45 protein-coding genes and 3 pseudogenes are annotated in these 50,380 nt (G+C 66.9%); 33 read left to right on the top strand and 15 right to left on the bottom strand.

Annotated features, from left to right (window positions below; all coding sequences use genetic code 11):
* Nucleotides 1–871: carbohydrate ABC transporter permease (locus C1I99_RS05615; protein ID WP_233512348.1), on the top strand; the 871-nt coding region annotated here is incomplete at its 5' end.
* On the opposite strand, the gene C1I99_RS05610 is transcribed toward C1I99_RS05615, so the two are convergent.
* A complete protein-coding gene (locus tag C1I99_RS05610) occupies nt 829–1,809 on the bottom strand; it encodes a PaaX family transcriptional regulator (RefSeq protein ID WP_325049193.1) in 981 nt (326 codons plus the stop codon). The genes C1I99_RS05615 and C1I99_RS05610 overlap by 43 nt on opposite strands.
* 409 nt (nt 1,810–2,218) lie before the next feature.
* On the opposite strand from C1I99_RS05610, the gene C1I99_RS05605 reads away from it, so the two are divergent.
* The 9 genes from C1I99_RS05605 to C1I99_RS05565 all read left to right on the top strand — a co-directional run bounded on the left by C1I99_RS05605 (nt 2,219) and on the right by C1I99_RS05565 (nt 17,910).
* The gene (locus C1I99_RS05605; protein ID WP_233512347.1) at nt 2,219–4,843 is read left to right on the top strand and encodes a rhamnogalacturonan lyase family protein; all 2,625 of its coding nucleotides are present in this window, start codon (nt 2,219–2,221) and stop codon (nt 4,841–4,843) included.
* Nucleotides 4,844–4,906: 63 nt separating this feature from the next.
* Nucleotides 4,907–6,190, top strand: coding sequence for an RICIN domain-containing protein (locus C1I99_RS05600; RefSeq protein WP_111133101.1), 1,284 nt, complete (start codon nt 4,907–4,909; stop codon nt 6,188–6,190).
* Between the two features lie 78 nt (nt 6,191–6,268).
* On the top strand, nt 6,269–8,176 hold the full coding sequence (locus C1I99_RS05595) for a DUF2264 domain-containing protein (protein ID WP_111133099.1): 1,908 nt from the start codon (nt 6,269–6,271) through the stop codon (nt 8,174–8,176).
* A 183-nt stretch (nt 8,177–8,359) separates the two neighbouring features.
* Entirely contained in the window at nt 8,360–9,328 is a 969-nt protein-coding gene (locus C1I99_RS05590; protein WP_199561988.1) for an ABC transporter permease, read from the top strand.
* Entirely contained in the window at nt 9,325–10,215 is an 891-nt protein-coding gene (locus C1I99_RS05585) for a carbohydrate ABC transporter permease (RefSeq protein ID WP_111133095.1), read from the top strand. Before C1I99_RS05590 ends, C1I99_RS05585 begins: the two co-directional genes overlap by 4 nt.
* Before the next feature lie 93 nt (nt 10,216–10,308).
* Complete coding sequence (locus tag C1I99_RS05580; RefSeq protein WP_158554003.1) at nt 10,309–11,907, top strand: extracellular solute-binding protein; 1,599 nt, start codon at nt 10,309–10,311, stop codon at nt 11,905–11,907.
* Nucleotides 11,907–14,618 (top strand): exo-rhamnogalacturonan lyase family protein, encoded by a 2,712-nt coding sequence (locus C1I99_RS05575; protein WP_111133114.1) that lies wholly within the window; start codon nt 11,907–11,909, stop codon nt 14,616–14,618. Before C1I99_RS05580 ends, C1I99_RS05575 begins: the two co-directional genes overlap by 1 nt.
* 1 nt (nt 14,619) lies before the next feature.
* A complete protein-coding gene (locus C1I99_RS05570) occupies nt 14,620–16,812 on the top strand; it encodes a rhamnogalacturonan lyase family protein (RefSeq protein ID WP_158554001.1) in 2,193 nt (730 codons plus the stop codon).
* Nucleotides 16,813–16,836: 24 nt separating this feature from the next.
* Nucleotides 16,837–17,910 carry a LacI family DNA-binding transcriptional regulator gene (locus C1I99_RS05565; protein ID WP_233512346.1) on the top strand — a complete coding sequence of 358 codons (1,074 nt, stop codon included), beginning with the start codon at nt 16,837–16,839 and terminating at the stop codon, nt 17,908–17,910.
* Here the strand turns inward: C1I99_RS05565 and C1I99_RS05560 are convergent.
* Nucleotides 17,894–18,505, bottom strand: a complete 612-nt coding sequence (locus tag C1I99_RS05560; RefSeq protein ID WP_111133090.1) for a suppressor of fused domain protein — start codon at nt 18,503–18,505, stop codon at nt 17,894–17,896. The two genes, C1I99_RS05565 and C1I99_RS05560, sit on opposite strands and share 17 nt — an antisense overlap.
* Nucleotides 18,506–18,576: 71 nt before the next feature.
* Here C1I99_RS05560 and C1I99_RS05555 point away from each other — a divergent pair.
* Nucleotides 18,577–18,660 (top strand): annotated as a pseudogene (locus C1I99_RS05555) (IS5/IS1182 family transposase); the annotation flags it as partial.
* On the opposite strand, the gene C1I99_RS05550 reads toward C1I99_RS05555, so the two are convergent.
* From C1I99_RS05550 to C1I99_RS05540, 3 genes are all read right to left on the bottom strand, one after another.
* Nucleotides 18,652–19,215 (bottom strand): DUF4291 domain-containing protein, encoded by a 564-nt coding sequence (locus tag C1I99_RS05550; protein WP_111133088.1) that lies wholly within the window; start codon nt 19,213–19,215, stop codon nt 18,652–18,654. The pseudogene C1I99_RS05555 and the gene C1I99_RS05550 sit on opposite strands and share 9 nt — an antisense overlap.
* 383 nt (nt 19,216–19,598) lie before the next feature.
* Nucleotides 19,599–21,107 carry an RICIN domain-containing protein gene (locus C1I99_RS05545; protein ID WP_111133086.1) on the bottom strand — a complete coding sequence of 503 codons (1,509 nt, stop codon included), beginning with the start codon at nt 21,105–21,107 and terminating at the stop codon, nt 19,599–19,601.
* Nucleotides 21,108–21,268: 161 nt separating this feature from the next.
* On the bottom strand, nt 21,269–21,484 hold the full coding sequence (locus C1I99_RS05540) for a hypothetical protein (protein ID WP_111133084.1): 216 nt from the start codon (nt 21,482–21,484) through the stop codon (nt 21,269–21,271).
* 148 nt (nt 21,485–21,632) lie between these two features.
* On the opposite strand from C1I99_RS05540, the gene C1I99_RS05535 reads away from it, so the two are divergent.
* The 4 genes from C1I99_RS05535 (at nt 21,633) to C1I99_RS33190 (ending at nt 24,101) form a co-directional block, all read left to right on the top strand.
* Nucleotides 21,633–22,031 carry a hypothetical protein gene (locus C1I99_RS05535; RefSeq protein WP_111133082.1) on the top strand — a complete coding sequence of 133 codons (399 nt, stop codon included), beginning with the start codon at nt 21,633–21,635 and terminating at the stop codon, nt 22,029–22,031.
* Nucleotides 22,028–22,657, top strand: a complete 630-nt coding sequence (locus C1I99_RS05530) for an SGNH/GDSL hydrolase family protein (protein ID WP_111133081.1) — start codon at nt 22,028–22,030, stop codon at nt 22,655–22,657. The genes C1I99_RS05535 and C1I99_RS05530 overlap by 4 nt, the downstream gene beginning before the upstream one ends.
* Nucleotides 22,658–22,764: 107 nt before the next feature.
* Nucleotides 22,765–23,730: a PaaX family transcriptional regulator gene (locus C1I99_RS05525; RefSeq protein ID WP_111133079.1), complete on the top strand. Its 966-nt coding sequence runs from the start codon at nt 22,765–22,767 to the stop codon at nt 23,728–23,730.
* Between the two features lie 29 nt (nt 23,731–23,759).
* The gene (locus C1I99_RS33190; protein ID WP_199561982.1) at nt 23,760–24,101 is read left to right on the top strand and encodes a hypothetical protein; all 342 of its coding nucleotides are present in this window, start codon (nt 23,760–23,762) and stop codon (nt 24,099–24,101) included.
* A 24-nt stretch (nt 24,102–24,125) separates the two neighbouring features.
* On the opposite strand, the gene C1I99_RS32625 is transcribed toward C1I99_RS33190, so the two are convergent.
* Nucleotides 24,126–24,299 (bottom strand): hypothetical protein, encoded by a 174-nt coding sequence (locus C1I99_RS32625; RefSeq protein WP_158553999.1) that lies wholly within the window; start codon nt 24,297–24,299, stop codon nt 24,126–24,128.
* 498 nt (nt 24,300–24,797) lie between these two features.
* Here C1I99_RS32625 and C1I99_RS05515 point away from each other — a divergent pair, with 498 nt between their 5' ends.
* Both C1I99_RS05515 and C1I99_RS05510 read left to right on the top strand, forming a co-directional pair.
* Nucleotides 24,798–26,267, top strand: a complete 1,470-nt coding sequence (locus C1I99_RS05515; protein WP_199561981.1) for a carbohydrate-binding protein — start codon at nt 24,798–24,800, stop codon at nt 26,265–26,267.
* 66 nt (nt 26,268–26,333) lie between these two features.
* On the top strand, nt 26,334–27,737 hold the full coding sequence (locus C1I99_RS05510) for a GDSL-type esterase/lipase family protein (protein WP_111133077.1): 1,404 nt from the start codon (nt 26,334–26,336) through the stop codon (nt 27,735–27,737).
* A 74-nt stretch (nt 27,738–27,811) separates the two neighbouring features.
* On the opposite strand, the gene C1I99_RS34535 is transcribed toward C1I99_RS05510, so the two are convergent.
* Both C1I99_RS34535 and C1I99_RS33785 read right to left on the bottom strand, forming a co-directional pair.
* Nucleotides 27,812–27,934, bottom strand: coding sequence for a hypothetical protein (locus tag C1I99_RS34535; RefSeq protein ID WP_267897476.1), 123 nt, complete (start codon nt 27,932–27,934; stop codon nt 27,812–27,814).
* 61 nt (nt 27,935–27,995) lie between these two features.
* Nucleotides 27,996–28,208 carry a hypothetical protein gene (locus tag C1I99_RS33785; RefSeq protein ID WP_233512349.1) on the bottom strand — a complete coding sequence of 71 codons (213 nt, stop codon included), beginning with the start codon at nt 28,206–28,208 and terminating at the stop codon, nt 27,996–27,998.
* Between C1I99_RS33785 and C1I99_RS33780 the strand changes: the two genes are divergently transcribed.
* The 9 genes and pseudogenes from C1I99_RS33780 (at nt 28,108) to C1I99_RS05465 (ending at nt 36,540) form a co-directional block, all read left to right on the top strand.
* Nucleotides 28,108–28,431, top strand: coding sequence for a carbohydrate-binding protein (locus C1I99_RS33780; RefSeq protein WP_233512345.1), 324 nt, complete (start codon nt 28,108–28,110; stop codon nt 28,429–28,431). The two genes, C1I99_RS33785 and C1I99_RS33780, sit on opposite strands and share 101 nt — an antisense overlap.
* A gap of 285 nt (nt 28,432–28,716) precedes the next feature.
* The gene (locus C1I99_RS05495) at nt 28,717–30,018 is read left to right on the top strand and encodes an ABC transporter substrate-binding protein (RefSeq protein WP_111133076.1); all 1,302 of its coding nucleotides are present in this window, start codon (nt 28,717–28,719) and stop codon (nt 30,016–30,018) included.
* A 13-nt stretch (nt 30,019–30,031) separates the two neighbouring features.
* The gene (locus C1I99_RS05490) at nt 30,032–30,994 is read left to right on the top strand and encodes a carbohydrate ABC transporter permease (RefSeq protein ID WP_111133074.1); all 963 of its coding nucleotides are present in this window, start codon (nt 30,032–30,034) and stop codon (nt 30,992–30,994) included.
* Nucleotides 30,994–31,824 (top strand): carbohydrate ABC transporter permease, encoded by an 831-nt coding sequence (locus C1I99_RS05485; protein WP_111133072.1) that lies wholly within the window; start codon nt 30,994–30,996, stop codon nt 31,822–31,824. Before C1I99_RS05490 ends, C1I99_RS05485 begins: the two co-directional genes overlap by 1 nt.
* Nucleotides 31,825–31,837: 13 nt before the next feature.
* A complete protein-coding gene (locus C1I99_RS34750) occupies nt 31,838–32,083 on the top strand; it encodes a hypothetical protein (RefSeq protein ID WP_199561980.1) in 246 nt (81 codons plus the stop codon).
* A 12-nt stretch (nt 32,084–32,095) separates the two neighbouring features.
* Nucleotides 32,096–32,182, top strand: a pseudogene (locus C1I99_RS34745) (TIM-barrel domain-containing protein); the annotation flags it as partial.
* Between the two features lie 26 nt (nt 32,183–32,208).
* Nucleotides 32,209–32,310: pseudogene (locus C1I99_RS33770) on the top strand (family 1 glycosylhydrolase); the annotation flags it as partial.
* Nucleotides 32,311–32,434: 124 nt separating this feature from the next.
* Nucleotides 32,435–33,445 carry a LacI family DNA-binding transcriptional regulator gene (locus tag C1I99_RS05470; RefSeq protein WP_111133070.1) on the top strand — a complete coding sequence of 337 codons (1,011 nt, stop codon included), beginning with the start codon at nt 32,435–32,437 and terminating at the stop codon, nt 33,443–33,445.
* A 95-nt stretch (nt 33,446–33,540) separates the two neighbouring features.
* On the top strand, nt 33,541–36,540 hold the full coding sequence (locus tag C1I99_RS05465; protein ID WP_325049192.1) for a glycoside hydrolase family 3 C-terminal domain-containing protein: 3,000 nt from the start codon (nt 33,541–33,543) through the stop codon (nt 36,538–36,540).
* 726 nt (nt 36,541–37,266) lie between these two features.
* Here C1I99_RS05465 and C1I99_RS32615 read toward each other — a convergent pair.
* Entirely contained in the window at nt 37,267–37,440 is a 174-nt protein-coding gene (locus C1I99_RS32615; protein WP_158553997.1) for a hypothetical protein, read from the bottom strand.
* 136 nt (nt 37,441–37,576) lie between these two features.
* Between C1I99_RS32615 and C1I99_RS05460 the strand changes: the two genes are divergently transcribed.
* From C1I99_RS05460 to C1I99_RS05450, 3 genes are all read left to right on the top strand, one after another.
* Nucleotides 37,577–39,154, top strand: coding sequence for a cellulase family glycosylhydrolase (locus tag C1I99_RS05460; protein ID WP_111133066.1), 1,578 nt, complete (start codon nt 37,577–37,579; stop codon nt 39,152–39,154).
* A gap of 109 nt (nt 39,155–39,263) precedes the next feature.
* A complete protein-coding gene (locus C1I99_RS05455) occupies nt 39,264–40,058 on the top strand; it encodes a hypothetical protein (RefSeq protein WP_111133064.1) in 795 nt (264 codons plus the stop codon).
* A 689-nt stretch (nt 40,059–40,747) separates the two neighbouring features.
* Nucleotides 40,748–42,112 carry an MFS transporter gene (locus C1I99_RS05450; RefSeq protein ID WP_111133062.1) on the top strand — a complete coding sequence of 455 codons (1,365 nt, stop codon included), beginning with the start codon at nt 40,748–40,750 and terminating at the stop codon, nt 42,110–42,112.
* A 28-nt stretch (nt 42,113–42,140) separates the two neighbouring features.
* Here C1I99_RS05450 and C1I99_RS05445 read toward each other — a convergent pair whose 3' ends face one another.
* Nucleotides 42,141–42,764, bottom strand: coding sequence for a recombinase zinc ribbon domain-containing protein (locus tag C1I99_RS05445; protein WP_111133060.1), 624 nt, complete (start codon nt 42,762–42,764; stop codon nt 42,141–42,143).
* A gap of 141 nt (nt 42,765–42,905) precedes the next feature.
* The gene (locus C1I99_RS33170; RefSeq protein WP_199561990.1) at nt 42,906–43,142 is read right to left on the bottom strand and encodes a hypothetical protein; all 237 of its coding nucleotides are present in this window, start codon (nt 43,140–43,142) and stop codon (nt 42,906–42,908) included.
* Between the two features lie 101 nt (nt 43,143–43,243).
* Between C1I99_RS33170 and C1I99_RS33165 the strand changes: the two genes are divergently transcribed.
* Nucleotides 43,244–43,387: a hypothetical protein gene (locus C1I99_RS33165; RefSeq protein ID WP_199561989.1), complete on the top strand. Its 144-nt coding sequence runs from the start codon at nt 43,244–43,246 to the stop codon at nt 43,385–43,387.
* Between the two features lie 56 nt (nt 43,388–43,443).
* Here the strand turns inward: C1I99_RS33165 and C1I99_RS05435 are convergent, their stop codons facing one another.
* Nucleotides 43,444–44,115 carry a S1 family peptidase gene (locus tag C1I99_RS05435; RefSeq protein WP_111133108.1) on the bottom strand — a complete coding sequence of 224 codons (672 nt, stop codon included), beginning with the start codon at nt 44,113–44,115 and terminating at the stop codon, nt 43,444–43,446.
* A gap of 206 nt (nt 44,116–44,321) precedes the next feature.
* Here C1I99_RS05435 and C1I99_RS34530 point away from each other — a divergent pair, with 206 nt between their 5' ends.
* On the top strand, nt 44,322–44,453 hold the full coding sequence (locus tag C1I99_RS34530; RefSeq protein WP_267897475.1) for a hypothetical protein: 132 nt from the start codon (nt 44,322–44,324) through the stop codon (nt 44,451–44,453).
* A 151-nt stretch (nt 44,454–44,604) separates the two neighbouring features.
* Here the strand turns inward: C1I99_RS34530 and C1I99_RS33160 are convergent, their stop codons facing one another.
* The 3 genes from C1I99_RS33160 to C1I99_RS05420 all read right to left on the bottom strand — a co-directional run bounded on the left by C1I99_RS33160 (nt 44,605) and on the right by C1I99_RS05420 (nt 46,759).
* Nucleotides 44,605–44,763 (bottom strand): hypothetical protein, encoded by a 159-nt coding sequence (locus C1I99_RS33160; protein ID WP_199561978.1) that lies wholly within the window; start codon nt 44,761–44,763, stop codon nt 44,605–44,607.
* 108 nt (nt 44,764–44,871) lie between these two features.
* On the bottom strand, nt 44,872–45,531 hold the full coding sequence (locus C1I99_RS05425) for a response regulator (protein ID WP_199561977.1): 660 nt from the start codon (nt 45,529–45,531) through the stop codon (nt 44,872–44,874).
* On the bottom strand, nt 45,521–46,759 hold the full coding sequence (locus tag C1I99_RS05420) for a sensor histidine kinase (RefSeq protein ID WP_111133059.1): 1,239 nt from the start codon (nt 46,757–46,759) through the stop codon (nt 45,521–45,523). The genes C1I99_RS05425 and C1I99_RS05420 overlap by 11 nt, the downstream gene beginning before the upstream one ends.
* Nucleotides 46,760–46,869: 110 nt before the next feature.
* Here C1I99_RS05420 and C1I99_RS05415 point away from each other — a divergent pair, with 110 nt between their 5' ends.
* Together C1I99_RS05415 and C1I99_RS05410 are read left to right on the top strand one after the other, a co-directional pair.
* Complete coding sequence (locus tag C1I99_RS05415) at nt 46,870–47,622, top strand: ABC transporter ATP-binding protein (protein WP_233512344.1); 753 nt, start codon at nt 46,870–46,872, stop codon at nt 47,620–47,622.
* Nucleotides 47,619–50,165 (top strand): ABC transporter permease, encoded by a 2,547-nt coding sequence (locus C1I99_RS05410; RefSeq protein WP_111133057.1) that lies wholly within the window; start codon nt 47,619–47,621, stop codon nt 50,163–50,165. The genes C1I99_RS05415 and C1I99_RS05410 overlap by 4 nt, the downstream gene beginning before the upstream one ends.
* Nucleotides 50,166–50,380: the final 215 nt, after the last annotated feature.

The following is a 50,380-nucleotide window of genomic DNA, read 5'->3' as shown; positions in this document are numbered from 1 at the left end:
CCCCAGCGCGGCGCGGCCTGCCCCGCCCCGGCGCCCGCGGCGCCCGCGGCGGCGGACCAACGCGGCGGTCACCTACCTGCTGCTGATGACACTCGCGGTACTGTTCGCCGGGCCGTTCGCCTGGCTTGTGCTGGCCGCGCTGAAAACCAAGACGGAATGGGTGACGATCCCCACGAAGATCCTGCCGGAGACGCCACAGTGGGAGAACTTCACCCGGGCCCTCACCGAGATCAACTTCACGGCGTACCTGGGGAACTCGCTGTTCCTGTCGTTCCTGTACGCGATTCTGGTGACGCTCTCCAGCGCGGCGGTCGGGTTTGGCTTCGCCCGCCTGCGCGGGCGCGGCAAACGCCCGCTGTTCGTGCTGGTGCTGTCCACCATGATGCTGCCGCAGATTCTCACCCTGATTCCGACCTACGTGCTGTTCGCTCGGGCCGGGCTGGTCAACACGTACTGGCCATGGGTGCTGTGGGGCCTCGCGGCGTCGCCGTTCCTGGTGTTCCTGTTCCGCCAGTTCTTCGCCGCCATCCCTGCTGAGCTGGAGGAGGCGGCGATCATCGACGGTTGCGGGTACGGTCGCATCTTCCTGCGGATCTTCCTGCCGCTGTCCCGGCCGGTGCTGTGGACTTCCTTCCTGCTCTCGTTCACCTGGATTTGGGGCGACTACATCGCGCCAGCCCTGCTCCTCGATCCCGACCACACCACACTGTCTGTCGCTATCGCCGGGTTCTACCGCGACCCCCATGGCAACCCCCACGCCACGGTGCAGGCGGCCGCCGCTGCCCTCTATGTGGTACCCGTCCTAGTGATCTTCCTGTTCGCGCAGCGCTACTTCATCCGTGGCGTTGTCAGCTCGGGCTTGAAAGGATGATGACCCACGACACTCATTTCGGCGACCGTGTGAGCCCGGATCTGCGCGTGCGGCCCCTCGGCGACGCTGGCCGCGACGGCTCGAACATGGTCCTGGGCCGATGCGGCCAGCCCGTCATATACCGCGACGAACACCTCCCGCGCGCGTGCGCGCGGCCAGCCGGGCGGCAGAAGCTCGATCGGCAGCAGTGGGTCGATCACCGGGAAACGGCGGTAAGTGTCCATCACCTCCGTGCGGGCCCGCACCGCTGCGGCGCCGGTGACCGCGCCGGCCGTGATGCGAGGCAGCAAACGGCTCCAACGCTTGATAAACCCTGTGTACTCCTTGGCGATGCCCGCGATGTCCCAGGCGTCGACTGGGTTCCGGTTGGCCTGGGTCTCCAGTTGCAGGTGCTGCGCGCGGAACACGCTCATCCCACCGAGCGCCAAACCTTCCAGGCCGGTTCGTTCCTCCGCCGTCATCGGGTGCGGTGACAACCAGACCCCGTCGTACAGCGGTGCGTATCCGCGCCATCGCAAGTGGTCCCGAACCGCACGCCGTTGCGTGGTCTCCTCTTGCGGCATAGTGAACGCGACCAGCGTCCACGACCCATCCCATGAGCCGGGGCCCGCGGCGAACGCGGCGATCCCGAGGCCGCCCCTGGACAGGTTCGCCACAGCGGGTTCTGTCAGGCGGTAGGAGCTGTGCTTGCCCTGTCTGCTGCCCTCCAGCACGCCCCGGCGGGCCAGCCGACTGATGGTCGTGCGGGCAGCACCGTTGCTCACCCCGAACTCGCCGAGCAGAACCACGATCGCCGCGGACGGCAACCACGCGCGGGCGCCGATCGTGTAGTCCGAGATCAGGGTCACCCCGAGTCCCTGAGGCGACCCGGCCTGCCGGCGCGGCAGCCGCACGGATTCGGGCCCGCCGTCGGGGAAGATCTCGTCGATGCTGAACACACGGGCCACGGTGCACTCCGGCTGCGAGCTGCGGTACACGGATGTGCCGACTGTAGCGGCCCGCGACAGCCTACTGGGGCGTGGCTTGGTCTCCAGCGGCTGGCAGCGGCGCAAGCGGCACGGCTCGACCTCAAAATAGCGACGTGGATCGATTGACAGCTGAATGCCCTTAAGGCAATGTATCTGTTACATACGTCCTGGGAGCCGAACAGCGACCGCTTAGTGTGTTGGCCCGACAGGCTTCCCTCGCTCCGGGCGCGAGGGAAGCCGACCTGGTGCGGACCAATCCGGCGGTCGGGTACGCGGGAGCGCTGCCTGTTAACGGCACTGCTTGGCCGTGCTCCGTTCATTTGATGTGGGGCACTCCGCCAACGTCCTCAGTCGTACGGCAAACCTGTTGGAGTCAATCATGCTCTCACCTAGACAGCGCGTCGCGCTGGTCTCCGCCGGCCTCGTCTTAACGGTGTCTGGTGCCAGCGTAGTAACCTCGGCGACGGCTTCGGCAGCGGCGACCCGCTATGAAACCGAGACCGCACCCTCCACATGCGATGGTGTCATCGAATCCAACCACTCCGGCTATTCCGGCAGCGGATTCTGCAACGGGAACAACACGGTCGCTGCGGCAGCACAGTTCACCGTGTCGGCCGCCGCAGCCGGTACAGCGACGATCGCCATCCGGTATGCCAACGGCGCGACCGCGACCCGCCCCGCGGACGTGCTCATCAACGGCGTGGTAATCCATCCAGGCACCGCCTTCGAGCCTACCGGCCCCTGGAACACCTGGGCCACCAAGACGCTCACCGCCTCGGTGAACGCTGGAAGCAACACGATCCGGCTGAGCCCGACGACCGCGGCAGGTCTACCCAATGTAGACTATCTCGACTTTGAAGTCGCGGCCGGACCGGTCCGCTCCGAGGTAGAAGACGCGCCGGCGACCTGCGGCGGCAGCATCGATACCAACCACTCCGGCTACTCCGGCACGGGATTCTGTAACGGCGACAACGCTGTCGGCGCGGCGGTGCAGTTTACGGTCGATGCGTCATCCTCCGGGACCGCGACGCTCGAGGTGCGGTTCGCCAACGGCGGCACGGCGGCACGCCCGGCCGACGTAATCGTGAACGGTTCAACCGCGCAAGCGGCGTCCTTCGAGCCCACCGGGTCGTGGGCGACCTGGGCGGTGAAGTCGCTCTCGGTCCAGGTGACCTCTGGAAGCAATACCATCCGCTTCAGCCCCACCACCTCGGACGGTCTGCCCAATGTGGACTACCTTGACTTTTCGCTGGGTGGTGACCCACCACCGCCCTCTGGCCGGCAGATGGAGCGCCTGAACCGGGGCCTGATCAGCGTCCGCTCTGGAAGCGGCAACCTGGTGAGCTGGCGGCTGCTGGGCACCGAGCCGTCCAGCGTGACCTTCAATCTGTACCGGGAGAGCACCAGGATCTACTCCGGCGCGCCGACCAACCACTACGACTCGGGTGCGTCGTCGACCTCGTCCTACACCGTGCGTGCGGTAGTCAACGGGGTCGAGCAGCCGGCGTCCGAGCCGTCACTGCGCTTTGCCGGCGGCAACTACCTCGACGTGCCGATTTCCCGGCCGGGCAGCAACTACACGGCCGGTGACGCGAGCGTCGGTGACGCGGACGGCGACGGCCAGTACGAGATCTTCCTGAAGTGGGATCCCAGCGACCAGAAGGACAACTCACAGTCCGGCTACACCAGCAATGTCTACATCGACGCGTACCGGCTCAACGGTCAGCGGCTGTGGCGCATCAACCTGGGCCGCAACATTCGCGCTGGGGCGCACTACACCCAGTTCCAGGTGTACGACTACGACGGGGACGGGCGCGCCGAGCTCGCGGTCAAGACCGGCGACGGCACCGTCTCGGGCACCGGTCAGGTGATCGGCAACGCCAGCGCCGACCACCGGAACTCCTCCGGCTACATCATCACCGGGCCCGAATATCTGACCATGTTCAACGGGCTTACCGGCGCCGTCATGTCCACCGTCAACTTCGAGCCCGCCCGCGGCAACATCAACGACTGGGGCGACAACTACGGCAACCGCGGCGACCGGTTCCTTGCCGGCACCGCGTATCTGGACGGCCAGCGACCCAGCCTCATCATGGGCCGCGGCTACTACGCCAAGAGCACGATCGCGGCGTGGGACTTCCGCAACGGCCAGCTCACCATGCGGTGGAAGTTCGACTCCAGCAACACCGGCAGCCAGTGGGGTGGGCGTGGCGCGCACTCGCTGTCCATCGCCGACGTCGACGGCAACGGCACCGACGAAGTCATCTATGGCGGCATGACCATCAACGCCAACGGCACCGGCAGGTACACCACCAGCTTCTACGCCCACGGCGACGCCCTGCATGTGGGTGACTTCGTGCCCAGCCGAGCGGGCAAGGAGATCTGGATGATCCACGAGCAGAGCTCCGGTGCCTCCGCCACGCTGCGGGATGCCAACAACGGCTCGATCATCATGCAGAGGAACAACACCTGTGGATGCGAGGGCCCGGCACGCGGCGTGGCAGGCGACATCTACGCCGGCAACGCGGGTGGCGAGTTCTGGGGGACCGGCACCGGCCTGGGTAACCTGTTCAACGCCTCCGGCAGCAGCGTCGGGCGCAACCCGAGTAGCTACAACTTCCTCGCCTGGTGGGATGCCGACCCGGTGCGGGAACTGCTGGACGGCAACCGCGTCGACAAGTACGGCACCAGCGGCGACACCCGCCTGCTCACCGCCACGGGCGCGCATTCCATCAATGGGACCAAGTCGACTCCGTCATTGTCGGGCGACCTGTTCGGCGACTGGCGCGAGGAGATCATCTTCCCGCGTGACGACAACGCAGCCTTGCGCATCTACGCCACCCCGATCCAAACCGACCGGCGGATCTACACCCTGATGCACGACCCGCAATACCGAGTCGCCATTGCCTGGCAGAACACCGCCTATAACCAGCCGCCACACCCGAGCTTCTTCCTCGGCAACGGCATGAGCAACCCACCACAACCCACCATCTACGTGCGCTAAACGCCAACCGGTGGGGGCGCGCCGGACCGCCCCCACCACCTCTATCCCACATAAGGAGTCACCATGTTGATGCAACGACGTAACTTCCTCGGGCTGACCGCCGCCGCGGCGGGCGTCTCCCTGTTCGGTTCCGGACCGGCGCACGCCGATCCAGCGCCGTCTACGCCGTTCGCCGTAGGCGTGCGCCGGTACGACTGGTACCGAGGCAGCCGCCCGTGCACCACCTACGTCTACTACCCGGCCACCGGTACCCCCGGCGGTAACCCCGTCACGAACGCCCCGGCCGCTAACGGCGTCTTTCCCGTCTACAACTTCACCCATGGCTTCCAAAGCAGCCCGCAGAACTCCCTGTTCATCATCCGGGCCCTGGCCGCAGCGGGCTTCATCGTCCCCGCTCCGCACTTCAACCACAACTTCAACGACGTCAACAACGGCAACACCTCCAGGGACGTCTCCCAGATCCTCACCAACACTCTCGCCCTCAACGCGAGCGGACCGCTGGCCGGACGCATCAACACCAACATCGGCGTCGGCGTCTCCGGCCACTCCCTGGGCGGCATGGTCACCCACGGCCTGCTGACCGCTTGGCCCGACAGCCGGATCATTTCCGCCAACCCGCAGTCGTGCATCGACATGGGCAACCCCGCCAGCTCGGTCTCGGCCAAAGTCCTGTTCGTCCACGGCGACCGCGACTCGACCACGTCGTACTCCTCGGCCCGGCAGGCGTATACGGAAATGCCCGCGCCCAAGGCCTTCCTCACCTTCCTCGGCGGGAGCCACACCAGCTTCTGGAGCGACAGCCGGTTTCCCGCCACCGTCGTAGACTGGGCACGCTGGACCATGTACGGCGACACCGCCGCCCGCGACCGTCTCCCCGCCGACGCGGCCGGCTCCGACACCCGCTGGGAATTCGTCGACAACTCCACTGGCCCGGGCTACTACAACCTGCTGGCCCAGCACAGCGGCAAGGCGGCCGACATCAACGGGGCCTCCACCGCAGCCGGCGCCGTGCTCATCCAGTGGCCGACCAACGGCAGGCTCAACCAGCAGTTCGAGTTCGTCGACACCGGCGACGGCCACTTCCGCATCAAGGCCCGCCACAGCGGCCTCTTCCTCCAGGTCTCCAGCAACAGCAGCGGCGCCGACATCACTCAGCAGCCCAGCAGCACTGTCGCCAGCCAGCAATGGCGCATCGTCGACCACGGTGGTGACGTGATCAGCCTCATCAACCGGCAATCGGGCCTGGCCATGGACGTCTGGGAGTACTCCACCGCCGACGGAGCCCGCATTTCCCAGTACACCTATAACGGCAACCCCAACCAGCGCTTCACGCGCCGACGCGCCTGACCACACGTGACGGGGGCGGGCCTGCGCGAACATCGCAGACCTGCCCCACCTTCCCTGACTGGCTTCTTTGGGGTTGGAATGAGATTTCCAGCGGAGAATTGGCGGCTGTCGCGGTACACCGGATGGACTCGGGCGCACTGGGAGATGGCCGCCGACGAAACCCTTGCCGCGGTCCGGAGATTCGCCTCCGCACGGCATGCGCTGATCGACCTGCCCGGTCCGGTCAGCGCTTTCGGCGGGCACAGCGATGGGCTGGAGGGTTTCGCTCGCACCTTCCTGGCGGCGGGTTTCCGGCTGGTCCACGGCGGCGATGGTGGCCTGGCGCAGTGGTACGCGGAAGGCATTGCTGCCGGCGTGGATCCGAACTCGCCGGAGCGTTGGCCAAGCCTCGAGGATGTTCCGCAGGCGCGTGTCGAGGCGGCGTCGATTGCCCTGGCGATGCACGAATCCCGGTCGCTGATCTGGGACGCGCTCGATGACCGTGTGCGCCAGCAGGTGGTTGAGTGGCTGGCGCAGGCTGTCGGGCTACAGTACCCCGCGTCCAACTGGGTCTGGTTCCAGAACATCACCGAAGCGTTTCTGCGTTCGGTCAACGGTCCATGGCTCAAGGAGGACATCGACCGCAACATAGAAATGACTGAGGCGTGGTACCGGCGCGACGGTTGGTACACCGACGGAGTGGGCGCCGGGCGGACAACGCGCAAGTTCGACTGGTACGCGGGCTGGGCGATGAACTTCTACCCGCTGTGGTATTGCCGGATGTCGGCCGAGCATGCTGAGCCCGCACTGTGGGCCCGTTACCGGGAACGACTGCGCGCCTATCTGGACGGTGCGCAGCACCTGTTCGGGGCCAACGGTTCACCGCTGCTTCAGGGACGCTCGCTCACGTATCGCTTCGCGACCACAGCCCCTTTCTGGGCGGGCGCGCTCTTTGACGCGACGCCGCTGCCGCCGGGGCGCACCCGCCGGCTGGCCAGTGGCACCTTGCGCCATTTCGTCGCGAAGGGCGGCTGGGACGCGCAGGGGCTGCAGCCGATTGGCTGGCACCACGCGTTCGAACCGATCCGGCAGCCTTACTCGGGGCCGGGTTCACCCTACTGGTCCAGCAAGGGCTTCGCGGGTCTGGTACTGCCAGCGGACCACCCAGTGTGGACGGATCCGGAGGAGCCGTTGGAGGTTGAGGAGCGCGACATGCAAGTGACTCTTCATGCGCCGGGCTGGCTCGTTTCCGGCACCAAATCTGACGGGGTTGTCAGGGTCGTCAATCACGGCAGCGATGCGCAGCCGGAGGGGACGCTGGGCGTGGACGATCCGAACTACGCCCGCCACGCGTACTCGACCCACACCGGTCCCGGCTACGCCAAGCTGTCGCGGGAGGCACCGGTGGACAACCACGTGGCGCTCATCGACGCTAGCGGGTCGGTGTCGCATCGCCGGCCGCTGGCACCCATGAGCATCGCCGGTCGCATCGGTGTGTCGCGGCACCGGGCGCACTGGCCGGACGGGCCGATGCCGGACGCCTTCGTGTGGCCACCGGAGCCGCCACAGTTCCGGGTCGGCCCGCTGGTGACCACCGCCTCCGTGCTGCGCGGCGCGGTTGAGATCCGGGTGGTCCGGGTCGAGGAGGACTGCGACTGCCTGTTGCGGGTGGGCGGCTTCCAGGTCGACGGCGCGGCTGGTGTGGACGGCGGCATGGCAAGGGTCGTCCGGAAAGACGGTCTGGCGTCCATCGTGATCGGACTAAGAGGCCTGGCCGAGGGTGCGGTAATCGCTACTGATGGCGCCGATGTTTTCTCTTCCCGCTCGGCGGTGCCCGTGGTGACCAGCCGTATCCCTTTGACAGTAGGAGAGATATACGCCGCGGCGGTCATCCTCACCGGCGCGGCGTTACCTGAGGTGCTCCCGAGGATAGACGTCAACGGCGACGAAGTCAGTGTGGCCTGGGCAGACGGCCAGGCTGACGTGGTATCGCTACCACCGGTGTAGCGAATCCCTTCCCAGCCCTGCCGAGGATAAATAGAACTTCGAATGCTTCCGGGCATTCGAAGAGTTAAAACGTTTTAACAAGTGCTGTGGGCCCGGAAGCGCCTTCCTGATGACTAGGCGATCAGAGACGGGCCACGCGACGAAGTGTCGGCAGAACTGGTGTCGAAAGGTGTTCTCGTGGTGATGCAGGCTCCGCCCCGGCCGGTCGCGCCGGCACGGCGTGATCGACAGGTGCGGCGCCGCCTGACGTTGCGGCAACGGCTACGCCGTGACGGCATGCTGCTGATCCTGGCCTTGCCTGGCATCGCGATCCTGGCGCTGTTCGAGTACACGCCGCTGCTGGGCAACGTCATCGCTTTCAAGGACTATCAGCCGTACCTGGGCATCGCAGACAGCCCGTGGGTGGGATTGCGGAACTTCTTGGTGATCTTCAGTGGCGATCCGCAGTTCTTGAACGCCTTAAGGAACACGCTGATCATCACCGTGCTTCAGGTGGTGTTCGTCTTCCCGGCACCGATCGCCTTGGCTCTGCTGCTCAACAGCCTGCTCTCGGAGCGGATCAAGCGCATCGTCCAATCCATCCTGTACCTGCCCCACTTCCTCTCCTGGGTTATCGTCGTTGCGATCTTCCAGCAGGTACTGGGGGGCAGCGGGTTGATCAACAGCTGGCTGCGTGCCAATGGACACTCCACATTCGACATAATTGGAAGCGCCGACTGGTTCCGGGAGCTGCTGACCGCTCAGGTCATGTGGAAGGAGACGGGCTGGGCGACCATCATCTTCCTCGCCGCGCTCTCTCAGATCGACATTGCTCTCTACGAGGCGGCGAGCGTCGACGGGGCCAGCCGGTGGCGGCAGCTGTGGCACGTGACCCTTCCGGGCCTGCGCTCGGTGATTGTCTTGCTCTTCATCCTGCGCCTTGGCGATGTGCTCACCGTCGGCTTTGAACAGATCATCCTGCAACAAGGGGCAGTGGGCCTGCGCGCCAGCGAGGTGCTCGATACCTACGTCTACAACAACGGCATCATCAACGGTCAATGGGGGGTGTCGGCCGCGGTCGGCCTCGTCAAAGGGCTGGTCGGGGTGGCACTGGTGCTGGCCGCCAACAAGGTCGCCCACCTGTTCGGGGAGCGGGGGGTGTACTCGAAATGAGCCGCTTGATCGTTGCGGGGACGCCACCGCCATCGCTGTTCATGCGGGTTGTCAAGGCAGTCGTGCTCACGCTGTGCTGCGCGCTGGTCATCGTTCCCTTTGTAGGCGTGATCTCCACGAGCTTGGCGACCCAGGAGCAGGTGATCAGATCTGGCGGTTTCGTGCTCATCCCAGATGGGGTGAGCTGGGCGGCGTACAAGTCGGTCTTCGCCGGGGGAGTGGTCACCCGTGCGGTCCTGGTCAGCATCCTCATCACCGTCGTCGGGACGGCTATCAGCCTGGCCTGCACCGCCATGCTCGCCTACTCACTGAGCCGCCCGGGATCCTTAGCACACACGCCGTTGCTCATGGTGGTGCTGATGTCCCTTCTGTTCACGCCGGGCATCATCCCGAGCTACCTGATGGTCAAGCAGATGGGACTTCTCAACTCCTATTGGGCATTGATCATTCCCACCGCGGTAAGCGGATTCAACACGATCGTGATGCGGGCCTTCTTCATGGGGCTGCCCACCGAGCTTCTGGAGTCGGCACGCATCGACGGCGCCAGCGAAGCCCAGACTCTGCTGCGCGTCGTGCTTCCGCTGTCGAAGGCAGTCATGGCAGTGATCGGACTGTTTTATGCCGTGGGCTATTGGAACGCCTTCTTCAACGCCATGCTGTACATCAACGACACTGAGAAATGGCCGCTGCAACTGGTATTGCGGACCTATGTCGTCAACAACGCCGTGCTGGGCGCGGATCAGCTCGGTGGCAGCGAGACACTGCCGCCACAGCAATCCATCCAGATGGCCATCCTGGTGATCGCACTCGTGCCGATCCTGCTCGTCTATCCCTTCCTACAACGCCACTTTGCCAAGGGCGTGCTCACTGGCGCGGTCAAAGGCTGACCGTAATCACCGAACTTTGCTGACACAAGGAGATCTTCGATGATCCCACCTCCAATTGATCGGCGGACCCTCCTCCTAGGCACGCTGGGAGCGGTGGCGCTCGCCGGCTGCGGTACTGATGCCGGCTCCCCGACCGCACCGAACAACAACGCCAAAGTCAAACTGCCGACATACAAGCCGTTCACCGGCGGGCCCAAGCCGGACCTTCCAGGCACGCCAGAGGGAGTGCTCGACGGCTTCCTGAAGTACCCGGCGGACCCGATCAAGGTCACGGGCGGCGCGCCAGGAGACGGCAGCACAGTCACCACGTTCGTGCAGACCTTCAGCCCTGTCTCACCCGGTGCGAGTAGCAACCGGTACTGGCAGGAGCTCAACAAGGCGCTCAACATCGATCTGAAGATATCCGTGGTGCCCGCTTCCGAGTACACGCAGAAGTTCACCGCGATCGTCGCTGGTGACGAGCTCCCGGACTTGTTGCATGTGCGCAACCCCACGATCGACATTCCGGCGTTCCTCAACGCCAAGTGCCAGGATCTCACGCCACTGTTGGCCGAGGGCGCGGTCAACGAGTACCCGTTCCTGGCGAACATCCAGCCGGTGTTTTGGAAGCAGTGCATCCACAATGGAGCGATCTACGGGGTACCGGTCCCGCGCGCCGTTCAGGGACTGCTGATGTTCCGCCGTGACGACCTCATCTCCGCCAAAGGACTCAACCCAGACCCGTCGAGCTTTGGAGAGTTCCGCGAGCTGTGCCAAGGGCTCACCGAGCCGCGCGCCAACCGCTGGGCGCTCACCGGCCCCGACATCACGGTCAATTTCGTCCTGCAGATGCTTGGCGTTCCGGGTAACTGGAAGGACGATGGCGGAAAGTTGACCAACATCATCGAGCTGGAGCAGTACAAGCAGGCGTTGGCCGACGCCGCCCAGTTGTTCAAGGACGGGGTGATCCACCCGGACAGCTTCCCCGGCCCCAACGCCAACCTGGCCGCAACCTACAAGCAGTGGTTCACCGCAGGGTCTGCGGTGCTCAACGTGGACAACTACACCGCGTGGCCGGAGTACTACACGCAGAACATTTCGGGCCCTTCCTTCAAGCTCGGAGGGATGCTGCCGCCCAACCACGACGGCAGCACAAAAGCCGTGACTTGGCAGGGGAACCCGAGCTTCAGCTTCACGGCCTTCAAGAAAGCGCCGGAAGCCCGCATCAAGCAGTTGCTGAGGATCTGCGATTGGCTTGCGGCGCCGTTCGGTAGCGCCGAGTACCTTCTGACCAACTACGGAGCCGAGAACGTCGGTTGGCAGCGCAACGCCGACGGCGACCCGGTACAGACCGATACCGGTAAGGCCGAGGTGCCCGGGCTGGGAGTGAAGTACATCGCCGCCCCTCCCTTCGTGCTCTACACCCCTGGGCAACCCCAGGCCACCAAAGACGGTCACGCCTACCAGCTGAAGTCGGTCCCCATCTCGGTGGGCGATCCAACGCTCGGCATGTACTCACCCACCTCGTCTCGGCAGAACGCCTCGCTGAACACCCAGCTCACAGATGCGCGCCACGCCGTCATCCGCGGTGAGAAGCCAGTCTCCTCCTGGGACGAGACGGTTGAGCAGTGGCGCCAGTCGGGCGGCGACCAGATCCGCAGCGAGTTCGAACAGGCCCTGGCCCAGAACAGCCAATCCGTAGGAGAACGATGATGTCCAATTTGACGCGGCGGGGGTTATTGAAGGGAACCGCACTCGCGGTGGCGGGGACGGCTGTCCCGGCGCCCGCGTTGGCGGCCGCGCAGCCGAGCCCCGCCCCTGGTGAAGTCGGCCAGGCTCGTTGGCTGGAAGGCCAGGCACCACCGCAAACGGCCGGTGTTACGTGGGGGATGCCGTGGCCCAAGGGCCAGTACCGGCCGGACCAGAGCTTCTCCGTGACCGGCGCCGACGGCGCAGCGGTACCGGCGCAATCGTGGGTGACCGGCTACTGGGGTGACGGCTCGATCAAGTGGACGGCTCACGCGGTGGGGCCGCAGGCCACGATGGCCCCCCACTATCGCGTGGCACCGGGCGAAGCGATCACGCCAGGCACAGCGGTTACGGTCCGCGAGGCCGGCCAAACTGTCGACGTCGACACCGGTGTGATCCTGGTTTCCGTCAACCGGCGCGGGCGCCACCTCGTGCGCTCGATCACGCGTGGCGGCCGGCAGATCGCCCGCGATGGTGAACTGGTGTGCCTGCGCAGTGACAGCGCCGATGACGGAGACTCGCGGGTCAGTCGGCAGGAAGCATTCTACAGCGCTATCGAACAGGTCCGGGTCGAGCAATCCGGACCGGTCCGCGCCGTGGTGCGTATCGACGGCAAGCACAAGCACGGCAGGCGTGCGTGGCTGCCGTTCACCGTGCGGCTCTACTTCTATGCCGGTAGTGACGGCGTGCGGATGATGCACACGTTTGTCTGGGACGGCGATCACAACGGCGACTTCATCTCCGGGCTCGGTATCAGATTCAAGGTGCCGCTGACCGACGAGCTGTATAACAGGCACGTCCGGCTCGCCGGGGCGGGCGACGGCGTCTTCGGCGAGGCGGTGCAGGGCATCACGGGACTGCGCCGCGATCCAGGTGCGGCGGTGCGGTCGGCGCAGGTGGCCGGGCAGCCGACGCCAGACATCGCCACCTGGGACACCCGGGTGTCGAGCCGGATGCAATGGATTCCCACGTGGGGCGATTACACGCTGCGACAGCTGACTGCCGACAGTTTCCAGGTCCGTAAGCGGACGAAGGCGGGCTGCAGCTGGATCAACTCCAACTCAGGGGGACGGGCCAGCGGGCTGGCTTATGTCGGTGGCCCCAGTGGCGGCTTCGCGCTTGGTATGCGCAATTTCTGGCAGTTGCACCCGACCCAGCTCGACATCCGCGATGCCGCCAAAGAGTCGGCGGAGATGACGTTGTGGCTGTGGGCACCGGATGCGACCCCGATGGACATGCGCTTCTACCACGACGGGATGGGCCAGGACACATATGCCAAGCAGCTCGATGCCCTGGAGATCACCTACGAAGACTACGAACCCGGCTTCGAGACGCCCTACGGGATAGCGCGCACGAGCGAACTCATGTTCTGGGCACTGCCGGCCACCCCGACCGCGCAGCGTTTCGCCGAGCTCGCCGCCACCGTGCGGACACCGCCGCAACTGGTCGCGCCACCGGCACACCTGCACGCGGCCGGCGTTTTCGGCGATTGGGCGCCGGTCGACCGGTCCACGCCGGAGAAGGCGCAGATCGAAGACCGGCTGGACTTCCTCTTCTCCTTCCACGCCGGGCAAGTCGAGCAGCATGGCTGGTACGGCTTCTGGGACTACGGCGACATCATGCACACCTACGACAACGACCGGCACATGTGGCGTTACGACATCGGCGGCTACGCGTGGGACAACTCCGAGCTGTCGCCCGACCTCTGGCTGTGGTATCAGTACCTGCGCACCGGCCGTGCCGACGTGTTCCGGTTCGCCGAGGCGATGACCCGCCACACCGGTGAGGTGGACGTTTACCACATCGGACAGTGGATGGACCTCGGCACCCGGCATGGCGTCCAGCACTGGGGCGACAGCGCCAAGCAGCTGCGAATCAGCACGGCGGCGTATCGCCGGTTCTTTTACTTCCTCACCGCCGACGAGCGGGTCGGTGATCTGATGCGGGATCTGGTCGACGCTGACAAGACCTTCTTGGTGCTCGACCCCATTCGCAAGATCCGCAGCGAGCCGTACACGCCCGACCCGACGGCGTTGAGCATCGGCTTCGGCACGGACTGGGGCGCCCTGGCGGCGGCGTGGCTGGCTGAGTGGGAGCGCGGCGGAAACCCGATCGCCAAGCAGCGCCTGCTGAGCACCATGCGCACCATCGGCGCCCAGACGAATGGGTTCGTCCAGGGCAGTGCGCTCTACAACCTGCACACCGGGGAGTTCGCGGTCGCGGATCCACCGGCTATCAGCATCGGCAGCCTGTCGTCCGTGTTCGGGCTGGTAGAGATGTGCAGCGAACTGATCGCCATGGTAGATGTACCCGAGTTCACGCGTGAATGGTTGCGCTACTGCAGGTTCTACAACGCGACTGCCGCAGAACAGGCCGCCGAGTTCGGCCGCTCCTTTGGAAGCCAAAACCTGCGCCAGGCCCACTCCCGCCTCACCGCCTATGCGGCGGCCAAGACCAGCGACGCGGCGCTGGCCGCCCGGGCGTGGCAGGAGTTCTACGCCGGCCATGCCGGATATGGGCCGAACGTCAACTGGCGGGCCACCCGGGTCAACCCGCCACATGTCCTCAAACCCATCGACGAGACGAACTTCGTGTCCACCAACGCCTCCGCTCAGTACGGCCTGGCCGCGATCCAGTGCCTGGCTCTCGTCGGCGACCACATCCCTAGGAGTTAGCATGAAGTCTTTGATCGGCGCGACCACCGTCCTAGTGCTTTTAGTCGCGATGCCCATGCCAACCGCCCATGCCGCACCGACGCGATATGAAGCGGAGAACGCCGTCTGCGACGGCACCATCGATTCCAACCACTCCGGGTTCTCCGGCAGCGGATTCTGTAACAGCATCAATGCGACCGGAGTAGCGGTCCAGTTCACGGTGAACGCCGCGAGCGCGGGCACCGCGACCCTGGGCGTCAGGTATGCCAACGGCGGCACAACCGACCGGCTAGCGACCGTCAACGGTGGCGCCACCGTCAGCTTCCCGTCCACCGGAGCCTGGAACACCTGGTCCACCGCCACAACGACCATCCAGGTGAATGCGGGCACCAACACGATCCGGCTCGCCGCGACCACCGCCGCCGGGCTGGCCAATATCGACTATCTCGATGTCGAGGTTGGCGGCCCCAACCCGCCGACGGGCCGCAAAATGGAAAGGCTGGGGCGGGGAGTCGTGGCGGTCCGCTCAAGCAGCACCGACGTCCTGGTCACCTGGCGGCTGCTCGGGCTCGATCCGGACGGCATCGGCTTTAACGTGTACCGGTCCGCTGCTGGTGGGACAGCCGTTCGGCTCAACTCTTCGATCCTCACCGGGGGAGCCAACTTCGTCGATCGCACAGCCGATCTGACCCGGTCCAACGCCTACCACGTGCGTCCCGTGATCGGTGGCGTCGAGCAGGCACCGAGCGGGTCGTTCACGTTGACCGCCAACCGCGCCACTGAGCCGGTGGTCCGCGTGCCGTTGCGCGCCGGCGGTCCGGTGAAGTTTCTTTGGGTCGGCGACCTCGATGGCGACGGCGAGTACGACTACGTTCTGGACCGGCAGACATCCCCTCAGACGATCGAAGCCTATCGGCGCAACGGTCAGTTCCTGTGGTCGGTCAACATGGGACCCAACAGCACCAACCAGAACAACATCGAAGGCGGGTCCTCCACGATAAACGTCGGCCACAACGATGGCGTCACCGTGTACGACTTTGACAGTGACGGCCGTGCCGAGGTCGCCGTTCGGATCGCCAACGGTGTCCGGTTTGGCAACGGCACCACCTACAACGCCTTGCCTGACAACACCCGCCAGTCCATCGCCATCCTTGACGGCATGACCGGGGCACCGCGCGCTATCGCCCCGGTGCCGACCGACTACCTAACCGACGGCCCGATGTACGCCCGGTTCGGGGTGGGTCATCTCGACGGCGTCAACCCGAGTCTGGTGGCCTACATGAAGAACCGCATCGGCAACGGCGGGTTCAACCTCATGTTCTGCGCCTGGCGGTTCAACGGCAGCACGCTGACCCAGCAGTGGAAGTTCTTGCGCGGCAACCAGGATCTGCCTGACGGGCACAACACCCGCATCGTCGACGTCGACGTCGACGGCCGCGACGAGATCGCCGAGATCGGGTTCGTGCTCAACGGTAACGGCACACTGAAGTACTCGTTGGCCCCACAAGGCATCATTCACGGCGACCGCTTCCACATCGCCAAGATGGACCCCAGTCGGCCCGGCCTACAGGGATATGGCGTGCAGCAGGTCAACCCCAGTGGTCTGCGCGAGTACTACTATGACGCGGCCACCGGCTCCATGATCTGGCGTCACATCGAGTCGGGCACCTCCGACGTCGGGCGCGGCATGGTGGGCGACATCGACCCCCGCCACCCGGGCATGGAGGTCTGGTCGTTTTCCGGGCTGTACAACGCGCCCACCAACCGGCTGGCCGAGCCCAATACCTCGCTGAGGCCGTGGCCGCACCTCGGCCTGTGGTGGGACGGCGATATCACCATGGAACTGCTCAACGACGGCAAGTTCGAGAAGTGGAACCCGAGCAGTCCCACTCCCACCAACAGCGTGCCGCGATTGCTGGCCAACTGGACGTACGGCGCGGTCAACGCCTACGGCGGTCCGAACCCGACGTTCCACGGCGACATCCTCGGTGACTGGCGGGAGGAGGTCGTCTACACCAACTCGAGCTACAACGAGCTGATCATCTTCACGACCAACTACCCGACGAACACCAGGCTCTACACGCTGGCACACAACCCCGCATACCGTAATGCGATGACCCTCAAGGGGTATGTCCAATCGCACCACGTCGACTACTTCCTGGGCGCCGGCATGACCCCGCCGCCCCGGCCGAACATCACGTATGCGGGAAACTAGTGGCACTCATAGAGTGATTCGGGAGTGAGTGCGGTGGTGCGTAGGGCCAAGAAGTCCGCGGATGGAACACGCAAGTCCACCATCCGGGAGGTCGCCGAGTTAGCGGGCGTCTCCACTGCCACAGTCTCGCGGATCCTGGCGGGCAACTACCCTGAGGCGCCCGTCACCCGCGACCGTGTCATGCGGGCAGTCAAAGAGCTGGACTACGTCGCCAACGTCCATGCCCGGTCGCTGGCCGGCACGCCAACTACGAGCGTTGCCATCATTATCAACTCGGTGATCTCCCCGCACTATGCTCACGTCGCCCAAGGCGTGCAGACGCAGGCCACCGCCGAGGGCAGGCTATGCCTGATCGGTACCACCGGAGGTGATGCGGCACGAGAACTGGCCATGGTGCAGCTCATGCGGGAGCAACATGCCGAGGCGGTCATCCTCGTCGGCAATGTCCTGGCCGACGCGGAGTACCAGGCGCGCATGAGCCAGTATGCCCACTCGCTTGCCGCCGCCGGCTCCCGGCTGGTGCTTTGCGGGCGGCCGCCGCTGGGACCCGACGTGCCAGCGGTCGTCGTGGGCTGCGATTACACCGGTGGCGCGTTCGCCGCCACCAGCCACCTGATCTCCGCGGGCCACGAACGGATCCTCTGTCTCGGCCGCAGGCCGGGCTACACGACGGCGGACGCCAGGCATGCCGGCTACCGCGACGCGCTGACTGCTCATGGCATCGCCCACGACGCGCAACTGGAGGTCGAGGGCACGTTCGAGCGGGAGGAAGGATATCGCATGATCAAGGAGCGGCTGGAGTCCGGACAACGCGACTTCACCGCGGTCTTCGCCTTCAACGATCTGATCGCTGCGGGTGCCCGACAGGCGTTGCTCGAGCACCATTTGGGAGTACCAGATGATGTCTCACTGGTCGGCTTCGACGACCTGCCTCCTGCGTTGGACCTCAACCTGACCACCGTCCAACTGCCACACCAAGAGATGGGCCGCACCGCCGTGCGTTTCGCATTGGAACACGAGACACAAGGCGGTGCGCCGCCACATATCGTCCTCGACACCCACCTCGTGATCCGTGACTCTGTCAGCTCTCCTCGCTGATCTGGAGGTAAGAGACGTCTCGTAACTGCACGCTCGTGCGGCCGAGGTCGGTCAGGTCAGGATCCTGCGCAACGAAGATGTCCTCGAGTGCGGGCCAGCCGTGAACCTGGGCGAACTGGGCTTCTGCTTCCGTGAGAGGAACGAGCCAGGTCAGCACGACGGGTGCGGCGGGGGTGTCGCAGACCGCGAAGGAGTCGGGGAGGTACACCGGGGTGGTCGCCACCAGCGCGGTCATCTCGGCCTTGGGGAACAGCCGTCCGCGGGGGCCGATCACCTCGCCTCGCGCCAGGCCTCGCCCGCGTTCGATCAGCTCACCGGCCACCTGGAACAACACCCCGGCGGTGTTGACCGGCTGCCGGGCGTTGGGCAGGTGCATCACTAACTCTTGGTGCAGCCCGCCCCTGCTCTGCTGGCCCAGGTGATGATTGGACAGGCCGAGGGTGGCCCATGTCGTGATCCCGGTGAAGGGTGCATCAGCACCGAAGCTGATGACCTGGACGCCCGCAGGAGTCGAGTCGTCGCCGTGGGTACCGCCTTCGATAGGGCCAAGGAAGCGTTCCAGATGTTCGACGAGGTCAGCCATGCGCTCGATCATGGCGGACGGACCTGACCACGGTTTCGCAGCCCGGTGATCTCCGTCGTGAAGCGATAATTGACGATGGCTGGGTGCGAGTGATCTCGGCGTCGCGTCCGGAGTGGATTTTCCCGTTCACAGGGCTACAGCCCGCCCAGTTCCGCCGGCTACGACGGTGCCGGCGCTCGACGAGGCCGACGCGTTGGGTCCCCTGTTGCGCGGCGGCGACGCAGAAGGTCCCTAACGCGGTGAACGGTGGGGGTGATGTCCGTTACGGCAACCATCCAGTCATCGACGTATCGGTCGACAGCCTCACCGGACAACCCAACCTGCAGCGACCGGTACGGCAGCGCCTTCAGATGCAGTGACCGTTCCGGATCCCACTGCGCTCGTACTGGGCTGGTCTTCAGTTGCCGCGACCAGGTCGCCTTGTCGCCGTGCAGGTCTCGGTCGTAGTGACTCAGGCAGGCTCGCGCCAGCGCCCACTCAAATCCCTCCCGCGTGATGTCGATGGACAGCACGCGCTCTTGCCCTGGCCTGGTGGCCCAACCGCAGCGGTACATCATCCACAGGAAAGACGGCTTGATCCACGTCATCCGGTCCCGCTTGAAGGGGGCCACGAAACGGCCGGCTATCACCGCCGGCAGCGCAACCTGCGGGGGATACGCCTGATACACGGTGATGATGTCGGCCGAGTAGCGGGCGCGGATCTGACGGGCGGGAACGGACACAACCTGATCCTCACCGATCGGGACTCGACTGCTTCACCGAGATTCCGCATCCACGCCAGCGCCAGGCCGACATGAACCTGCGGCTGCATCCGCATCTGCCGCGATGCGAGCGCCGCCGTGACGACGACGGATGTCCGGGGCGGGCTTTCGAGGCGGCTGCTCCTATCCTCTCTGTTCACCAATCCGCCGTGGCAGGTAGGCGGCGGTCGTCCCCGCGAGGCTGCCGAAGGACAGGGCGAAGGCCAGCGGGAGGAACAAGTCCCACGGGGGGCGGCCGGAAGACGGCAGAAAGGGGCCGCAGGGGCGATCGGCGCGGCGCCGTCAACGGCCTGCCGCCCAAGGCGGTCACCGGCGGGCGTCCGCCGGTGACCGCGGCTGTCGGCTCAGCCCCAGCGCTGGAGCAGCCGGTCGTACTCCGCCTGAGTGATGGGCAGCACCGTGCCGTGGCGCGGTCGGCCGGGCATTGAGTAACTGGACACCGCGGTCCACTGCCCGGAGTCGAGGTTGGTGGTCGTGAAGGGGATGTAGCCGCGGCCGCCGTACTCGTCGATGAACAGGTACCACCGCTCTTCGAGGTTCGACTTGAACACCAGCGGGCCCTCGCCCTGGCTGATCGTTCCTCGGCCGATGCACTCGGCGACAAAGGAGTAGAAGCGGTTGTGTAGGGTCGTCGACTTCTCCGCCAGGATGAACTTGCCACAGGGGGTCTGGGTGGCGCTCCGCTCGTCCTTGGTGAACCGATAATACGTGCCGTTGTGCCGGATCACGGTCGAGTCGATGGTCGAGTACCCCTTGTCGACCCACACCTGCGGAGCGCTGAAGGTGCGGAAGTCCGACGTCGTGGCGTACATCATCCGGTTGTAGCTGCTGCCGGTGTGGTTCGGGTCGCTGGTGGAGTACAGCTTCGAGGCCCAGAAGACCATGTACTGACCAAGGCCTGCGTCGTAGACCGCCTCGGGTGCCCAGGTGTTGCCCGCCGTGTCCGGGGAGACCCGCTGCAGCCGCGGAGCGCTCCAGTTCACCAGATCGGTGGACTCCCAGATGACGATGGACTTGCTCCCGGTGCGCTGTGCGGCATCCCAGTTGCCGTTGCCGTAGATACGCAAATCCGTCGCGATCTGGTAGAACCGGTCACCCTGCGGCGATCGGATGATGAACGGATCCCGCACGCCCCGGGTACCGACGTTGGAAATCAACACCGGCCGCCCGCCGTTGAGCTGCCGCCAACGCGTCGGGTCGTTTCCCTGGCTGAGCGCGAAGTAGACCTGCTCACCGTCGGCGGTGCCTTCGCCGGTGAAGTAGGTGAACAGGTAGCCGGCGTACGTGGGCGGGGTGACAGCGCCGACCCGGACCAGTTGCCACTGCTGGTTCGCCCCGCCGGTGTCGGTGTACTGCGAGACCCGGGCCCCATCCGTCGTCGACCAGCCCCACACGTCGAGCGCTTTTCCGCTGTTCCGGTTGATCAACTTGACGTAGCCGTCGGTTGTATCGACGACGCGGAACTGCTGGTTGGTCCCGCCGTGGTCGGCCCACTGCACGACGTTCGCGCCGTTGGCCGTGGAGGCGTTCGCGACATCGATCACCTTGCCGCTGTGCCGGGCCCGGATCTTGTAGTAGCCGCCGCCGGCGTCGACGAACTGGAACTGCTGGTTGGCCCGGTTGGCGCGGGTCCACTGCTGGGCCGCCGCGCCGTCGGCGGTGGACGAGCCGGCGATGTCCATCGCCTTGCCGCTGTGCCGGGCCACGATCTCGTAGTAGGCCGACGTGTCGATCGTCGCCGCGTCCGCTTGGTGCGCAGCGGTTAGTGGCACGACACCGGCGATGACCGCGATGGCGGCGAGCGTGAGGAAGCTGCGGCGGCGCTGTGCGTTCGGAACAGGGGAAGATCGCATAGTCTATCCGTTCATCTCCAGCCATTGCTGCCCGTAGCGGTCGCAGACGCGCCGCCGGCGCACAGTAGGTCATGGTGATTCTTCGTGAACCGAGTGACCCCCGTCAATGGATGCCGCGCCCGGTCTTGCCCGGGAGTGTGACGGCGCAGATCAGCGCCCGATCATGACACCGTTGCGACGACGATCACCGCCACCCAGACCCGCGTCCGGTTCCGCGACCTGGTCGCCGCCGATTGGATCAAGCTGTGGTCGTTGCGCTCCACGTACGGCGTACTCACGGTCGGCGCGCTGATCTGCGTCGGGATCACCGCGAACTCGGCTCGCTCCAACGTCGCCGTCGTCGCCAGGAGCGCCGCACCGTTGCAGCGCACCGCCATCGACCCGATGCGCCGCCTTCGTGCAGGAGGCGTTCCAGATCCTCGGGATCTCTCGCCTGCAGCCTGGGCGCCATCACGATCCTCGGTGAGTATGCCAGCGGGCTGATGCGGACCACGTTCACTGCCGTGCCCGGCTCGCCGGCCGGTGGTGGCGGCCAAGATCGTCGTGGTCAGCGTGGTCATGCTGGCCTTCGGCACGCTCGTCTCGGCGACGTCGTTCGGCCTCACTCAGGCGATCTACCGCCAGGAGCGCACGGGCCTGTCCACTGCCGCGCCCGGCGCGTTCCGCGCGGTCGCCGCGTCCGCGCTGCTCGCCCCGGTGTGCGCCCTGGTCGGCATGGCGCTCGGCGCTGATCCGGCACGCCGCCGGCACGATCGTCGCCGCGATCGGCGTGCTGTTGCCGGCACCGGCGCTGTTCCGCGTAAACACCCGCGCTGGATGGTGGCAATGTCGGGCCACTGCCCTTGGGATAGCCCTTTCCTCCGCCGCCTGCGGTTGGGGAGAATCGCGCCGGACAGGCCAACTCGAGCAAGGGGAGCGTCGTGATCTTCCAGCGTGGCCAGCGGATCGTATTCATCGGCGACAGCATCACGGACTGCGGCCGGCGCGATATAGCCGCACCGTACGGCGATGGATACATGAACCTCGTTCGAAGCTTCGTGACCGCCCGCTACCCCGAGCTCGGGCTCACCTGGGTCAACCGGGGCATCGGCGGCGACACGGTGCGGAACCTGGCCGCCCGATGGGAACAGGACGTGATCGCCGAGCAGCCGGACTGGCTCTCGGTAAAGATCGGCATCAACGATGTCTGGCGGGCCTTCGACGGTCGGATCGACGAAGCGGTGCCGATCGACGAGTACGAGACGACGCTGCGCGACCTGTTGCGCCGTACGGTCGACGCGACGGGGTGCCGGCTCATCCTCGCCGAGCCGTACGTGATCGAGCCGGATCGCGCCGAGCCGCAGCGCGCCGAGACCGTCCGCTACGGGCAGGTGGTGCGTCGCCTCGCCGAGGAGTTCGAAGCGATCAACGTACGCACCCAGGACGCGTTCGACGAGGTGCTGAAGACCACCGAGGTCAAGGACTGGGCGCCCGACCGCATCCACCCGGAGTTGCCGGGCCACGCGGTGATCGCGCAAGCGTTCCTGCGCGCGCTCGGCTGGGAACTCTAGCGACCCATGGTCGCGTAGATCCGCTTGCCGGAGCGCCTTCGTGGCGAGCGTTCCCAGGCCGCTACAGTCGGCATCGCCCTCACGCCGACCTGCGCCGGGAGCACACCGTGGTAAGCCCGTTCAACATCGAAGAGATCTTTTCCGACGTCGCCGCCGATTCAGTACGGCTGCCGCGCCGGCAAAGCGGCAGCTCACCCCAGGGCCTGGCGGTGACCCTGATCGCCGACTACACCCTGCACACCCGCGCCTGGTTACCGACCGCAGCAATCGTGGCCCTGCTGGGCGAGTTCGGTGTGACCGCCGGCGCCGCGAGGACCGCCATCAGCAGGCTGGCCCGCCGAGGCGTACTGGAGGGCAGCCGGCAGGGTCGGCACAGTTCCTACCGCCTGACCGCGCCCGCCACCGTCAACCTGTCGATCGGCGGCACCTCCATTGCGGCATTCGCCGCCGAGCCCGACTCCTGGGACAGGTCATGGACGGTCATTGTCTTCACCATGCCGAAGGAGGAGCACGCCCGGCGAAGCTCCCTGCGAGCCCACCTGCGATGGCGGGGATACGCACCGCTCTATGACGGGGTTTGGGTGTCACCGCACCCGCTGACGGAGCAGGCACACGCGGAACTGGTCGCAGTAACACCCGGCGCCACGACCGCGTTCCGCGCGCGGCACCTGCAGTTCAGGTCGGACGCCACCCGCGACCCGATCGAAGCCTGGGACATCGCGGCCATCGCCAAGGAGTACGAGACATTCATCCACCGGTGGGACCCGCTACTGCCCGGCATCCGTGCCGGCGACATCACCGGCGCGGCCGCCGTACGGGCCCGCACCGAGGTAATGGACACCTACCGCCGCTTCCCGACGCTCGACCCCCTGCTCCCCATCGAGCTCATGCCGTCCGACTGGCCGCGCACACGCGCGCGGGAAGTGTTCCTCGCGGTGTACGACGGGTTGGCCGAACCGGCCCAGGACCATGTGCGAGACGTCGTCTCGCACGTCGCCGACGGACCGCGTCCCGACATCCGGGCCCACACCGTCGCCGAGATGGGCACCGATATCAGCACGCTTCACCCCTGACGGATCCCTGGGCAGGTCCCATACCCGGTTTGAAGCGCAGCACCGCCCGGGAGTCCGCGCCGGCACCCGGGGCGTTCGACGACCTCGCCGCCGTCTACCGGCTCGAGCTGCCGGACTGGGCGGCCGACCCGGCGCACGACGCGCTGCTGGAGATCGACTGGGCCGGAGACGTCGGACAGCTACGCGTCGACGGGCGCACCGTCACCGACCGGTTCTGGGACGGCTCCCGCTGGACCGTCAACCTCCGAGAACCGGTTTCGTCCCTCTCCTCGGTTCGGCGGCGAACTCGACCTGGTGGACGGCGATCCGCTCTGGCCGGTACGCCCCGTGAACGGCCGTACCGAGATCGTCTGCAGCTCGGCCGCGCCTGAGGGGTCGTTCGGGTCGTTCAGCCCTCACGGGCGATGAACGGCCAACTCGGTTTCCAGCTCGGCGATACACCGCCGAGCGGCGACCAGCTTCGCCTGGAGGGCCGGGGTGGCTGGACTGGACCGGGTGAACCGCACCTCGGCCGGCATGACGGGGTTGCCGCCGGGGAGCGGTGAGCGCTCAGCGAATGGCCGCGCCATCCAGGGGACGTGACGCAGTTGCCATCGTGGGCCCGGCCTCAGTAAGTGGACGGGCATCGATTGACAGTTCTCCATGTCCTCGGCAAGATATCTGACAGACGTATTAGTTCACTCACCCGGCTAACTTCGGCGCCTGGATGCCGACCTGGTTCCAAGGCGAGGCGGGGTGGCCGGTTGGGCGCTGCGCTCACGGTCATGGAAGGCGAGAGGTGCCCCTGCTATGCCACGACGTGAATCGGCATCGGAACCACCAGTCCCAACCACTTTGACGTTCGCCCGGGGAACTCAGTTGTCGGCCGCGTCCCCATCAGTCTCCCAGTTCCCATCTGTTCGGCGTCGCAGTCGGCCCTGTGCAAGCCCGTAGGCCACGCCATTCACAACTTGTGTTCGTAGCCTCGACTCGGCGTAAGCCGGCTGATCCTCTGCTCAACACCTCAGGCCCAGCCGGCTACCGGCCCCGGCTTCACAGCTGTTCCAACTCACCTCTGGAGTGCAGTCATGTTTTCCCGTAGACAACGCGTCGCGCTGCTCTCCGTCTGCGCCGCGGTGGCGGTAGCCGGTGCGGGCGCCCTCACGGCAACGGCGGCTGTCGCTGCGGCGACCCGTTACGAGGCGGAAAACGCACCGGCCACCTGCGACGGTGTCGTCGAGTCCAACCACGCCGGCTACTCCGGCAGTGGGTTCTGCAACGGCAACAATGCGGTCGGAGCGGCCGCGCAGTTCACCGTGAGCGCGGCCGCGGCCGGGACGGCAACCGTCAGGATCCGGTACGCCAACGGTGCAACGGCTAACCGTCCGGCGGACGTCGTGGTCAATGGTGCCGTCGTGCAGGCAGCCACCGCGTTCAGTCCCACTGGCGAATGGACAACGTGGGCCACGAAAACGCTGACCGTATCGCTGAACGCCGGCAGCAACACGATCCGGCTCGCCGCGACCACCTCCAACGGGCTCGGCAACCTCGATTACCTCGAGGTGACCACGGGCGACACCACCACCCCGCCCGGCCGGCCGGCAGAGTGCACCGGCAACTCGCCGATCCGCTGCCACTTCGCGGTCTCCCCGGGCAACTACACGGTGACCGCGTGGATCGGCGACCGCGCCTCCGCCGGCAACACCGCCATGTCGGTGGAGGCCCGTCGGCGGATCCTCCCGGCGGTCACCACCGCGGCCGGCACGATCAGCAAATACGTCTTCACCATCAACGTACGGCAGCCGGAAGGCCAGCCGACCGGGCAGGGCGGCACCGGCACCCCCGGGTTGGACATCACCTTCGCTGGTTCCGCGCCGAAGCTGTCCGGTCTGACCGTCGAGCCGGCGAGCAACCCGCTCGTGGTCTACCTGGCCGGCGACTCCACCGTCTGTGACCAGCCGAGCGCCCCGTACACCGGTTGGGGACAAATCCTGCCCACCCACGTGTCGGCCGGCGCGGTCATTGCCAACTACGGCGACTCCGGTGAGAGCTCCGGCAGCTTCCTGAGCAACTCCGCGTTGTTTCCCGCGATGAGGCCGCTGATCAAGCAGAACGACCTGGTGCTGATCCAGTTCGGCCACAACGACAAGTCCACGTCGGCGTCGACCTTCCGAAACAACCTCGCCTCCCTGATCAACCATGTGCGGGAAAGGGGCGGCGTCCCCGTCCTGGTCACCCCACCCGTACGGCGGCTGTTCAACGGGAACCAGCTCACCTCCACCGCGCTGCACGTCAACGGCGTCAGCGTCAACCTGCCGGCCGAGATGCGCAGGCTCGGGTCCTCGCTCAACGTGCCGGTGATCGATCTGACTGCAAAGAGTGAGGCGCTGGTGGAGTCTCTGGGCCCGGCCAACTCCGCCCAACTCTTCCTGCGCCAGTCGGTGGACGGCGTCACCGACAACACGCACTTCTCCGAATACGGCGCCGGGAAGATGGCCGACCTGGTCGTCCAGGGCATTCGCGAGCGCAATCTCGCACTGGTCAGCTACCTGCGCTGACACAGGGGTGCGGCCCGGAAAACGACCGCCATATCTGAAACACGTAACTGATCACGGAGAGCAACGATGAAACTGAGATCCGCCTTCATTGCCGGCGTCACCATGCTGGCCGGCACGGTCATGGCGTTGACAATCACCCCCGCGATGGCGGCGCCGACCCGGTACGAAGCGGAAGCCGCGCCGGCGACCTGTAGCGGCACCATCGACTCCAACCACCCGGGCTTCTCCGGGACCGGGTTCTGCAACGGCACCAACGCCATCGGCGCGGCGGCACAGTTCACCGTCAGCGCGTCAGCGGCGGGCACCGCGACGCTGGGGGTCCGGTTCGCCAACGGCACCACGACCGCCCGCCCCGTGGACGTCACCGTCAACGGCTCCCGGGTTACGACGACGTCGTTTGAGGGCACCGGCGCCTGGTCGACGTGGGCGACCAAGACGGTGTCGGTGTCGGTGGCATCGGGCAGCAGCACGATCCGGTTCAGCCCGACCACGGCCAACGGCCTACCCAACATCGACTACCTCAACTTCGAGGTGGGTTCCCCGACAGGGGGCAACGGTAGGCCGACCGACGCGAACATCCAGTACTACGGCCGCTGGAACCGGTCGGATCCGTCGTACTACTCGATGGGCTGGGCCGGCGGTTACCTCGATGCCCGCTTCACGGGAAGCTCCATCGGGGTACGCCAGCGCGGGACCATCGACCTGTACTACTCGATCAACAGCGGGCCGCTGCGGTGGCGCCGCGGCGTCTCCGGCAACGTCACGCTGGCCACCGGGCTGACGGGCACCACCAACACCATCCGGATCGGCTACCGCGAGCGGGCGGGCTCGTACACCGGCGACCCGGTCTTCGGCGGCCTCATCCTCGCCAGCGGTGGGCAGACCGTCCCGATCGCCCGCCCGGCGAACTTCGTCGAGTTCATCGGCGACTCGATCACGGTCGGCCAGCCCAACAGCAACCGCCCCTTCACCGCCTACCCGTGGCTCACCGGCGAGGCGCTCGGCGCCGGTCACACCCAGGTGGCCCAGGGCGGCGCCTGCCTGGTCAGCCAGGACTGCGTTGGGATGGTGGACAGGTTCCGCCGCTCGTCAGCGTTCGTGAACTACGACGACTGGGACTTCTCGACCTACCAGGCGACCGCGGTGGTGATCAACCTGGGCACCAACGACGTCGGTCACGGCGTGTCCGGCACCCAGTTCTACCAGAACTACATCGTCATCCTCGAGCGGCTCCGCCGGGCCTACCCCGACGCCCACATCTTCGCGATGAGGACCTTCCGGGGCCGCTACGTAACCGAGACACGCAACGCCGTGGCAGCCCGCAACGCGGCCGGTGACGGCAAGGTCTACTTCGTCGACACCACAAACTGGATCGGTACTGGCGACCTCGTCGACACCGTCCATCCGAACGACACGGGCCACGCGAAGATCGCCCAGCGGCTTGCCCCGATCATCGACCAGTACCTCTAGGCGACCGCAACCGCCACAAATCGTATGCCTGACCGAGTAGACGATTGAGGAGGGATGAGTGCATCTGCGAGCAGTCATCGCTGCACCGCCCTGCTGGCCAGCGCGGTCGCGTTGTTCTCCACCACCATGGCGAGCGCGGCGCCGGCCCGGCTGAAGCGGCGCCGGCTACGTGTGACGGCTGCATCGCTTCCAATCACACGGGGTTTTCCGGCAGTGGGTTCTGTGGTGGCAGAAACGCCGTCGGCGCGGCAGCGCAGTTTACGGTGAGCGCGTCGGCGTCTGGGGCAGCGCAGCTGTCGGTTCTTTCGCCAACGGCACCACCACCGCGCGGCCTGCCGATGTCGTCGTCAATGGCACAATGGTGCAGTCGGTGCCGTTTGAAAGCACCGGGGCGTGGGCGACCTGGGCCACGAAGACGGTGACGGTGTCGGTGAACGCGGGCAGCAACACGATCCGGTTCAGCCCGACCACGGCCAGTGGACTGCCCAACATCGACTATCTCGATGTGGCGACGGGGCCGAACCCCACACCCTGCCCGCCGCCGTCGCCGAGCCCGTCGTCCTCACCTTCGCAACCTCGGGTCACCCTCTGGCTCGCGGGCGATTCGACGATGGCGAACCCCTCAGGAGGGGCGACCTGCCCCGTCGGGTGGGTAACCAGTTCGCCCAGTACTTCAACAGCAACGTCACCGTGAGGAATAGCGCGGTCGGCGGGCGAAGCATCCAGACCTGGCTCTACGACTCCAATGTCACCAGCGCCAAGAACTCGCTGGTGAGTGCGTCATCAATCCGGCCCGCAATCCTCACCGAGGTCATAGACGGCGGGCACGCCAGGGTGATCGAGCCGAGCGGTGAGCAGCGCCTCACTGGGATGGCTCCCAATGAAGCCTTGACGTGTGTCATCGGTCACTCTTATGCTATCGAAACGCTTCGATTACACCCTCGTTTCCGATTGATGTCCACTTCCCCTGGAGGAAGCGATGTTCACAGCAGGACGCCGTGCGGCCGCCGCGCTGTCGGCGGCGCTCATCGCCGGAACAATGGCGCTCACCGGCTGCGGAGGCGACGACTCGTCCGGCGGCAAAACGCTCACCCTCTGGCACTACGAGGGACCCGACAGCGCCATGGGCGTCGCCTGGAGCGAGGCCATCAAGGAGTTCGAGGCCACCCACCCCGGGGTGAAGGTCAAGTTCGAGGAGAAGGGCTTCGAACAGATCCAGAAGACGGCGCCGATGGTGCTGAACTCCAGGGACGCGCCGGACATCCTCGAGTACAACAAGGGCAACGCGACCACCGGTCTGCTGTCCAAGCAGGGGCTGCTGACCGACATGAGCGACGAGGTGGCGAAGCGTGGCTGGGACAAAATGCTGAGCCCGAGCCTGCAGACCACCGCCCGGTACGACCAGCGCGGCGTCATGGGCTCGGGCAACTGGTACGGCATCCCGAACTACGCCGAGTTCGTGATGGTGTACTACAACAAGGACCTGTTCGCGAAGCACGGCGTCAAGGTGCCGACCACGCTCGACGAATTCACCGCCGCGATGGAGACGTTCGTCAAGGCGGGCGTCACCCCGCTGGCTGTCGGCGGCAAGGAGTACCCGGCGCAGCAGATCCTCTACCAACTCGCGTTGAGCAAGGCCGACCGCGGCTGGGTCAACGCCTTCCAGATGTACGACGGCAAGGTCGACTTCCACGACGAGGCTTGGACGCACGGGGCGACCACCTTCGCCGACTGGGTGAAGCGGGGCTACATCGCCAAGAACTCGGCCGGCATCGACGCGGAGAGCATGGGGACCTCCTTCATCTCCGGCAAGTTTCCGATCATGGTCTCCGGCAGTTGGTGGTACGGCCGGGTGGCGGCCGAGGTCAAAAACTTCGAGTGGGGCACCTTCCTGTGGCCCGGCAACACGATGAGCGCGGGGTCGAGCGGCAACCTGTGGGTGATCCCGGAGAACTCCGAGAACAAGGACCTGGCGTACGACTTCATCGACATCACGATGCAGAAGAAGATCCAGAACAAGCTGGGCAACTCGGGCGGGGTGCCGGTCGCGGCCGACCCCGCGGCGATCACCGACCCGAAGAGCAAGGAGCTGATCGAGAACTTCACCACCCTCAGCGGGAACGACGGGTTGGCGTTCTACCCGGACTGGCCGGCGCCGGGCTACTACGACGTGCTGGTGTCCGGGGTCCAGAAGCTCATCAACGGCACCGCGTCGTCCGACCAGGTGCTGGACGAGATCGCGAAGCCGTACCAGGAGCACGCTGGCACGATCGGCGAGTAGGGACCGCTCACCCATGACCTCACCGGTTACCGCCCCGGCGGCCACAGTGTCGGCGTCCCCCCGCCCGCCGTCCCCTAAACGGCGGGCAGGGCCGAGCGGACCCTACCTTGTCTACCTGGTCCCCGGCCTGGTGCTGTTCGTCGGCGTGATCCTGCTGCCGTTCCTCATGAATCTCGGCATCAGCTTCACCCGGTGGCACGGGGTGGGCACCCCGGAGTGGACCGGTCTGGACAACTACGACCGGTTGTTCTCCGACACCACGTTCTGGGCCTCGTTCCGGAACAACCTGGCCGTCATCCTCGCGATGGCGATCATCCCGACGATGATCGGCCTGGTGCTCGGGGCGGCGCTGTTCGACTACGTGGCGAAGCGGTTCGGCGCGGGCACCGCCAGCGGGCTGCGCGCCAGCTACTACCTGCCTCAGGTGCTGCCCATCCCCGTCGCCGGGATCGTCTGGGGATGGTTTCTGAATCCGTCGTACGGCGCCCTCAACGCCTCGCTGGAGAAGCTGGGCCTCGGCGGGCTGGCACAGGACTGGCTGGGCGACCCGAGCTTCGCACTGTCGAGTGTGATGGTCGTCATGGTGTGGATCCAGATCGGCTTCCCGGTCGTGATCTTCATGTCCGGGCTGCAGCGGGTCGACCCCGCTCTGTACGAGGCCGCGGAGATCGACGGCGCGTCGTGGTGGCGCCGGTTCTGGCACGTCACGATTCCGCAGATCCGGCCGGAGATCTACGTGGTACTGCTGTGGACCACCATTGCCTCCCTGAAGGTCTTCGCCCACATCTACGTGCTCACCAAGGGCGGCCCGGGCGGCGCGACCAACGTGCCGGCGTACTACTCGTACCAGAACTTCTTCGAGAAGACCCAGGTCGGATACGGCGCCGCGATCGCCACCGCGCTGACCGTGGTGATCGTGGTGCTGACCGTGCTCTTCCTGCGGGTCCAAGACACCGGCGACGAGGAGGCCCGGTGATGGCCAGGCGACGCGAACCGGCGAAGTACCTGGTGCTGCTGGCGCTGGTGGTGCTGGCCCTGATGATGCTCTTCCCGTTCGTCGTTGTTGCCTTCAACGCCCTGAAGTCCCCGTCGGAGTACGCCTCGAACGGCCCCCTGGCACTGCCGGAGGGCGTCTACCTGCAGGGCATCATCGACTTCTGGAACCGGGTCGACTTCGGCCAGAAGTTGTTGAACAGCATCGTCATCAGCGGTTCTGTCGCGGTGCTGGCGGTGCTGGTGTCGCTGTTCAACGCGTACGCCCTGGGGATCGGCCGGGTACGGGGGCGGCTATGGGTGCTGGTGCTCTTCCTGCTGGCGTTCACGCTGCCCCAGGAGGCGCTCGTCTACCCGCTGTACTACCTGTCCAAGCAGGTCGGTCTGTACGACACCCGGCTCGCCGTCATCATCATCTTCACGGTGATCCAGACCGCGTTCGGTACGTATCTGCTCTCGTCGGTGCTCTCCAGCTTCCCGCCCGAGATCCTGGAGGCGGCCCGGATGGACGGCGCCAGTCGGTGGCAGGTGCTGTGGCGAGTCGTGGTGCCGCTCAGCCGGCCCACGCTGGCCGTGCTGCTGGTCTTCTTCTTCATCTGGACCTGGAACGAGTTCTTCCTGCCGCTGGTGTTCCTGATCTCGAACGACAACCAGACGGTCCCCGTGGCGCTCGGCGTGCTGCAGGGCCAGCGGCTGATGGACGCCACCATGTCCAACGCCTCGGCACTGCTCGGGATCATCCCGGCGATCGTCTTCTTCCTGATCTTCCAACGCACGCTCACGCGCGGCATCACGGTCGGCGCCACCAAGTAGGGGTACGGGGTACATGAAGTTCACCAACGGTCAGTGGCTCCTCCGGGACGGCGTCAGCGCCGCGTACCCCGAGCGGGTGTACGACGTCGCCACCGGGCGCGGGTCGCTCACGGTATACGCGCCGACGTACCCGGTACGCCAGTTCACCACGAACTACGACGAGGCGACCGTCTCGGAGTTCATCGACGGAATGGCCGAGCGGTACATTCCGCTGTCGGTCCTCCACTTCGGCTGCTTCTGGATGCGCGACCTCAACTGATGCGACTTCGAGTGGGACCCGCGGACCTTCCCGGATCCGCCCGCCATGCTGGAGCGGCTGAGGGCCCGCGGATTGCGGATCTGCGTGTGGATCAACCCGTACATCGCGCGAGCCCTGGTGCTCGGTATTTCGTGTGGTCGCTGCTGGACAATTTCGAATGGGCCCACGGGTACTCCATGCGGTTCGGTCTGATCTACGTGGACTACCCGACACAGCAACGGATCTGACAGGAGAGCGCGCATTGGTATCGCACTGCCGCCTCGGACGGCGGGCTCCCGGCATCGATCGTTGTGCCCGTCGTGAGACGACGCTAACATCCTCGTAATCGAAGCGCTTCAATTGGAGCCACAGATGGTCAAGATCACTGATGTGGCGCGGCATGCCGGGGTGTCTCCCAGCACGGTTTCGTACGTGCTGAGCGGCAAGCGCTCGATCTCGGAGGAGACCCAGCGGCGGGTCCGGGACAGCATCCAGGCTCTGGGCTACCGCCCGCACGCGGGTGCCCGGGCCCTCGCCAGTAACCGCTCCAATGTCATCGCGCTGGTGATCCCGCTCCGCAGCGGCATCCACGTCCCGGTCGTGATGCAGTTCGCGGTCTCTGTGGTAACCACCGCGCGGGAGTGCGACCACGACGTCCTGCTGCTCACCCAACAGGAGGGGGACGAGGACCTGCGACGGGTCGTCGACAGCTCCCTGGCCGACGGGGTGATTGTGATGGACGTCCAGATGCACGACCCGCGGATCCGCGTGCTGCGGTCGTTGGACCGGCCGTCCGTGCTCATCGGCTTCCCGACGGAGGCCACCGGGCTGACCTGCATCGACCTTGACTTCACGGCGGCCGGCGAGGTCTGCGTGGACCACCTCGCCGGGCTCGGGCACCGGTGCGTCGGGCTGATCGGCTCGCCGCCCGAGGTGTACGAGCGGGAGACCGGCTTCGCGTACCGCACCGAGGACGGATTCGAGGCGGCCGCCCGCCGGCACGACATGACCTCGACCGTCCACCCCTGCGAGGCGACCCCGGCGGCCGCGGAGGAGATGGTGGGACTGTTGCTGCGGGAGCACCCGGACCTCACCGCGGTGGTGGTCCACAACGAGCCCATCGTCGAGCCGGTCGTGGCCGCCTTCCAGAGGGCCGGGCGGCGGGTGCCGGAGGACCTGGCCGTGGTCGCCATCTGCCCCGACGAGCTCGCCGAGCGGGCGCCGCTGCCGCTCACCTCGGTCGCGATCCCGGCCGAGGAGGTGGGGCAGCGTGCCGTCGAGCTGCTCATGGCTCAACTGGAGGGGCGGGACGTGCCCGCCGCCACGCTGCTGCGACCCCGACTCACCCCCCGTTCCAGCACGGCGCCGCGCGCCGAGGAGTAAGACCCATGAACTGTCTCGTCGCCCTTTTCGAATAGGTATCGAATCGCTTCGACAATCCCACGTTCCCCAAAACTAGACCTGAGGAGGTCGGTGTCGTGATATCGAGAAAGCGCGTCCGCTGGGTGGTGTCGGCGCTGGTCGCCGGATTACTGGCCACCGTCGGCGCCGCCGTACCGGCGAGTGCGCAAAGCACGTATCCCTTCCGGAACCCGAACCTGCCGCTGGAGCGCAGGGTCGACGACCTGATGGGCCGGCTCACCCTTGACGAGAAGATCGGGCTGCTACATCAGTACCAGGCGCCGATCCCGCGACTGGGCATCAAGCGGGTCAAGAACGGCACCGAGGCGCTGCACGGCCTCGCATGGTCCAACGACTTCTACAACAACGGCAGCACGGTGACCGCCACCGCGACCACGTTCCCGCAGGCGATCGGGCTCGCCAGCACCTGGAACCCGGCGCTGATCAAGCAGGTGGGCTCGGCGGTCGGCTCCGAGGCCCGGGGCTACAACTCCGAGAACCCCCTGGCCTGGGGCCTGAACCTGTGGGCGCCGGTGGTCGACCCGCTGCGTGACCCGCGCGCCGGCCGTAACGAGGAGGGCTACTCCGAGGACCCCTACCTGACCGGCACCATGGCGACCGCGTACGCCGGTGGGATGCGCGGGGACCACCCCAAGTACCTCAAGACCGCGCCGACCGTGAAGCACTACCTCGGCTACAACAACGAGTTCAAGCGGAGCACCACGTCGTCGAGCCTGCGGCCCCGGGCGAAGAAGGAGTACTACGAGACCGGGTTCCGAATGCCGATCCAGGCAGGCGTCGCGACCGGCGTGATGATGTCGTACAACCTGGTCAACGGGCGCCCCGCGACCGCGCACGCCGACGCCAACGACGTGGTCCGCGCCTGGACCGACGAGACGCTGATGAACGTCACCGACGCCTTCGCGCCGAACAACCTGATCGGCTCCCAGAGGTACTACTCGACGCTCGCGCAGGCGGACGCCGCCACACTGAAGGCCGGCGTGGACAGTTTCACCACCGACGACACCAACAGCGCGAGGACGATCAACGCGATCAAGAGCGCACTCGCCCAGGGCCTGCTCGCTGAGTCTGATGTGAACACGGCGGCGCGGAACCTCCTGAGCATCCGGTTCCGGCTTGGCGAGTTCGACCCGGACGGCGGCCCGTACGCGAAGATCACCAAGGACGTGGTGAACAGCCCGACGCACCAGCGGCTGGCGCGCAAGGCGGCGGCGGAGTCGATGGTGCTGCTGAAGAACTCGGACCGTACCCTGCCACTGGACCCGGCGAAGACCGATAAGATCGCCGTGGTCGGGCCGCTGACGAAGAGCCTCTACTCCGACTGGTACGGCGGCAACATGCCGTACAAGGTGACCCCGCTGGACGGGATCAAGGCGAAGTTCGGCAGCGGTGCCACCATCGCAGACACCGAGGCGGTGGACCGGATCGCGCTGCGCGAGGTGACCACGGGCAAGTACGTCACCGCGGGTTCCGACGCCGACGGTGAGAACCTGACGGTCAGCGGCACCGGCGTCGCGGCGACCGAGCAGTTCGACGTGTTCGGCTGGGGCCAGGGCGTGCTGACCCTGCGCAGCGTCGCCAACGGCATGTTTGTTGAACGCGCGAACTTCGGCGCCACCAGCCCGTTCGTGAACCGGGCCGACCAGCCACGGGGCTGGTTCGTCCAGCAGCAGTTCAAACTGGAGGGCGCGGGCGACGGCAGCTACGTCATCCGGTACGCCGGACACGAGACGCCGAACTCCTGGGAGGGCCCGAACAACTACCTGACCGTGGCGGACGACGGTCGGCTCATCCTCGGCGCACCCACCGCCGCCACTGCCGCCCGCTTCCAACAGGAGATGATCAGCAGTGGCATCGAAAGCGCGGTGCGGGCGGTAACCGGAGCCGACGCCGCGGTTGTCGTGGTGGGCAGCATGCCGTTCATCAACGGCCGCGAGGACTTCGACCGCACCACAATGGCGCTGGCCGAGAACCAGTCCGAGCTGATCAAGGCCGTGCACCGCGCCAACCCCAACACCATCGTCGTAGTGGAGAACAGCTACCCGACGACGCTCAACTGGGAGCAGCAGAACATCCCCGCGATCCTGTGGACCACGCACGCCGGGCAGGAGACCGGCAACGCGCTCGCCGACGTGCTGTTCGGCGACGTCAACCCGGCCGGTCGACTCACTCAGACCTGGTACAAGTCGGAGGCCGACCTGCCCGACATCCTCGAGTACGACATCATCAAGGCCGACCGCACGTACCTCTACGACCGCAGTACGCCGCTCTACCCGTTCGGGCACGGCCTGTCGTACACCACCTTCCGGTACGGCGACCTGCGGCTGTCCGCGCCGGTGCTGGCGTCCGGCGGGACGGTGACGGTCAGCGTCGACGTCACGAATACCGGCCAACGTGCCGGCGACGAGGTGGTGCAGCTGTATACCCACCAGCGGACCTCCCGGGACAAGCAGCCCGTCAAGGCGCTGCGCGGCTTCCAGCGGGTGCACCTCGGCCCCGGCGAGACCAAGACGGTGTACATCCCGTTGCGCGCGACCGACCTCGTGCACTGGGACGTCACGCGGGACAAGTGGGTGCTGGAGAGCAGCGTCCACGACATGATGGTTGGCGGCTCCTCGGCGGACATCCGGCAGGGCACCACGCTGCGGGTGGTCGGTGAGAAAATCCCGCCGCGCGACCTGTCGAAGGAGACCCGCGCCGCGAACTTCGACGACTACGCGGGGATCGAGCTGGTCGACGAGACCAAGGTCCGCGGCGACGCGGTCGGCAGGATCGACGCCGGCGACTGGATCAAGTTCGCGGACGTGAACCTGGGCCGCGGCGTGAGCAGCTTCACCGCGCGGGTGTCCCGGGTGGATGCGGGGAACGCCACCATCCAGATCCGGCTCGATGACCCGGTGACCGGGCCGGTGATCGGCACGGCTCAGGTGACGAGCACGGGGGACATCTACCGCTACGAGACGACGACCGCTTCGCTCACCCGAGTCAGCGGGCGGCACGACATATATCTCGTGTTCAGCGGAGACCTGCGGATCAGCACGTTTTCCGTCCGTTAGTGAAGGTGACCGGTGAGGGTGGGCTGCTGCAGCAGTTGACCAAGCGGGTTTGCTGGACTGCCCGAGCGCGTAGAACCGCTTCGTGATGTACAGGGTTTGGTTGCCGTTCCTGGCGTAGTTGGGGTCGTAGTAGATCAGTCCGTCGTTCCAGCCGCTGCCGTTGACGCTGGTCGCACAGGTCGAGCTGGCCATCGGGTCGCAGCCTAGCTCCGGAGACAGCGCGGTCCACCAGTGGAAGGCCGAGTCCTCCGGCCGTCTTCGGCTATGAGCGCTCCCAAGCAGGTTTCGGGCGCGTGACAGGAAGCGGTTGCTGCCGGACGTTCCGATGTCAATTGACCGCGGACGATGCTGTGGACGAGCGCAGCCGGAGGGTCGGCCGTCGCGAGAGAGGCCGCGACGCCCCGCCGGGGATCGATCGAATCGGTTGACAGTTTTGCCTCCTCCCGTCAATCTATTTGACACATCTCGTTGCTGGAGCCAGCGAGGCGACGGCACGGTGAAGGCAGCGGCGCTGACGACCGTCATACCGTCTGTAGCCGTCGCAAGACGAGGGAGCGGCTCACACTGGAGGTCGGGAATGACCGTACGAGGCGGAGTTCCCACCCGCCGTCTGTGGCGGTGTGCGTGGACGACGTGGGCGACCAAGACCGTTCCGGTCCAGCTGGCCGTGGGAAACAACACCCTGCGGCTGGTCGCGACGACCACTAACCGTCTCCGCAACATCGACTACCTCGACGTCATCACCGGCGACACGACCCCGTCCGGCCCGCCGAGCCCGAGCGCGTCGGTCCCGCCGCCCGGCCGGCCGGCAGAGTGCACCGGCACGACCACGACTGGGTCGTCGCCCAACAAATCGAACGGCGGCTGGACGATCCGCAACGTCCGGACCGGAGCGCTCACCTTCGCTCATCAACAACTACCCGTCTCGTGCGGCGACGGCGGATCGGGGGTGGCGGCACCACGTGTGCGCGGCTGCGCAGCCAGCCACGTAGATCTACTTGGTTCAACACCTTAAGACTGGAAGCGAGAGATACCGATGGGTTCAAAAGTAAGGAAGGCCAAATTAACTTTCCTCGCCGTTATGTTGGCATTCTTCGGATCTGTGTCCGGCTTGGCGAATCCGGCATCGGCCGACACCATGGCCCAGCTGAGCGCTTCGCAAATTGTTGCTGACATGGGCACTGGCTGGAATCTGGGAAACTCGCTGGAAGCCAACATCAACGGAATCCCCAGTGAAACGGCATGGGGCAACCCGGTCGTCACGCAAGCCCTTATCGACAGGGTGAAGGCGGCGGGTTTCAAATCGATCCGGATCCCGGTCTCCTATTTGAGACATATAGGGCCTGGCCCGGATTACACGATTAATTCCTCGTGGCTGAACCGGATCCAGGAAGTCGTCAACTATGCCTATAACCGGGGCCTGTATGTAATGATTAACATGCATGGAGACGGTTACAAAACCGTCGAGGGTTCCTGGCTTATCTGTGATGCATCCTCGCAAACAACCATCAAGGCCAAGTATCAGAGAGCCTGGCAACAGATCGCGACCAGGTTCCAAAATTACGATCAGCACCTGATATTCGAATCCATGAACGAAAACTTTGACGGGCAGTTTGGCCGCCCGACTGAACCGTGCTACTCAAACATCAACAGTTACAACCAGATCTTCGTGGACACCGTAAGAAGGACCGGTGGGAACAATAGTTCAAGATGGCTGCTTGTCCCTGGTTGGAACACGAATATCGAATACACCGCGGGGAACTACGGATTCGTGCTTCCAACAGATCAATACCGGTCGCCCTCTATTCCGAGTAATGAACAGCGTATCATGATCTCCGTTCACTATTATGACCCGTGGGACTTCGCTGGAGCGGAAAACGGCACTATCACGCAGTGGGGGCCGGGTGCGACCAATCCATCAAGAACGTCGACCTGGGGACAGGAAGACTATATGGATGCGCAGCTGAAAAAAATGCATGATACCTTCGTCGTGAGAGGATATCCAGTAGTCGTCGGCGAATACGGTTCGATTGATAAGACATCGTTCGATTCCGCGAATAACAGGTATCGGGCGGACTTTGCGCGCACCTTGGTGGCCACTTCCAAGAAATATGGAGCGGCCCCCGTCTACTGGGACAATGGTTACAACGGGCAATACGGGTTCGGGCTATTCAATCGAAGCTCCGCTACGGTGACCCAACAGGGCATTATTGATGCCATCATGAGCACCGCGGCCGCTACGTTCCGGCTGCGCGGCGAGGCGTCCGGCCGGTGTTTGGACGTCAACGGGGGGTCGTCGACCAACGGCACCCCGATGTTGATCTGGGACTGCCACACCGGCGCCAACCAGCGGTTCACCCAGAACGGGCAGACGCTGCAGGTGCTCGGCAAGTGCCTGGAGGTACCAGCCAACGCCACCGCCGGCGCCCGGGCGCAGATCTGGGACTGCACCGGCGGGGCCAACCAGCGGTGGACCTTCAACACAAACGGCACGATCAGCAACGGCCAGAACGGCCTGTGTCTGGACGTTAACGGCGGCGGCACCGCCAACGGCACCGCTGTGATCGTCTGGACCTGTCACGGCGGCACCAACCAGCGGTGGGCCCGGGCCTAGCCAGGGGGTGGCCGCCACCCTCCGCCCGGCCCACATCGGGCGGAGGGTGGCGTGGCCGAACCCAAGCGCGCCATCGGCCGCGCCGACGCCACCTTTCGTCAGCCCGGACGTGACCCAACTGCTACAGGTCACCGCGTTCGCCAGCACGTCGCTGGGCGTCGTGAATGTCTCCTACGTGCTGGCGTTCCTGTGGACGGCCATCCTGGTGATCGGCCGTGACACCATCCAATCGCAGGTCGGGCCAGGCGAGCTGATCCCTCGCCTGGTCATCGGCCTGATCGCCGCCAACTTCGCCATCCCCTTGTGCTCCACCGTCATCGGGCTGGCCAACGCGTTCACCGCCGCGTTGACCAGCCAAGACATCACCGCACCCGGCTCGATGCACCAGCTTCGCGCCACCACGGTCAGCGCGTTGGACGGCCAGACCGGCGCGAACGCGGTCAGCTTCCTGCTGCTGCTCATCGGCCTGCTGATCGCGGTGCTCACAGGCACCCTGCTCGTGCAGTGGATCATCCGGCTCGGGGTGCTCGTCGTCGCCGTCGGCATCGCACCCATTGCTCTTGCCCTGCACGGCACCCCACAGGCCGAGGGAGCCGCAGAACTGTGGTGGCGCACCATGCTCGGCACGCTCGGCGCCGTCGTCATCCAGGCGGTCGCCCTGCACACCACGCTGAGGATCTTCCTCAATCCAGACAGCAACCTGCGCGTGCTGGGTCTGCCGATACCAGGTGGCGAACCCGCAGCGGTCATGAACCTGCTCATCGTCGTCTGCCTGCTGTGGGACGTCGTCAAGATCTCCGGGCTGATGCGCCGCTACGTCACCCAGTCCAAGCCGAACGCGCTGGGGATGATCCTGCGGGCGTGCTCATCCAGCAGATCACCCAAGGACTGCGCCGCGGGCTGAACGTCGGTCGTGGCAGTCGCCTGATCCCCGCCCGCACGCGGCCGGGTACGTCACGGTCAATCGGTTGGCCCATCAGACCGTAAGGAGCATCAGTGCGACATGATCCCGATACCGCACCAGCGCACGAATCCCGACGGGTGCTTCATACCGCCCTCTCTGCGGTTGCTGTTCGGGATGTCGGCGCGGACGCCGATGTGCACAGCGACGTCTGGCCGAACGTGCACACAGGTGTTAGCACACGCGGTCGTCGGCCGGTGGGCTGCAGCGCACGCGCCGCAGGCGAACAGTTCGACCAACCCGAGGCAGAGCCCACCGCGACCGGCAGCCGCTGCTCCGCAACGCTCCCAGACTCGCTGTACGAGCCGGCATCTGCAGGCACCGCAACCCTGGCCGATACCGGCGCCAACCGCCCACTAGAACGAATCCTGAGCACCGTTTGCGCGCCGGCCCTCAAATCGCCTTTCGCGGCGGGCCGCCGAGGGTTAGTGTCCGGGCAGCGAGTGACCCACGAGGAGCTGAGACATGGTCGGTCGTTCGAGCACGCGTTGACGTTGTAGGCCGCTATTGGCCGGTCATCGCGTGCTGCCCCTTGATCCGCGCGGCACAGCGAGCCTTACCCGTCTGACCCGTCAGTGCGCTTGTCGCACCGCCGGTGGCGGGCCTTGTCCTTGGCAACCCAAGGGGTCTCTGTGCCATCCGCTTCCTCCGCTGCATCCGATTCCGGTCGCTCCGCTCCGCCAAGCCTGTGGCGGGACAGCGACTTCCGCCGGCTCTGGATCGGCCAAACGGCCTCACAACTGGGCGAGCACACGAGCCTGGTGGTCTTGCCCCTGATCGCCGTCTTGACCCTCAACGCCGATGCGGGCGAGCTGGGAGCCCTGCGCGCGCTGGGGCAGGCGCCGATCCTGCTGCTCTCGCTGGTCGCCGGCGCATGGGTGGACAGGTGGCGGACCCGAACCGTGATGGTGTCGGCGGATCTCGGCCGAGCCCTGGTACTGGGCGGAGCCGTCGTGGCCAGCCTCCTCGGTGGGCTCGGCCTGCCAGCGCTGTTCGTGGTCGTCTTCACCGTCGGGGCCTTGTCGGTGTTCTTCGACGTGGCCTACCAGGCGTCTCTCGTACGACTACTGAGACGCGATCAGTTGACGCGGGCCAACAGCGCCGTCGAGGGCAGCCGGTCCACGGCTCAAGTCGGCGGCCCTGCCCTCGGCGGTGCGTTGGTGTCGCTGCTGTCGGCGCCGATCGCTGTCGTGTCCAGCGCGCTGTTCTTCGCGTTCTCGTTCCTGTCAATCCGCCGGATCCGCCGCCGCGAGCCGATCCCCGGGCGCACGGACCGTCCCCGTCAGGTAGGGCAGCAAATCATCGAGGGCCTCCGCTTTGTCGTCAGCGATACCTCGCTGCGGCCTGTGAGCCTCGCCTCGGCGGCCTTCCAGTTCTCCTTCGCGGCCATGATGACGGCGTATCTGCTCTTCCTGCCACGGGAGCTGCGCCTGTCCGGCACCGCCATCGGTCTGGTGCTCGCGGCGATGGGACCGGGTGCGCTCGTGGGATCGCTGCTTGCCGCTCGTCTGCCGAGCCGGTTCGGTTACGGCGCGGTGCTCGTGTGCGCGGCGGCGGTCGGCGACGGCGTAATGCTGTGTGTGCCGGCGCTGCACGGTCCCTCGGCGGTGACGATCCCTTCGCTCATCGCGGTCAACTTCGTGTTCGGGGTCTTTGGCCAGCTGGTCAACGTCACGGTTATGGTCATCCGGCAGGCCATCACCCCGGACAAGATGCAAGGCCGCGCCGCCGCGACGATCACGTTTGCTGGCATGGGTCTGACCCCGCTCGGCTCGCTGTTCGGCGGCTATCTCGCCGACGGCTGGGGGTTGCGCAACACCCTGCTGGTCGCGGCCGCCGGCATGGTGCTGTCACCACTTCTGATGGCACTGTCCCCGCTGGCACGTCTGGGACGGGAACTTCCGTTCCCAAAGGACGTGCCGGCGGCGGCCGCCGGCCCAAAGGCGCAGGAGGCCGGCAGCCGCGACACCGGTGCCGATCATGCCCTGTCTGACTGAGCGCGGTGACCCGTGCGCCGACACGGGATCAGAGGTCGCCTCGCGTCGGTGGGGTTCGCGTGCGTTGCGTCGGCGAGACCGGTCTGAGCCTGAACGAGTTGGCGACTTTCTGCCGGTAGATCTCCTGCGTGGCGGGGTCCCAGTGGTCTCGGCGTGCCAGAGCCGGGGCAGATCGGCGGCCAACGACCGCAGCGCCGGTGGCCGGCAGCAGCGGCTTGGTGGCCTTAGCGGTCGCCAGGGCGGCCTCTGCCTCGGTGAGCGCGGCGAGTTTGGTCTCCCAGCGAGACTCCAACGTCCTTGCCACCAAACGATTCTCCGGCTCGACGTTGCTGAACGCCCGCTCTGCGCGGTCGGCCTCGTAGCGGGCGCGCTGCACCGCCAGCTCCGCCGCGCGGTGGGTGCGGCTGTGCCGGTCGACGACCTCTTCCGCAGCGGTCAACGCCGACCGGATCTGCTGCGCGGTGACAGTGCTCAGGAACAGATCACCAACGGCTTTATCGATCGTGGAGGCGTCGAATGTGCGGCATTGCCGGATGCGGGCGGAGTCCTTGACCTGGCAGGTGTAGCTGATCTTGCGGTCGCGGCGGTCGTATCGGGTGCCGACCCGGCCACCGCAGATCCCGCAGAAGATGATGCCCTGGCACAGCGCCACACCTTCGTGTACCGGCCCGCTTGCGGCGCGAGGTACGCACGCTACCGTCCGGCTGCACCTTGCGCACATGCCGAGACTTGCCGAAGGTGTACGCACCGGCGTACGTCGGATTCTTCAGCGCCTGCAACACCCGGGCGTGCGTCAACTTGCCCACTTCAGCTTGCCGGCTCGGGCGCCACCCCAGGCCCGCTGCGGGAACAAGCGGCCGGTCTTCGCGAAGGCACGCACCACCCCCAAGGCGGAACCGGTGCGGTGGAACTCGGCGAACAGGTCGGCCACCGCGCCGTGGACCTGCGCGTCACGGTCCGTGACGATCAGCCCGTCCTCGTCGTAGACGAACCCGACCGGATCGTCGACCGGCGCCCAGCCGACGTCCACCCCGTCGTTGGCACAGGGGCCGGCCAGGGGCCAACAGCCTGCGGCCAGAGCCGGTCCGTTCGGCCGAGCCGGGTCAGCGCGCGCGTGGGCAGGCCGCGGTCGTGGTCATCACGGTGCTGCCCATCGTCATGGTCTACCCGTTCATCCAGCGCCACTTCATCAAGGGCGTCATCATCGGCGCGATCAAGGGCTGGCGTCGCCGGCGGGACGGGCTGCTCCGCCCGCGCCGGCCGCCGAGCAGCTGATGGGAAGGTGCCACCGGGTGGTGGCACCTCCCCGTGTTCGCGGTAAGGGAGACCGATCAGACCCCGGCCACCGACATGATCCAGCTGCGGTTGGCGGCCACACTGCCGTAGTTCTGGTAGGTCGAGCCGTTACCGGTCGAGCAGACGCCGACCTGCTGGCCGTTGTAGAACTGCGGGCCGCCGGAGTCGCCCCGCCACGCCACGCCGTCGCCACGAGTGCTGCGGATCGCCGGGCCGCCGTACGCGTCGGTGGCGTTCAGGCTGCTCACCGTGACCGTGGCGGTCTTGAGCTGGCTGGACGCCGCGCAGTTGGTGCACGTACGACCCCAGCCGTAGATGGAGTTGGTCGAGCCGACCGGCGGGTTGCTGCTTGCCAGCGTCACGTACGTGGTGCTCACCGCGCTGTTCAGGTAGAGCAGCGCCAGGTCGTAGCGGGTGGAGTACGAGGTGACCGTACGGGTGACGCCGCCGGAGGCGTAGTAGACGCTGCCCACCCGGACCGACATTCCGCTGGCGGTGCAGTGCGCGGCGGTGAGCACCCAGCGCGACGCGATGATCGAGCCGGAGCAGGCGAACGAGCCGTTCTGGAAGATCGCGGCGGCCCAGGGGGCTGAGGAGACCGTCCCGCCACCGATGATCGGCTGTGGTGCGGCGGAGACGGCGGTCGGTGCGACGAACGCGCCGGTGAGTGCGACGGCGACCGCCGCGAGCGTGCGTCGGATGCGCATCAGGGCTCCTTCCGGGTGCGCCCGCGGGGATGTCCGGGGCCAGGTCGAACCGGCGTGCGGCGGCGAGGGCTCCCGCGCCGTACGCCCGTTCCGGTCAAGTAATCGACTCATGTCGCTGGATGCCCTCACGCTAAGGTGCCCCGCAGTGCACTGACAAGCATCAATAAATACCAGTCGGGTCATATCGTGTCGCCGCCCCGGCGGGGGTGCGCCTGAAGTGCAACCGGCACTACATCGGGTTGGCCCGGGGCGGGTTCGCCGACAACTTCGTACAGGTACGCCCGCGCCGCGAGCACGCCATCGTCGAGTTCCGGGATGCCCCGCAACGACACCGCTGACGGGCGGTCGGCCGCCGTGGTGGGGGTAGGTCCTGCGGCGTTGGATCAGCCGGCGGTGCCAGGCCAGCAGGGTCGCCGGGGTCACGATCCGGTGGGCGCGGACCGCGCGGGGCGGGCGCCGGGTCAGCGCGGACAGGATCGCCCGGTCCGGCTAGGACAGCCGTGGTCGGCCGTGGATCTGACGGCGCAACACCGCGGCCTCATGGCGCAGGGCCAGCAGTTCCGCGAGCACGGCGTTGTCGCTGCGGGCGGTGCGTAGCAGGGCGTCGAACATGCGAATCGTGACCAGGTAGATCAATCGGAACACCATGACCACGAAGGTGCCACAACCTCGCGGGGCCCAGCTCACAGCACGTGCGACAGGTATCGGCACCGTACAGGCCTTCTCGGCGCCGTATCGCCGCTACCGAGTCTGTCGTCAGTCGCGCAGGTAGGCGAGCACGGCTCGGACCCGGCGATGGTCGTCTTCGTCGGGGTGCAGGTCCAGCTTGATCAACACGTTGCCGATGTGTTTGGCCACTGCCGTCTCGGTGATGAACAGGGCCCGCGCGATTGCTGCGTTCGACCGGCCCTCTGCCACGAGGCCGAGGACCTCGCGCTCCCGGGGGGTGAGCCGGGTCAGCGGGTCGCGGCGCCGGCTGAGTAGCTGGCGTACGACCTCGGTGTCGACCACTGTGTGCCCGTCGGCGACACGGTCAAGCGCCTCGATGAACTCGACTGCCTCGCCGATGCGGTCCTTGAGCAGGTAGCCGATGCCGGCCGTGCCGGGGCGGGCGGTTTCTAGCAGCTCCGCCGCGTATGTCTGCTCGACGTACTGACTTACCACGAGAATCGGCAGGCCGGGATCATCCCGACGCAGCCGCAACGCGGCCTGCAACCCCTCGTCGGTGAAGGTGGGCGGCATCCGTACGTCGGTGACCACCACGTCCGGCCGGTGCTCGTGTACCGCGTTGACGAGGGCGTCGGCGTCACCGACGGAGGCCGCCACCCGATGCCCGAACCGGGTGATCAGACTGGTGATCCCCTCGCGGGTGAGCACGTCGTCCTCTGCGACGATCACCCGCCGGTCACCCTTCATCGCACCACCCCGGGAACTCGGCCTGCACCAGCGTCGGCCCACCCGGCGGGCTGAACAGCGACATCGTTCCCCCGACGGCCGCCACCCGGTCGGCCAGTCCGGCGAGTCCCGTCCCGGCCTGCTGATCGGCACCGCCCACCCCGTCGTCGCTGATTCGCAGTATCAGCCGGTCACCGTGCAGGCCCGCGGTGACGGCGGCCCGACTGGCCCGGCTGTGTCGGGCGATGTTGGTCAGCGCTTCGCCGACCACGAAGTACGCGGTGACCTCGATGGACGCCGGAAGCCGGCCGGGCAGCCGGACGTCGACGTCGACCGGCACCGGCGAGCGCCCGGCAAGGTCCTGCAGTGCTGCGGCGAGCCCGCGGTCCGTGAGCACCTGGGGGTGCACGCCGCGGATGAGTTCGCGCAGTTCGCTCAGTGCCCGCCGGGCCAGCTCGTGCGCCTTGACCAGCGGGTCGTGCGCCGGTGACCCGGCTGGCACCTCCAGCCGGGCGAGGCCAAGGTACACGTTCAGGGCCACGAGCCGCTGCTGGGCCCCGTCGTGCAGGTCGCGCTCGATGCGGCGGCGTTCCCCCTCGAACGCATCCACCAGCCGCGCCCTCGACCGGGTCACCTCGACCAGCTGCTCACCGAGCCGGTCCGACTCCCGAGGCCCGAGCAGCGCCCGCGCCATCGCGGCCCGGGCGCCGGCCCAGGCGGTCACCACGTACGGTGCCGCGGCCAGTAGCCCTACGCCCATTCCCACCGATACCAGAGTCGCCAAGGGGCGGTTGTCTCGCTCGTGGAGTGGGCTGAGCAGGGCGGCTGTCGGATAGCCCACCATGCACGCCAGCACGACCGCGTCCAGCCAGCACAGGACGGCGGTCGAGATGCCGGTGAAGCCGATCTCGCGCCAGGTGACCTGCTCGTATAGTCGTACCCGCAGTGTGTGCCGCCAGCCTCGCCGATGGAGTGGCCGGTGCGCGTCCGGCAACGGCACGTTGTCGACGAGGCGCAGCCGCCACCGCTCCAACCTGCCGAAGACGATCGTGCCCGCGACCAGCGTCGACACCGCGGCCAGCAGCACCGGCAGCGGTTCCTCGATGCCGTACCGCATCAGCAGGACAATCGCCGGCACGCCGGGCAGCGCGCCACCCGCCAGGTAGAGCGCCGACCGCCAGGGCCACGAGCTGCGCACCAGCCGCGTCGGCGGCAGCGACAGCGCATCCAACGCGGTGCTGACCGGCATATCGGCCCACACTACCGGCGCGGGGCCGGCGGCACGGTATAGCTGGATACACCTTCGGCCCCCCCGCTGGGGACAGTGTGGGCGGTGCGTACGGCCGCTTGACTGAGGTCGTGACGACAACGAACGAACCGGCCGTGCGGGCCGACAACGTGTGGAAGGTGTACGGCAGCGGCGCCGCCGAGGTGACCGCGCTACGCGACGTGAGCGTGGAACTCGCGCGCGGCCGGTTCACCGCCGTGATGGGCCCCTCCGGGTCCGGCAAGTCGACGCTGATGCACTGCCTGGCCGGCCTCGACACGGTGACCCGTGGCGAGACCCGCATCGGCGCCACCCGCGTCACCGGGCTACGCGACGCCGAGCTGACCCGTCTGCGACGCGAGCAGATCGGGTTCATCTTCCAGCAGTTCAACCTGCTGCCCACGCTCACCGCCCGGGAGAACATCCTGCTCCCGCTCGCGATCGCCGGCCGCAGACCCGAGCCGGATTGGTTCGACACGGTGGTCGGCACGGTCGACCTCCGCGACCGTCTCGGCCACCGGCCCGACCAGCTCTCCGGCGGCCAGCAACAGCGTGTCGCCTGCGCCCGTGCCCTGATCACCCGGCCCCAGGTGGTGTTCGCAGACGAGCCCACCGGCAACCTCGACTCCCGATCCGGCGCCGATGTGCTCGGCTTCCTCAGCCGGTCGGTCCGCGAGTTCGGCCGAACGATCGTGATGGTCACCCACGACCCCACCGCCGCCGCATACGCCGACCGGGTGATCTTCCTCGCCGACGGCACGGTCGTCGAGGACCTCGCCGCCCCGACCACCGACGCCGTACTCGAGACGATGAAGCGTCTGGACACCCAGGGTGCGGCCCGATGATCCGGGCGACCCTCGCCGGCCTGCGCTCGCGCCGGCTCCGGATGCTGCTATCGGCGCTGGCGGTCGTGCTGGGCGTGATGTTCATGTCGGCGGCGCTCGTGGTCACCGACACCCTCGGCCGGTCGCTACGCAATCTGTACGCCGGCCTGCACGGGGACACCCAGGTTCAGGTGATGGCGAAGCAGGTGCTGCCCGGCATCGGCGAGCACTCGGCCACCACACCGGTGCCGGCCGACCTGGTCCGGCGGGTCGCCGGGGTCGCAGGCGTGGCCACGGCGACCGGCGTGGTGAGCGAGGACGGCGCCCGGCTCGTCGGGGCCGACGGCAAGGTGATCGGGACCAGCTTCAACCGGCCTCGACTGGGCACGAACTGGACCGGCGAGCGCGGGTTGATCCGGTTGCGGGCCGGCCGCGCACCAGCGGCGCCGAACGAGATCGCAATCAACGCGGCGCTTGCCCGGGCCGCCCGTATGCAGGTCGGCGACCGGGCGGCCGTGCTCACCCAGCGACCGAAGCAGATGTTCACCGTGGTCGGCATCATCGGCTACCGCGGAGACCGGGACAGCGTGGGCGGCACCCACGAAATCGCCTTCCACGAGTCGGTAGCAGCCGAACTCATGCTCGGCCGACCGGATGTGTACTCCGCGGTGGACGTCCGCGCCGCCCCCGGCGTCACCCCCGCCGTCCTGCGGGATCGGCTCCGCAGCGCCCTGGGTGACGACGTCGTCGTCCGCACCGGCGACGACCTGCGCGCAACCCAGTCCGAGTCGGCGCGGGAGGACCTCGCCACCATCACCCAGATCCTGCTGGCCGTCGGTGGGATCGCCCTGTTCGTCGGCGTCTTCCTAATCCTCAACACCTTCTCGACTGTCATCGCGCAGCGCACCCGGGAACTCGCGCTACTGCGCGCTCTGGGCGCCCGCCGCCGACAGGTGATCGGCTCAGTGTTCGTAGAGGCGTTACTGGTCGGACTCGCCGCCTCGGCGGCCGGTGCCGCGCTCGGCGTGGGCATCGCCGTGCTGCTGCCCCGGCTGGCCGGCAACACCGCCGTTGGCGACGTGGGACTGAGCGCGGCGACCGTTTCGCCGGCGGCGGTACTCACCTCCGTCACGCTCGGCCTGGCGGTCACCGTGGTTGCAGCATTCGGACCGGCGTTGCGCGCGTCCCGCGTACCACCGATGGCCGCGCTGCGTGCCATCTCAGCCCCCGACCGTCCGCTCACGAGGCTGACCGTGGCCGGCGCGGTGATCGGTGCCGTCGGCGTTGCCCTGCTCGTCATTGCGTTCGCCGACGGCACCGACGACATCCCGCTGGGCACCGTCCTCGGCGGCGTCCTGGCGAGCTTCGTCGGCGCGGCGCTGCTCACCCCGCTCATCGCGCGGCCCGCAGTGAACCTGATCGGCCGACTGTTCGCCTGGTCGCCGCCCGGACGGCTGGGACGGCTCAACGCCGGCCGCAACCCGCGTCGTACCGCGAGCACCGCGGCGGCGCTGATGGTCGGCATCGCGCTGGTCACCGCGGTGAACGTCGTGCTCACCTCGGCCACCGCGAGCTTCCACAGCACGGCGGCCGACTACTACCGGGCCGACCTCATCCTCACCGAGCCCACGAGCACCGATCGCCCGCAGACATTCGACCCGGCCATCCTCGACCGGATTCGGGCACTGCCTGGCGTCGCCGCCGTCGCCGGCGTCTACGACGACCTGGCACTGACCGCCCGTGGTCGGACCGGCATCATCGCGGTCGATGACATCGCCGCCTGGTGGTCGACGGTCAAGGTCGAACACGTGGCCGGCTCCCTCGGCCCACTCGCACCCGACGAGGTCGCCGCAGACGCCGACACCGCTGCTGACCTCGACCTGCAAATCGGCTCCCCAGTGAAGATCACCTTCGCCAGTGGCCGCAGCCGCACCTTCACCCTGGCCGGCACCTATCGCAGCGACTGGTCGGGCGGCTGGCTCATGCCCGCCTCGGTGGTGCCGGACCTGTCACGGCAGCAGCCTTCCACCGGGCTGGTGCGGCTGGCCCCTGGTGCGTCCGAGGCCGACGTACGCGCTCAGGTGAACTCGCTGCTGGCGGACAGTCCCGAAACCGTAGTCACCGACCCGGCCGGTTTCGTTGACATCGTCACCGGCGTCTTCCGCACCGTCCTGGCGCTGCTGCAGGTGCTACTCGCCGTAGCCATGCTGATCGCAACGCTCGGCGTGGTCAACACACTGGCCCTGTCGGTGCTCGAACGCACCCGGGAACTCGGCCTGCTGCGCGCGGTGGGCCTCAGCCGCGGACAGACGGTGCAGATGGTCACCGCGGAAGCAGTGGCAATCTCCATCTTCGGCGCGTTGCTCGGGGTCGCCGTCGGCACGGGACTCGGCGCTGCGGTGGCGCGGGCGCTGCGCGCCGAGGGCATCACCGAGCTAGCGCTGCCGTGGACCTTCCTCGCCGCCTACCTCGCGTCTGGCGTGGTGATTGGCGTGCTGGCCGCGACGCTACCGGCCGTCCGGGCCGCCCGCACGGACGTCCTGCGGGCGATCGCGCACGACTGACCGGCGCGGCCGGGTCATCCCGGCTCTCCGAAGTTGAGCGGGGGTTGCGGCTGGAGCCGACCCGAATGTGAAGGGCTTGCAGCTCATTGAGCCTTTTCCAAGCTGATCTTGCAGCTCGGGACGGGTGCGGCAGGCCTGGTGATCGATGGGTGCGAGGCTCCAGGTAGGACAGCTGTCGACCAAGACTCGAAGCCCCGACCGGGAGCCTCGCCATG

The organism is Micromonospora deserti (genome assembly GCF_003236335.1).
Taxonomy (GTDB): domain Bacteria; phylum Actinomycetota; class Actinomycetes; order Mycobacteriales; family Micromonosporaceae; genus Micromonospora; species Micromonospora deserti.
Note: the sequence above shows the minus strand (reverse complement) of the source record. Positions and strands in the feature narration are given on the sequence as shown.

Coding starts and splice junctions, on each gene's coding strand:
- C1I99_RS05605 (WP_233512347.1), top strand. CDS start 2,219: ATGCTCTCACCTAGACAGCGCGTCGCGCTGGTCTCCGCCGGCCTCGTC.
- C1I99_RS05600 (WP_111133101.1), top strand. CDS start 4,907: ATGTTGATGCAACGACGTAACTTCCTCGGGCTGACCGCCGCCGCGGCG.
- C1I99_RS05595 (WP_111133099.1), top strand. CDS start 6,269: ATGAGATTTCCAGCGGAGAATTGGCGGCTGTCGCGGTACACCGGATGG.
- C1I99_RS05590 (WP_199561988.1), top strand. CDS start 8,360: ATGCAGGCTCCGCCCCGGCCGGTCGCGCCGGCACGGCGTGATCGACAG.
- C1I99_RS05585 (WP_111133095.1), top strand. CDS start 9,325: ATGAGCCGCTTGATCGTTGCGGGGACGCCACCGCCATCGCTGTTCATG.
- C1I99_RS05575 (WP_111133114.1), top strand. CDS start 11,907: ATGTCCAATTTGACGCGGCGGGGGTTATTGAAGGGAACCGCACTCGCG.
- C1I99_RS05570 (WP_158554001.1), top strand. CDS start 14,620: ATGAAGTCTTTGATCGGCGCGACCACCGTCCTAGTGCTTTTAGTCGCG.
- C1I99_RS05560 (WP_111133090.1), bottom strand. CDS start 18,505: ATGATCGAGCGCATGGCTGACCTCGTCGAACATCTGGAACGCTTCCTT.
- C1I99_RS05545 (WP_111133086.1), bottom strand. CDS start 21,107: ATGCGATCTTCCCCTGTTCCGAACGCACAGCGCCGCCGCAGCTTCCTC.
- C1I99_RS05540 (WP_111133084.1), bottom strand. CDS start 21,484: ATGGCGGTGCGCTGCAACGGTGCGGCGCTCCTGGCGACGACGGCGACG.
- C1I99_RS32625 (WP_158553999.1), bottom strand. CDS start 24,299: ATGGCGCGGCCATTCGCTGAGCGCTCACCGCTCCCCGGCGGCAACCCC.
- C1I99_RS05515 (WP_199561981.1), top strand. CDS start 24,798: ATGTTTTCCCGTAGACAACGCGTCGCGCTGCTCTCCGTCTGCGCCGCG.
- C1I99_RS05510 (WP_111133077.1), top strand. CDS start 26,334: ATGAAACTGAGATCCGCCTTCATTGCCGGCGTCACCATGCTGGCCGGC.
- C1I99_RS05495 (WP_111133076.1), top strand. CDS start 28,717: ATGTTCACAGCAGGACGCCGTGCGGCCGCCGCGCTGTCGGCGGCGCTC.
- C1I99_RS05490 (WP_111133074.1), top strand. CDS start 30,032: ATGACCTCACCGGTTACCGCCCCGGCGGCCACAGTGTCGGCGTCCCCC.
- C1I99_RS05485 (WP_111133072.1), top strand. CDS start 30,994: ATGGCCAGGCGACGCGAACCGGCGAAGTACCTGGTGCTGCTGGCGCTG.
- C1I99_RS34750 (WP_199561980.1), top strand. CDS start 31,838: ATGAAGTTCACCAACGGTCAGTGGCTCCTCCGGGACGGCGTCAGCGCC.
- C1I99_RS05470 (WP_111133070.1), top strand. CDS start 32,435: ATGGTCAAGATCACTGATGTGGCGCGGCATGCCGGGGTGTCTCCCAGC.
- C1I99_RS05460 (WP_111133066.1), top strand. CDS start 37,577: ATGGGTTCAAAAGTAAGGAAGGCCAAATTAACTTTCCTCGCCGTTATG.
- C1I99_RS05435 (WP_111133108.1), bottom strand. CDS start 44,115: ATGCGCATCCGACGCACGCTCGCGGCGGTCGCCGTCGCACTCACCGGC.
- C1I99_RS33160 (WP_199561978.1), bottom strand. CDS start 44,763: ATGGTGTTCCGATTGATCTACCTGGTCACGATTCGCATGTTCGACGCC.
- C1I99_RS05425 (WP_199561977.1), bottom strand. CDS start 45,531: ATGAAGGGTGACCGGCGGGTGATCGTCGCAGAGGACGACGTGCTCACC.
- C1I99_RS05420 (WP_111133059.1), bottom strand. CDS start 46,759: ATGCCGGTCAGCACCGCGTTGGATGCGCTGTCGCTGCCGCCGACGCGG.
- C1I99_RS05410 (WP_111133057.1), top strand. CDS start 47,619: ATGATCCGGGCGACCCTCGCCGGCCTGCGCTCGCGCCGGCTCCGGATG.